Here is a 56,789-nt window from a genome sequence, read left to right as displayed (position 1 = left end):
CGCAGCCGGTCGAGCTCCGCCATGGTCTGGTCCAGCGGCTTGCTGAGGTTGCAGTGGCTGGCGATCTCGTCGCCGAGGTACAGCCAGCCGCTCTTGCCTTCGAGGACCTTCGGGTAGTCGACGACCGGCGCGGGCGCGGTGGGCTGCGCGGGGATCGGGCCTTCCGGCGCCTGCGGCTGCCCGCCCAGCGGCGGGGCTTCGCCGAAGAGCCCGCGGCTGAGGCCGTCGGCCGTGTGCACGGCCTGCTCGCGGAAGGCCAGGTGGTCGGTCGCCCACTGGGCCAGCTGCGGGAAGAACGACCAGCCCTGCCCGAGGCTCGGGAACTCGGTCAGCGCGCGGTTTTCGAACTGTCCGGGGTGCACCCCGGACAGCGACGCGAGCACCGGCGTCGCGAAGAACACCGCGGCGCACGCCAGCGCGACAGCTTGGCGGCGGCCGTGGCGCGGCCGGTGCAGGGCGTGTTCGCGGGGCAGGAAAGCCTCGTGCACCGGTGGCAGCGCACGCGGGGCCTGGGACGTCTTCTGCTCGGTCATGTGGGCGGCCGGGGGTCGTCGGAACGCCGCGCCTCGAGCCGCTCGATGCGCGCGTTCTGCTGGGCGAGCTCGGCCTCGAGGATACCGAGCCGCCGGTCCTGGGCGGTGGCTTTCTCGTCGATGGTGCCGGCCAGGCCGGTGATCGCCTCGCCGGTGCTTTCGGTCAGCGTCCGCAGGATCCGGCGCTGGGTGCCGTCGTAGTGGCTCAGTGCCCGGCGGACCGCGCGGCGGAACACCGGGGCCAGCGGGAAGCGGTGCGGGCTGTCCGGATCGGGCTGCCAGCCGAGCGCGGCTTCGGCGCGGGCCAGCGGGGAATCCGGCCCGGTCCCGGCCTCGCCGGGGTCACGGCGGCGCCAGGTCGCATAGGCGGCGCGAAGCTCCGTCTCGACCCAGGCGGCCGCGATGTCCATCGAGCGGCTGCGCAGCACGTGCGTGCGGGCGGCTTCGCCCCGGCGTCGCGCCTCGGCGGGATTGTCCGCGACCTCCCGCATGGCCTTCGCGGCGGCGTCGAGGTCGGGATCGGCCCACCTGCCCTCGGGCTGGTACGGCGGCCAGCCCTCGCCGACCTCGACCAGCCGGTAGGGGATCGGCCAGCCGGTGCCGTCGTGGAAGAACTCCGTGGTGCTGGAGTAGTCGGTCGCGATCACGGCCAGGCCGCGCACCATCGCTTCGGCGACGGTCAGCCCGAACCCCTCGCTGCGGTGCAGGGAGACGTAGGCGTCGCTGGTCGCGTACAAGTTGTTCAGCTCTTCGAGGCTGAGGTAGGTCTCCAGCAGGTCGATGCGCTTGTCGTCGCCGATGACGTACCGCAGCCGCTCCACGGCGGCGGCGTGCAGGTGCCCGTTGGTCGCCTTGATGACCAGGCGGACGTCGTCGCGCCCGGCGAACGCGCGGCGGAAGGCCGTCACCACGCCCCACGGGTTCTTGCGCTGGCCCGTGCTGTTGAAGTCGAAGGCGAACAGGAACCGGACCGGGTCGCCCGGCCGGCGCGGAACGCGCTGCGGCACGCCGGGGTCGAGCACCGGCATCGGGAACGTCTTGACCGGCACCGGCGAGTGGGGCTCGATCGCCCGGCGGGTGAAGTCGCTGATCGCCCACACCTCGTCGACCAGGTCGAAACCGCCGCGCATCGACTTCGGGAAGTCCTCGAGCTCCCAGGCCCAGAGCCCGATCCGGTAGCGCCGGTGGCCCAGCTCGGGGTGGCTGTCCAGCAGCAGCCCGGTGTAGTCGGAGTTGACGGCGAGGATGCTGACCGGGAACCGCGGCCTGCTCACCGTGTCCGGCGCGGCCAGGCCGGTGCGGACCGCCGCCGACAGCGACCGCGCCTCGACGACCGACACCACGGGGATCCCCGCGGCGGCGACCGCGCGGTGCGCGATCCGGCCCATCTCGCCCAGGCCCAGCTCCGCGGTGAGGTACCCGGAGACGTTCACCCCGAACTCGTCGACCGGCCCGGCCACCGGGGGCGGCTCGGCGGGCAGCGCCCAGGCGGGCAGCAGGCCTTCGTCGACGCCGTGCGTCGCGCACCAGCGCCGGAACGCCGGGCCGTCGGCGTGCTGCGGCTCGCGGAACGCGGTCTGCAGGTCGATCCGGCTCGCCCACAGCCACAGCGCGAGCCGGCTGAGCCCGGCCGACCGCGCCATCGGCGAGCCGGGGGCGCGGAGCCAGTCGCGGAAGGCGGTGCCGTGGTCGTCGCCGAACGGCGGAGCCGGGATCTCGTCGACGACCGTGGGCGCGAACTGCGCCGGGGTCGTCGCGGCGCGGTGGGCCCGCAACCAGGTGTCGCGGTAGAGGGTCCGCATCGGCCCGGTCAGCGGCGTGCCGTCGGGCAGCTTGCCGAAGCGGTACGGGACTTCTTCGCCGGTGTGCCCGGCGCCGGCCAGCTCCCCGGCGTACTCGTCGCACAGCTTGCGCAGCACGGGGTCGGCGGAGAGCACGACTCGCGGGCGCACCGGGCACTGGCTGCTGAGCAGCCACGGCCGCTCGGGGTCGAAGCCGTAGAAGTTCAGGAAGCGCAGCGGCGCGCCGCCGGCGGTCACGGTGCCGTCCGGGCCTTCGGCCAGCTTGCGCTCGTGCAGGTTCCAGAACCCGGCGGCCACGCCCGGGTCGCGGGTGACGACGTTCCGGTACAGCGCCGGGACTTGGTCGAAGAAGTGCTCGACCGGGGGCGAAGGGTGCGAGGGCGGCGGGACCGGCGCGTACCGGCGGCCGTCCGCCCAGGCGATCAGGAACGGCCGGGCCCCCTTGCCGACCGCGACGAAGTCGTCGTGGAAAGCGCTGTCCGTGGCGTCGCGGCCGGGTTCGAGGCCGTCCTGCGGGAGCGGGGCGAGCACCCGCGGCGCCAGCACGACGTCGTGCTCGGCGGCCCGCGCGGTGACCTCGGCGAACGGGGCGAACACCCGGATCTGCGAGCCGAGGTAGACCGCGACGTCGGCGTCTTCGAGCAGCTGGTGCAGCAGCAGCGGCTTGACCGCTTCGACCAGCTCGGACGCGGAGAACCAGGTGGCCATCTGGTGGAACTCGTCGCGGTCGAGGTCGAGCCAGTCGCCGCCCACGACGCGGCAGCCGTCCTCGGCGCCGCTGCCCGTCCCGTCGACGACGAGGACGAGGAACTCGTGGCCGGGGTGGTGCGCCCGGTAGGTCCGGGCGAGCACCCGCGCCGACGGCAGGCCGGCCCGGGTGACCACCGTGCAGGCGGTGGTCACCCGGCCGGCGCGCTCAGCCATTGGCCGGCAGCTCCGCGAGCTGGGCCGCCAGGATGTCGTCGAACACGCCGCTGATCTTGGCGAGGTCCGAGCCGGAGACCTCGATGCGCACGAGCGTGCCCTTGTGCACGTAGTGCGCGCGGATCACGGCGGGGAAGTCGGCCGACTTGGCGAACTGCGACGCCTTGACGCCGTCCGGCACGTCACCGGTGTACGGCTTCATCGTGAACTTGGTCTGGAGCTCGGCCAGGTCGTCGCGGGCCGCGGTGGCGGCGCTGGTCCCCGACGTCTGCGCGGTGAGCACCAGCGCCTTGACCGTGTCCGGCAGCCCGGCGGCGGCCATCCGCACCTTCGAGGCGCCCGCGGTCTTGTAGACGGCGTTCTCCTCGGGGGTGAGGAACCCGGCGCGCTCGACGTCGGCGAACGTCCGGATGTCGGTCTTCTCCCCGGGCGGGGCCGGGAGCTTGGCGATCTCCAGGTCGTCCTTCGGCCGCACGGTGCTGGTCGGCGCGGGCGGGGACGACGAGCTCGCCACCGGCGGGTTCTGCTGGTCGCCGGAGCCGGTGCCGAAGATGAACCAGCCACCGACCCCGAGCGCGACCACCACCAGCACGACGACGGCGATGAGCACGCCCTTTTTCTTGCCGCCGGACGAAGTCGTCTCGAAGGTCTCCGGGCCCTGGCTGACCCACTCCGGGCCCGGCGACATCTGCGGGTACTCGCTCGCGCCCCACGGCGGCGCCGCGGTACCGCCGGTGTTCCACGGCTGCTGCGGCTGCTGCTGCATCGGGAAGCCGCCGGACGTCGGGCCGCCCGGGCGCAGGCCGCCGGAGGCCACCGACTGCGGGGGGACGCCCGGCACCGCCTGGGTGCGGTCGGCCGAGTCCGTCGTCCACGGCGGCTGGTACGGCGGCGGCTGCTGCTGCATGCCGGACACGACCTGGGTGCGCTCGCCGCCGGCGGCGTCGGCGCTGCTCACGATCTGCGTCCGGTCCGCCTCGTTGCCGCCCGGCTGCTGCTGGTGCGGCTGCCCCTGGGCCGGGCTGACGGGCGTGATGATCTGGGTGCTGTCGGCCGACGAGCTACCCTGCGGGGCCTGCTGGGGCTCGCCGTTCACCGCGGAGGACAGCACGGCGTCTCGTCGGGCGCGGTAGTCGTCGGCCGAGATCTGGCCGGCGGCCAGCTCCTCGTCCAACCGGCGAAGTTCCTCCTGCCAGGACAAACCTGCCCCCCTTCTTCGTCGCGGACCCGTGCTCGCAGACTCAGTGACATTCTGCACGCAGGGCCGATGGGTGCCGTGGCCGAGGGTCGTTTCGGGGCCGGGCCCGGGGTGATGTGCGCGCCCGGTCCGGTTCACCCGGGCGGGAGGACCGCGCGCAGGTCCTGCAGCACCTGGCCCAGCCGGGCGGTCAGGGCTTCGTCGCCCAGCTTCTGCGTCTGCGAAACACCGACGTTCACGACCATGCCGCCGGAGGTGTACCAGGTCGCCCGGACCTGGGTGTCGCCCGTGGTCGCGACGGCGGTGCGCAGGTCGGACTGCACCGCGTCGAACCCGTTGGTGAGCGCGCTGCTGTACAGCGCTTCCACGGCGGCTTCGGCGTTCGCGGGCCCCGGCATCGGCACCACCATCACCAGGTTGCTGCCCGCGTCGACGGCCGAGCCGCGGAAGACGACTTCACTGCCGCCGTTGCGGCGCAGCACCTCCGCCGTGGGCTTGGCGAACACGCCGAGCTCGACCGCGCGGTCGAGCGACATCGTCGAGTTGTCGCTGTTCTGGGTGCCGGGCAGCTTCGGGAGCCGGTCCTCGACGCCGCCGAGCAACCCGGAGGCGGACGTGCTCGGCGGGGCGACGGGCCCGCTCGCCCGCCCGGTGGGCTCGTCGTCCGAGCCCAGCCACATCGTGCCGCCCACGACCATGACCAGCACGACCAGCACGCCGAGGCCGAGGAACAGCCACGTCGGCCGGCCGCGGGGGTTGTTCCAGCGGTGCCGGCCGCGCTCTTCCGCCTCCTCGGCCGGCGAGGCGCCCCCGGCGTCGATCGGCGGGAACCGGCTCGCCGGCGGGATGCCCACCGAGCCTTCCACCGCCAGGTACCGGGTGGGAGTGATGTCGGCCGGGCTGGGCGCGGTCGTCATGTATTCGGGGATCGGCGGCACCCCGCTGGTGCCGGGCGTCTGGAACGAACGCGGCCCGGCGGCCGGCTTCGGCGGCCGCGCCCACGGGATCTCGATGTGGGCGGGCGGCTGGGCCTGGGCAGGCGTCCGGACCGGGGTCACCGGGTGGACCGGCGTGACCGGGTGCGCCGGGGCGGCCGCGGGATTGGCACTGTGCCAGGAGGGACGGCGCAAGGGCGCGGGCACCGGGGACGGCACGGTGGAGCCGGACGCCTGCGCGAGCAGCTCTTCGCGCTGCTTGCGGTGCGCCGCGGGCTCGATCCGGCCGGCCGCCAGGTCCGCGTCGAGACGGCGCAGTTCTTCCTGCCAGCTCATGGTTCAGACCCCCATCCACCGTTCGGGGCATCAGTCTGGCACGCACGGCCGACCTGCGAGGTTGCGTTTTGAGGTTGATCGGCAACGTAGCGCACGCGACGCCGTTTCGGGAGTCCTTCCCGTGGGCACCGCTGCGTTGGTGGAGATCGAGAGGGGGCGTCGGTGATCACCGATGAGCATCCGCGGGCCTTCGCGGGCCCCGTGCGCACCGGTCGCGCGCGGGCGCGAGAAGGCGCTTTCGCCGTGTTCACCGGCTTCGTGCTCGCGGCACTGTTCAACCTCCCGGTGGTGCTCCACCCGAAGTCGACGGTCGCCGGCGAACCCGGCGACCCGCTGCTGCAGGCCTGGCAACTGGCGTGGCAGCACCACTTCCTCACCGCCGGCGGCGACCTGTGGACGGGCAACACGCTGTTCCCGGCGACCGGCAGCTACGCCTTTTCCGACTCCCTGCTCGGCTACCTGCCGCTGAGCTTCTTCGGCGACGGCCCGTACGCCGCGCTCCTGCGCTACAACGCCGCTTACCTCCTCGCGGGTGCGCTCGCCTACGCCGGCGCGTACGTCTTGGTCCGCCAGCTGGGCGGCCACTGGACGGCCGCGGCGCTGGCCGGCCTCGCGTTCGCCTGGGCGCCGTGGCGGCTGAGCCACGCCAGCCACCTCAACATCCTGTCCACCGGCGGGATCGCGCTGGCCCTGTTCGCGCTCGCCCGTGGCCACGGCTTCTCGTTGCGCCACGGCCGGTGGCCCGGGCCGGCCCGGCCGTGGTGGGCGTTCGCCGGCTGGCTGGTCGCGGCCTGGCAGGTCACGCTCGGGTTCGCGATCGGGCTGCCGTTCGTCTACCTGCTCGGGGTCCTCGGCGTCGTCCTCGTGGTGACGGCGGTCCGGCGCCGGTTCGGTGCCCGGCTCGCGATCGCCGACGGCGCCGGCATCGCGGTGTTCGTCGTCGTCACCTACCTCATGACCATCCCGTACCGGCGGGTCGTCGATCAGTACGGCTTCACCCGCTCCTGGCGTGAGGTGCAGCAGTTCTCGCCGCCTCCGCAGGGTCTTGTCGCCGCCCCCACGGAGACCTGGTTCTGGCAGCGCGGCCCGTTCAACCTCAAGAGCGGCGTCTTCGCCGACCCGGGGTGGCTGTCGGCGACGGGTGCGTCGGAGAAGCTGCTGTTCCCCGGTTTGGCGCTGCTGCTGGTGGCGGTGGCGGGCCTGTTCGTCAGCGCGTGGCCGGTCCGGGTGCGGGTGGGTCTCGGCATCGGCACGGTCGTCGTGACGGCGTTCGCGCTCGGTTCGCAGTTCTTCGGCGGGTACTTCACCTACTACCTGCTGTGGAACTTCCTGCCGGGCTGGGACGCGCTGCGCACCCCGGGCCGCCTGATGCTGTGGGTGATCCTGCTGCTCGCGCTGCTCGCGGCGGGCGCGATGACGAGGTGGGCCGAGCTGGTCCGCGAGCGCCCGGACGCGCCGTACCTGCGGGCGCTGATCGGCGTCTCGCTGCTCCTCGCGCTGCTCGAAGGCGTGCCGGCCGAACCCCACTCGTCGCCGGCGGGCATCCCGCCCGACCTGGCCCGGACCTTCGAGGGCTCGCCACCGCCGACGCTGATCCTGCCGGTGCGGCAGGGGCTGGGTGAGTTCAGCGAGTACGTCTACCAGCTCTGGTCGACCGACGGCTTCCCGTCGCTGGTCAACGGCCACAACGGCCTGCTGCCGCCGCAGTACGGCGAGATAGTGAAGGCGACGAAGACGTTTCCGGACGCGCGCAGCGTCGCGGTGCTGCGGAAGTACGGTGTCCGCCAGGTCGTGCTGCTCAAGGCCGCGGCGGCCGGCGGGCCGTACGCCCAGGTGCTGACCCGGCCGATCGACGGGCTGCCGCTCACGCGGACCGAGTCGACGGACCTCGTCACGTTCACCTTGCCCTAGTCACCTTCTCGGACGCCGAAACTGTCGTACATATGTTCTAAAATGGGCGTTGTCCAGGGGAGATGCCGCTCGCACCCGCGGGTGGCGTGATGGAGGAAGGCAGGGCCATGGCCTACATCACCCTGCCCACATTCGTGGGCTACAGCGCGAGTACCGGTCCGTCGCGGTCGTCGTTCGTCCGGCGGCAGCGCCGGCTGTACGAGGACCCGGCCCGGGCCGCGTTCAACTACTACCGGAGGGCGGCGAACGCCGTGCGGTCCGGCCGGGCGGCGGGGCAGGACGCGACGGCGTTGCGCGCCCTCGTCAACGCCGCCGACGACCGGACGAAACCGCACTACGCCGCGATAGCCGAGGGCTGGCTGAGGTACCTCGGCCGGAAGTCGCCCAAGCTGGTCGAGGTCGGGCGCGGCCGCTGCCGGATCGGCGACCTCGAGATCGGCGTCAGCCCGCAGCTCGGGCTCCGCAAGAGCGACGGCCGCCGGTACGCGACCTGGCTCTACTTCAAGGAGGAACCGCTGACGAAGGACTCGGCGCAGCTGGCGCTGTGGGTGCTGGAGCAGGCGATGCCGGACGTCCTGCCGGGTGGCCACGCGCTGGTGATCGACGTCCGCCGGAGCAAGGAGTTCCAGCTGTCGGCCCGCGACCGCGAACGGCTGCGGCCCTGGGCCCGCAGCGAGGCGTCGGCGTTCCTCACGCTCTGGGACGCCGCCTGAGCCGGGGAGGCGCCGCGGCCGCCCGGCGCCTCCCCCAGTGGTCACCGTCGGAAGTCCTCCGGGGTCTCGACGGCCCAGCTTCCCGCTGGGCGCACGGCCGCAAGGTCCGAATACGACCCGGTACGAGGACCTCGCGGCCGCACGCCCAGCGAACACCTGGATCCGCCGAATACCCCCGGATGACCTCCGACGGCAACCACTAGCATCGCCCCCGAGCGTTCAGGGGGGCGACGATGAGACTGGTCGCGGGACGGTACGCGATCTCGGCCGAGCTGGGCCGCGGCGGCATGGGCGTCGTCTGGCGCGCCGAGGACAGGGTGCTCGGGCGGCCCGTCGCGCTGAAGGAACTGGCCACCCCGCCGGGTACCAACCTCGAGCGGGTCATGCGCGAGGCGCGGACCGCCGGGCGGCTCAACGATCCCGGCGTCGTCACGGTCTACGACGTCGTCAGCGAGCAGGGCGCGACCTTCATCGTCATGGAGCTGGTGGTCGCGCCGACGCTCGCCGACGTCGTCGGGCGCGAAGGACCGCTGGCGAACGACCGCGTCGCCGCGCTCGGCCTGCAGGTGCTGGGCGCGCTGGAGAGCGCGCACGCCGCCGGCGTCGTGCACCGGGACGTCAAGCCCAGCAACATCATGGTGCTGCCCGGCGACCGCGTGAAGCTCGCCGACTTCGGCATCGCGCGGGCGATGGACGACCCGGCGCTGACGCAGACCGGCGGCGTCATGGGCTCGCCCGGGTACATGGCGCCCGAGCTGTTCGCCGGGGCCGGGCCGTCGCCGGCGTCGGACCTCTGGTCGCTGGGCGCGACACTCTTCCACGCCGCCGAAGGCCGGGCGCCCTTCCAGCGCACGACGACGGCCGCGACCCTGCACGCGATCATGTACGACCAGCCGGTGCTGGAGCGCTGCCGCGGCCCGCTCGCCGACGCCGTCCGCGGGCTGCTCACGCAGTCCGCTTCGGACCGGCTGGGCGCGTCCGGGCTGCGGGGGCTGCTTTCCGCCGCGCGCAGCGCGATCGTGGACTCGCCGACGCAGGCGGTCGACCCGGCCTCGTTGCCGACGCTCGCCTTCGAGCCGGTGACGGCGAAGGTGGCCGCGCCGTCACCGACCACAGTGGACTGGAAGCCGCCGCGGAAGAAGCGGTTGCCGCTGGTCTTGACCGGGGTGGCGATCGCCGTCGTCGCCGCTTTGGGCGCGATCTTCCTCCTCGAGCCGGACGGCACCACGCCGGCGGCCGCGAGCGCTCCCGGTCCCGCGTCGACGTCGTCCGCCACGCCGTCGACGACCAAGAAACCCAGCACCAAGAAGCCCACGCCGTCCCCGAGCACGGCCGCGTTGCCGGGCGCGAGTTCCGCCCCGCCGTCGACCGCCGGCGACAAGCCGCACCCGGCCGAGGTGCCGCTGATCCGGTACCACCACCCGGACGGCGGTCACTTCAGCGGCACGAAGAAGGTGGGCCCGCCGGCCGGTTTCACGAAGGAAGGCGTGTTCGGTGCGCTCGTCGCGACGGCCGAGCCGGGCACGCGGAAGCTGTTCGCCTGCAAGGTGAAGGACCGGAAGGACTGGTTCACCTCGACCGACCAGAGCGGCAAGTGCGAGGGTCAGCAGTCACTCGGCCTGCTCGGGCACGTCTACGCCAACCCGCCTTCCTGGGCGAGTGCGCGGGCGATCTACCGCTGCAACGCGGGCGCGAGTCACTTCGATTCGCTCGACGCCGGCTGCGAGGGGAAGACCAAGGAGTTCCTGATGGGCTACGTCGTCGTCTGAAGCACCCCGGCCTGGTGACAATCTGTCGGAACCCACCCGGTCGAGTGACGCAGCTCGCGGTCAGCGGATGAGGACTGGACAAACCGGAGGCCGAACACGAAGCTTTCGCGTGTTCTTTCGTGCCCGGCCGAGTCAGAGGTCGTAACAGTGAATGCTGCCTGGGAAGCCATCTCCCGCGTCGCCGACGAACCCGCCTGGTACTGGGTGTACGACAAGCTGGCGTTCTGGCCGAGCACCTACGCCCACGCCTGGCCGGGCTTCCGCGAGCCGGCGCCGTCGCGGACCTGGGACCTTTCGCCCGGTGACCTCGACCGCGCCTCGGCCGAGTTCCGTCTCGGCCCGTACGCCGTCGAGAAGCACCAGGTCTCGGCGATCGCGCTGGCCGCGTTCCGCGAGGTCTGCGGCCCCGACGACTGGATGTGGGCGCTGCACTGGCAACACCAGTCCTACCGCGTCCGCCCGCACCGGATGACCGACGGCGCGCGCTGGCCGGTGCCGGTGTTCCCGCGCGCCGACTACCACCTGTTCCTCGCGTCGGACTTCTCGTTCGGCACGCTCGGCCACCCGTGGGAGCGCACGCTCTGCGTGTTCGGCGAGAAGCTCGTGCCCGCGTTCGAGCGGCACGGCGAAGGGGTGCTGACGAACGTCCTGCGCCGAGACGGGAAGCCCTCCGCGCTGGCCCGCTGAGCTCGCGGTTGATCTCTTGCTACCGTTCTGCGGGTGTTCGAATATCACGGCTGGGTGACCATCCAGGCGACCGCGAGCGGCGACGACGACGCGGCGCTCCTGGAGCGCCTGGTCGACCGCGTGCATCGCGCAATCCGCGACGCGGGTGACTTCGACCTGGTCGACCTCCGCTGGAGCGCGGGCATGCCGATGCTCCACTTCGCGGGTTTCGACAAGCACGGCGGCCGCCTGGCCCCGGAGCTGCTGGAGCTGTTCACCCGGGCCGGCGAGCTGGCCCCGGGGTCGTACGGCCTCCTGCACCTCTGGGACGACCAGGACCCCGAGCACGACAACGAGTTCCGCGTGTACCGCATGGCCCGCGGCCAGGTGACCGAACGCGAAGACCCGCACCTGACCCCGGTGGCCCCGACGGTCCTGGACGTCTACGAGCTGTAGCTTCACCGGCCGAGCTGCGGCCACATCGCAATCGCGCCTGAGCAGTACTGCTCAAGACCCCCGCGGGGCCCGGCGAGTCGGTCCTGTCCGAGCATCACCCGAAGAGGTGGCATCGCGGGAACGCGGCCGGAACACCAGCGGAAACAGTTGCCGAACCGCCACGAATCCGGCCAGAAAGCAACCGGACTCCGTGATCGCAGTCATCGGGGCCGTTCACGCGCGAAGTCTGGCTGCCGCACCGTGGGGATCCGGGGGCTCGGCCCCCGGGCAAAACGGCGAGAGGGCCAGGTCGGCGCTTTCTGCCGACCTGGCCCTCTCGCACTCGAGCGGATGACGGGATTCGAACCCGCGACCCTCACCTTGGCAAGGTGATGCGCTACCAGCTGCGCTACATCCGCACTGCGTTGCTGTTGAAAGAACTCTATACCAACGTGAAACTGCTCCGATGAGCGGGTCCCCGCGTGCGCTGACCCGGTGCTTCGGTGTCACAGCTGGCGTACAAGGGGTGACGACGGCTGATTCCCTCCGTATGGTGTCCCCATTCGACCGAACGGGGAGACCTTCGGGGAGGAGGTGCCGGGCCGGATGACCGAGCTGGGCACTGCGCCGCCACCAGCGGCCTCGGAATCCGACGAGCAGGCATTGCTGCAACGACTTCGAAACGGTGAAGACGCCGCGTTCGGGGAGCTGTTCGAGCTGCACGCCGCCGCCGTCCGGAGACTGGCTCAGAGCCTGGCTTCCGACCGGTCCGAAGCCGAGGACATCACCGCGGAGACGTTCTTCCGCGTGCTCCAGGCCCTTCGTCGTGGCTCCGGCCCCCGGGACTACGTCCGCGCCTACCTCCTGACCGTCGCCCGCCGGGTCTCCTGGGAGTGGCACGGTGCCCGCCGGGACGTCCCCGTGTCGGACGACGAGCTGACCTTCCGCGCCGGGGCGGGCGCCGACACGCACGCCCGCACGGCCGAGCACACGCTGATCACCACGGCCTTCACCAGCCTGCCCGAGCGCTGGCGGACCGTCCTGTGGCAGACCGAGGTCGAGGGCGAGCAGCCCTCGATGGTCGCCACCCACTTCGGGCTGAGCGCGAACGCCACCGCGGCGCTGGCCCGGCGTGCCCGTCAGGGCCTGCGCGCGGCGTACTTACAGGCACACCTTTCGGTGAATCGCGGGCCGGATTCGTGCCGCGCGGTCGTCGAGAAACTCGGCGGGTTCACCGCGGGCAGCGTCACCGGCGCCGAAGCCGAGCGGATCAAGGCGCACCTGCACGGCTGCTCGTCGTGCCGCGCCACCCAGGACGAACTTCGCGACGTCTGCTCGTCGCTGCGCGCGCACGCCGGGGTGCTGGTGCTGCTGGTGCCGGCCGCGGGTGCCGCCGCGAGCGGCAGCGGCGTGCTGGCCGGGCTGGGTGCGACGGTCAAGGGCGTCCTGGTCGGGTCGAAGGTCAAGATCGGTCTCGCGCTGGCGTCGACCGCCGCGGTGGGCGCCGTCGGCGTCGCGGCCGGTCCCGTCCTGTTCGGGACGACGCCGGTGCAGGACGTCGGGCTGACCGGCGGCGCGCCGGAGCTCGTCGTGGTGCCGCCGACCGGGCCGCACCAGCAGCCGCCCCCGCAGCCGCAGCAGGACCCGCGGATCGGCATCGGCGTGCTCAACGGCCGCGGCACCGGGGTCGCCGTCCCGGTGCGGCAGCGCACCGGCGGCGGGCAGGTGGCGGCGAACGAGGTGCCGGCCCGGCCCGGGGGCGATGTCCCGGCCGGGAACGTCGGCACCGGGACGGGACGAGGCCCGAACGGCGACACCCCGCGCGACGACCTCTCGTCGTCGACCCTCAGCGCGCCCGACGACCCGGAGACGTCGCCGCGGCTGGACTCGACGAGCACGGACATGACGGAGTCGAGCGACAAGACCGTGCCGGAGAGCGCCGACGCTCCCGAGCTGTCGCCGTCCGGCCGCCCGGAGAGCACGACGACGGCGCCGGGCAAGCCGGAGCCGACCGGCGGCGACCCGTCGTCCACCGAGCCTTCGACGACGGTGACGCCGACGTCCGGCAAGCCGTGCCCGAGCAGCGCGTCCGGCGTCACTGGTTCGGGCGAACCGGCGGATTCGACGCCGACCGGCTCGACGGCTCCCTGAACTGCGGAGATCAACTTCACCGGGTGGGATGTCCGATTCCTCCCTCGCGCGGGTGAGCCCGGGCACGGTACCGTTGTGGTGCTCACCCTGCGGGCGCCCCGGGAGGCAACTGAATGAACCGGCTGGTACGCGGCGAAGACGGCCGCGACTGGGTGGTCCGTGCCCAGATGGAATGGCGCGCACCGGCGACGGCCGACGACTTCGAGCACGACGTCGCGGGAAGCTACGGTCCCGGCATCGCGATGATCGTGGTGACCGTGCTGCTGGCGGTGATCCTCGTGGTGTGGACGCCGACCGAGGTCAACATCCCGGCGTGGGTGCTGCTGGCGCTACTGCTCGTGGTGCTGTTCTTCCCGCTGCGGTGGATCCTGCGCCGTCCGTGGACGGTGGTCGCGGAAACCGACGGGGACCGCGATCGGCCGTCCGAGCGCTGGGTCGGCACCATCCGCGGCATGTTCACCGTGCAGGGCGAGGTCAAGAAGATCTCCAAGACGATCCAGCGCCACTCGCTGCCGGACTTCGACGGGCCACTGCACCCGGTCGAGTAGCCGGTACCGCATTTCTGCCGAAGGGGTGAAACTGGGGGCATGCCCGAACTGCCCGAGGTCGAAGCCCTGGCGCACCACCTGCGTGAGAACGCCGTCGGCCGGACGATCTTCCGCATCGATGTCGCATCGCTGAGCGTCTTGAAGACGGCGCTGCCGCCGTGGACCGACCTGCACGGCCGCGAGATCACCGGCGCGACCCGGCACGGCAAGCACCTCGACGTCGTCGCCGGTGACCTGCACCTGGTCGTCCACCTGGCCCGCGCGGGCTGGCTGCGCTGGTCCGACGGCCTGGCCGCGGCGCCGCTCAAGCCGGGCAAGGGCCCGATCTCGCTGCGCGTGCACCTCGAGTCCGCCACCGGGCCCGGCTTCGACCTCACCGAAGCGGGCACGAAGAAGGGCCTCGCGGTGTGGATCGTGAAGGACCCGCAGGAGATCGCGAGCGTGGCGCGCCTCGGCCCGGACGCCCTCTCGCTGGACGCCGTCCAGCTGCGCGAGCTGTTCGCCGGGAAGAACACCCGGCTGAAGTGGGCGCTCACCGACCAGTCGCTGATCGCCGGCATCGGCAACGCCTACTCCGACGAGATCATGCACCGCGCGAAGCTCTCCCCGTACGCGACGATCGGCAAGCTCGACGACGGCGCGCTGGAGACCCTGGCCGAGGCGATCGTCGAGATCGAGTCCGACGCGGTCGGGCGCTCGGTGGGCCAGAAGGCAGCGCGCTTGAAGGGCGAGAAGCGCTCAGGCCTGCGGGTCCACGCGCGCACCGGGCTGCCGTGCCCGGTCTGCGGCGACACCATCCGCGAGATCTCGTTCGCCGACAAGTCGTTCCAGTACTGCCCGACCTGCCAGACCGGCGGCAAGCCGCTCGCCGATCGCCGGATGTCACGGCTGCTCAAGTAGCCAGGTGACGTCTGTGGTCGCCACGTCACGCACCGGGATTCCCCCGTTCGGCCGCACGTGTTGCGCCGTCGCCGCACCCGGCCCCGGCGCCGAACCGACCGGCGGCGGGGAAACCGCCGCCTTCCTGGCGCTTTCCCCGGATCCGGTGGAACAGGACGGCCCTCCCGCGCGTTGCGCACGGTGACCGGTCGGCCGGTCGACCGACTCTTAGTAGGGTCACCCCAACCCTCGGTCATCACAGTTGGACAGAAAGTGGGATCAGGCCTTGCACCCGGTTGGTCGAGCGCAGAGCATGGACGCCGTGTCCGGGTTTCCGCTTGCGCAGATCGTCCCGTGGGGTCTCGCGGTCCTGCTCGGCATCGCGGTGATCGTGCTGCTCGTGAAACAGCGCAAGCCGGCCAGTGTGGTGGAGGACGCCATGCTGCAGGCCGTGCACCGGATGTCGAAGGCCGCGCCGAACCTCCGCTCCGGCCTGGACGAGGACGCCGCCGACAAGATCACCACCCAGCTGCTGCAGATGCTCGACTGCGTCGCCGTCGGCATCACCGACAGCGAGGGCACGCTGCTGTCCTGGGACGGCGAGGCGAACGAGCACTACGTCGACCTCGTCGAAGCGATCGGCGCGGCCATCCGCAAGCACCGCCGCGAGGTCGTCGCGCACGACCGGATGCCGTGCAACCACCGCGGCACCTGCCGGATGAAAACCGCGGTGATCGTGCCGCTGCTGGTCGAAGGCGAGACCGAGGCGGCGCTGATCGTCGTCGGCCGCACCCGCGGACGGCTGGTGCAGATGGCCGACGCCGTCGCCCAGTTCGTCTGCACGCAGTTCGAGCTGTCCCGGCTCGACGAGTCGAAGCAGCAGCTCCAGCAGGCCGAGATCAAGGCCCTGCGCGCGCAGATCTCGCCGCACTTCGTCTACAACGCGCTCAACACGATCTCCGCGCTGATCCGCACCGACCCCGAAGAGGCGCGAGAGCTGCTTCAGGACTTCGCCGACTTCACGCGCTACTCGTTCCGCACGTCGGGCATGTTCACCTCGCTCGCCGAGGAGCTGCGCAACATCGACCGCTACCTGACCATCGAGAACGCCCGCTTCGGCGGCCGGCTCGAGGTGCGGATGAAGATCGCGCCCGAGGTACTCAGCGTCGTCGTGCCGTTCCTGATCATCCAGCCGCTGGTGGAGAACGCCGTCAAGCACGGCCTGGCCAGCAAGCCCAGCGGCGGCTGCGTCACGGTGATCGCGCAGGACTACGGCACCGAAGCCCTGATCAGCGTCGAGGACGACGGCATCGGCATGGACCCGCGGCGCCTCAAGGACGTCAAGAACGCGCACAGCACCGGCGCGCACGTCGGGCTCGGCAACATCAGCCAGCGCATGCAGCAGGTCTTCGGCAGCGACTACGCGGTGATGGTCGAGACCGCGCCCGGCGCCGGCATGAAGGTGACGCTGCGGGTGCCCAAGTTCGTCCCGGGCGTCCGGCCGAACATGCCGGACTACAGCACCGAGAACGACGCGGGCGAGGCCGACGTCCCGGCGCAGGGCGGACCGGCCCAGCTCAACGGCGCCGAGGTGAACGGCGTCGACGGCACGCGCTCCGGCATCCTCCCCATGGGCTGAATCCCGCTAGCCTGGCGTTATGAGCGTTACGGACAAACTGGCTTCGCGGATCCCGGTGCTCGCCGACCGGGTGGAGCGCAAGGACGTCGTGGCCGTGGTGAAGCTGCACGGCGTGATCACGCCGTCGCCGTCGCCGCTGGCCAGGGGCGCGATCAACCTCGCCGCCGTCGAGACGGCCCTGACCAGGGCGTTCGGCCACGATCGGCTGAAGGCGGTCGCGCTGCTGATCAACTCGCCGGGCGGCGCGCCGACGCAGTCCGGGCTCGTCGCGGAGCGGATCCGGCAGCTGGCCGACAAGAAGGGCGTGCCGGTGCTCGCGTTCTGCGAGGACGTCGCCGCGTCCGGCGGCTACTGGCTGGCCTGCGCGGCCGACGAGATCTACGCGCACCGGACGTCGATGGTCGGCTCGATCGGGGTGATCAGCGGCGGCTTCGGGTTCACCGGGCTGCTGGAGCGCTTCGGCATCGAGCGGCGGCTGCACACGGCGGGCGCGAACAAGTCGCGGCTCGACCCGTTCTCGCCGGAGAAGCCCGAAGACGTCGAGTGGCTGAAGAAGATGCACGCCCAGCTCCACGAGCTGTTCGTGAGCTGGGTGAAGGAGCGCCGCGGCGCGCGGCTGAACGAAACCGAGGACCTGTTCACCGGCGACGTCTGGCTCGGCGCGAAGGCGCTGGAGCACGGCCTGATCGACGGTCTGGGCAGCCTCCGCCAGGTCATCACCGAGCGGTACCCGGACGCGGACATCTCGGTCGCCGAGCCGAAGCGGCCGCTGCTGGCCCGGCTCGGCGTCGGCGCTCCGGCCGCGGCGTCCGCGGTGCTCGACGCGGTGACGCAGAAGGCAGCCTGGTCCCGCTTCGGCCTGTGAGGCAGCTGTCCGGTTTGGGTACTTCCGGGCAGACTTTGTGACCTGGATCACTCTTCCTGGGTAGCGCCTCTGGAGTTCCCCGTGGGGCGTCGGGTTTCCTCGTGAACGGGGTTTGTTGCGATCGGCAACAAATCCGGACGACGAGGAGGTCGTACCCGATGCCCCACTCCCGAAGACTCGCCTTAGGTGCCGTGCTCGGCGCCGCGCTCATCGCGATCCCGCTGACCCTGCCCGCCGCCGCGTCCATCCCGCCGCCCGACTCGGGCTGGACGACGGTGTTCGCCGACGACTTCACCGGCGGCTCCGGCTCACTGCCGTCCGGCTCGAACTGGATCATCGACACCGGCCACGCCTACCCCGGTGGCCCCGGCAACTGGGGCACCGGCGAGATCCAGAACTACACGTCCAGCACGTCCAACCTCTCGCAGGACGGTGCCGGCAACCTCCGCATCACGCCGTTGCGCGACGGCTCGGGCAACTGGACGTCGGCGCGGATCGAAACCCAGCGCACCGACTTCAAGCCCCCGGCCGGCGGCGTCATGCGCATCGAAAGCCGGATCCAGATGCCGAACGTCACCGGCGCGGCCGCCCTCGGCTACTGGCCGGCGTTCTGGGCCCTCGGCGGCCCCTACCGCGGCAACTGGTGGAACTGGCCCGCCGTCGGCGAGTTCGACATCATGGAGAACGTCAACGGGATCAACTCCGTCTGGGGCGTCCTGCACTGCGGCGTCAACCCGGGCGGCCCGTGCAACGAGACCACCGGCATCGTCGCCAACCGGGCGTGCCCGGGCAGCAGCTGCCAGTCGGCCTTCCACACCTACCGCTTCGAATGGGACGCGAGCGTCAGCCCGCAGGTGTTCCGCTGGTTCGTCGACGGGCAGCAGTTCCACTCGGTCAGCCAGAACCAGGTCGACGCGACGACGTGGGCGAACATGACCACCCACCAGGGCTACTTCGTGCTGCTGAACGTGGCGATCGGCGGCGCGTTCCCGAACAACAACTCCGGCACCACGACGCCGGGGCCGGGGATCGTGCCGGGCCGCCCGATGGTCGTCGACTACGTGACGGTCACCACGCGCGGCTCCGGTGGCGGGACCACCACGACCCCGCCGACCACGACCACCACTCCGCCGTCCGGCGGTGGCAACGCGTACAGCACCATCCAGGCCGAGTCGTACACCCAGCAGAACGGCCTGGCGAAGCAGACGACCAGCGACACCGGCGGCGGCCAGAACATCGGCCCGGCCGGCAACGCCGACTGGGCGCTCTACCCGAACGTCGACTTCGGGAGCAGCGCGGCGACGAACTTCCAGGCGCGCGTGGCGTCGGGTGCCGCGGGCGGGGTCAGCGGGCTGGTCGAGGTCCGCCTGGACAGCCTGTCCAACGCCCCGATCGGCAGCTTCGCCGTCGGCAACACGGGCGGCTGGCAGAGCTGGCGGACCGTCCCGGCGAACGTCAGCTCGGTGACCGGCGTGCACAACGTGTACCTGACCTTCACCAGCGGTCAGCCCGCCGATTTCGTGAACCTCAACTGGTTCACGTTCGTGCATTGATAGCGAGGGACCCCGCTGGTGGCGGCGTCACCGGCGGGGTCCCGCCACTTCAGGCAGACGGGGGCTGGACATTGCACTCGGCAATGGGCAGGATGCGTTTCACTGTGAGTGCTCACGATGACACCCGGAAGCTCGTGGTCCTGGCTGTGGACGACGAGCCTCGAGGTCTGGACGAACTCGTCCACTGCCTGCGCAACAGCCCGCACGTCGCGAAGGTGTTCCCGGCGATCGACGCGTCGGAGGCGCTTCGGCTGCTGTCGACCGACGACCCGAGGCTACGCGACCGCAAGGAGCGTGGCCTGCCGATCGTCGACGCCGTCTTCGCCGACATCGACATGCCCGGGTTGTCCGGGATGGAGATGTCGCGCGTGTTCGCCGCGCTCCGGCCCTCGCCCGCGCTCGTGTTCGTCACGGGGCACGCGGAAGAGGCGGTCAACGCCTTCGACCTCGGCGCCCTGGACTACGTGCTGAAGCCGTACCAGCAGGACCGCCTGGACCGCGCGATCTCGCGCGTCATCGAGAAGCTGGCTTCGGCCGCGGCGCCGACGCCCGGCGCCCTGGGCGGCGAGCCGGGCGTGAAGAACGACGACGAGGTCATCCCGGTCGAGCTGGCCGGTACCACCAAGCTCATCCCGCGTTCCTCGGTCCGCTGGGTCGAGGCGCAGGGCGACTACGCGCGGTTGTTCACCACCGAAGGCAGCCACCTGGTCCGCATCCCGCTGGCCCAGCTCGAAGAACGCTGGGAGAAGGCCGGTTTCGTCCGGATCCACCGGTCGTTCCTGGTCGCGCTGCCGCTCATCACCGAGCTGCGCATGGGCCAGGGCGGCTACCAGGTCGTGATCGGCAACGAGGAGAAGGTGCTGCCGGTGAGCCGGCGGCACACCCGCGCGCTGAAGGACCGGCTGGTCGGTTCGGGCCGGAACGGCTGAGCCGGGCCCGGGCATGACCGACGACTTCTACGAGCGCCGCGCGAACGGCGTGCGAGAGCCCGATCCGACACTCGGCCGGCGCGTCCGTCAGCAACGGCCGTTGCCACAGCCGACGGACCAGGCCATCGTCGAGCCGCTCCCGCCGGCGCCGGAGAACGAGCCGGCGCCGAAGCCGGATCACCACGCCAGGCCCAAGCGCGAACGAGTGATCCTCAACGACCAGCGTCGCGGCGGCGGCACCCTGCGCGCCCGCGTCGAGCTGGAAGAGCAGACCAGCTGGGGAAAGCTGCTCGTGAAGGACCACCTGGTGAAGGTCCAGCTGCGGACGGCGTTGCTGCTGTCCGGCCTCGTCGTCGTCGTGTTCGGCTCGCTGCCGGTGCTGTTCTACCTGGTGCCGGGGTTCTCCCGGTTGAGCTTGGCCGGTATCCCGGTGGCCTGGCTGATCCTCGGTGTCCTCCCGTTCCCGTTCCTGTTCGGCATCGGCATCTGGTACAACCGGCTGGCCGAGCGCAACGAACGCGCGTTCGTGGACATGATCGAAAACTAGTTTCGCACTGACTCGTGCGAGGATTCCCCAGTGCAGCTGAACCCGTGGGCCTTGACCGGCATCGTGCTGGTCGCCGTGGTGACGTTCTTCCTCGGCCACCGCTCTTCGCGTTCGGCCACGAGCACGCACGACTTCCTGGTCGCCCGGCGGACCGTGCGGTCCCGCCGCAACGCCGCCGCGATCTCCGGTGAGTACCTCTCCGCGGCGTCGTTCCTCGGCATCGCGGGGATCGTGCTCAAGGACGGCGCCGACGCGCTGTGGTTCCCGATCGGCTTCACCGCGGGTTACCTCGCCCTGATGCTCTTCGTCGCGGCGCCGTTGCGGCGCTCCGGCGCGTACACGCTGCCCGACTTCGTCGAAATGCGGCTGGGCTCGAAGGGCCTTCGCCGGTTCTCGACGGCTTTCGTCGTGTTCATCGGGATCCTCTACATGGTCCCGCAGCTGCAGGGCGCCGGCCTGACGCTGGCGACGATCCTGCCGGTGCCGGTGTGGGCCGGCGCGGTCGCGGTGATGGTCGTGGTGGCGTTCAACGTGATCGCCGGCGGCATGCGCGCGATCACCGTTGTCCAGGCGTTCCAGTACTGGCTCAAGCTGTTCGCGATCTCGGTGCCCGCGTTCGTGCTGTGCATGGTCTTCTTCGCCGGCGGCGGCCCGGACGGCTTCCGCCCCCTCGGCGCGGCCGCGCCGCCGGTGTTCACCGGTGACACCACAGTGGACGTCCAAACCGACGTCACCCTCACCGTCCGGAGCGACACCTACCTCTGGGCCTACGGCCGCACCGACAACGGCCCGGCCGCCGGGCCGACGCACTGGACCCCGCTGGCCCCGCACACGGTTTCCGAAGGCACGACGCTGAAGTTCCTGGCCGGCACACCGGTGCCGGTGGTCAGCGACTCGGTCGCGGACAACGCGAACTGGCTGCACCCGGGGTCGGGCAGCCTCACCGACCTGCTCCAGACGTACTCGCTGATGTTCGCGACGTTCCTGGGCACGATGGGCCTGCCGCACGTGCTGGTCCGCTTCTACACCAACCCCGACGGCAAGGCCGCGCGCCGCACGACCGTGCACGTCCTGCTGCTGCTCGGCCTCTTCTACCTGTTCCCCACGCTGCTCGGCGCGCTGTCGCGGATGTACGTCCCGGAGCTGCTGGTCACCGGCAAGACGGACGCGGCGATCCTGCGGTTGCCCTCGGCGATGCTGCCGGGCATCGGCGGCCAGATCCTCGGCGCGGTCACCGCGGCCGGCGCGTTCGCCGCGTTCCTCTCCAGCACGTCCGGGCTGCTGGTCAGCGTCGCCGGCGTGGTGTCGACCGACCTGCTGCCCGGCCGGGTCCGCGACTTCCGCGTCGCGACCGGGCTGGTCGCGTTGTTCCCGATCGCGCTGGCGGTCGCGCTGCGGCCGGAGGACATCTCGCTGTCGATCGGGCTGACGTTCGCGCTCGCCGCGTCGACGTTCAGCCCGCTGCTGGTGCTGGGCATCTGGTGGCGCAAGCTGTCCTGGCCGGGTGCGCTGGCCGGGATGTTCGTCGGCGGCGGTCTCGTGCTGGCCGCGCTGATCGTCAACGTCGTGAGCGGCTACACCGGCGGCTGGGCGCCGTGGTTCGTCAACCAGCCGGCGCTGATCACCGTGCCGGTCGCCTTCGTGACGACGTACTTCGTCAGCCGCGCGACCGGGTACGGGCGCCCGGACCACGTGCACGACATCATGCTGCGGCTGCACGCGCCCGATCCGCTCGGTTTCATGCGGGACAGGGCGGTCGCGCGGTTCGGCCAGGCCGAGGAGAAGACGCGGATCGCCGGCCGGGGCCGGCACCGCAAGTGATGCGCTGACAGCGGGTCAGAAATTCTTTACCCAATCGTGTGAATGCCGGTCAGCTAACCGGACAACGTGCGCGAATCTCGCGGTGGGTTTCTACTCAAGGTCAAGCGCCCGATTGGGGGCTTACCAACTACGCCGTTCACTCTTTACGGTCCGTTGGCTTCAAACAGTACGGCCAGTACGAGAACGGGGAAGGTGGAGATCCGCTGTGAGCAGCACCGAACACGACGTCGGTGGCGCGGAGCCGCAGACCGACTGGGAGACCATCCAGGGGAGTCCCGAATTCACGGACCTGCGCCGCCGATTGCGGGTGTTCGTGTTCCCGATGACCGCGCTGTTCCTGCTTTGGTACCTGCTGTACGTGCTCCTCGCCGACTACGCGCACGGCTTCATGAGCACGAAGCTGGCCGGCAACATCAACGTCGGCCTGGTCTTCGGCCTCCTGCAGTTCGTCTCGACGTTCGTCATCACCGGGCTGTACGTCCGCTACGCCAACCGCAAGCTCGACCCGGTCTCCGACGAGATCCGCGCCCGGATCGAAGGGGAGCCCGGAAAATGAACCTCGCGGCGGGCGTGGAGGGCAGCAATTCCACCCTCAACATCATCATCTTCCTGGTCTTCGTCGCGATCACCCTGGTGATCGTGTTCCGGGCCAGCCGGAACACGAAGACGGCATCGGACTACTACGCCGCCGGCCGGGCGTTCACCGGGCCGCAGAACGGCATCGCGATTTCCGGCGACTACCTGTCGGCGGCGTCGTTCCTCGGCATCGCGGGTGCGATCGCCGTCAACGGCTACGACGGCTTCCTCTATTCGGTCGGCTTTCTCGTGGCGTGGCTCGTCGCGCTGCTGCTGGTCGCGGAACTGCTGCGCAACACCGGCAAGTTCACGATGGGTGACGTCCTCGCGTTCCGCATGAAGCAGACGCCGGTGCGCGCGGCGGCGGCGATTTCGACGTTGATCGTGTCGTTCTTCTACCTGCTCGCGCAGATGGCGGGCGCCGGTGGCCTGGTCAACCTGCTGCTCGGCATTTCGGGCGAGGCGGGGCAGGACATCGTGATCGCCGTCGTCGGCGTGATCATGATCCTCTACGTCCTGATCGGCGGCATGAAGGGCACCACCTGGGTGCAGATCATCAAGGCGGCGCTGCTGATCGTCGGCGCGTTCGCGATGACGCTGTGGGTGCTCGGCAAGTACGGCTTCAACCTGTCCAGCCTGTTCCAGGCCGCCGTCGACCGCGGCGGCAAGGGCGGCGCGGCGCTGCTCGACCCGGGCAAGCAGTACGGCAAGACGGGCACGACGAAGCTCGACTTCCTGTCCCTCGGCATCGCGCTGGTGCTCGGCACGGCGGGCCTGCCGCACGTGCTGATGCGCTTCTACACGGTCCCGACCGCGCGCGACGCGCGTCGCTCGGTGGTCTGGGCGATCGTGCTGATCGGCGTGTTCTACCTGTTCACGCTGGTGCTCGGCTACGGCGCGGGCGCGATCGTCGGGCCGGACAAGATCGCCAAGGCCCCGGGGACGACCAACGCGGCGGCCCCGCTGCTGGCGCTCGAACTCGGTGGCCCGGTGCTGCTCGGGTTCATCTCCGCGGTCGCCTTCGCGACGATCCTCGCGGTGGTCGCCGGCCTGACGATCACGGCGTCCGCGTCGTTCGCGCACGACGTCTACGCGAGCGTGATCAAGAAGGGCCAGATCTCCACCGGCGGCGAAGTCCGCGTCGCCCGGATCACGGCGCTGGTGATCGGCGCCCTGGCCATCGCGGGCGGCATCCTGGCGAAGAGCCAGAACGTCGCGTTCCTGGTGGCCCTGGCGTTCGCGGTGGCGGCGTCGGCGAACCTGCCGACGATCCTGTATTCGCTGTTCTGGAAGCGGTTCAACACCCAGGGCGCGCTGTGGTCGATCTACGGCGGCCTGCTCGTCACGATCGTGCTGATCGTGTTTTCGCCGGCGGTCTCGGGCAAGCCGGTGGACGCGAAGACGGGCAAGAGCGCGTCGATGATCCAGGGCGTCGACTTCCACTGGTTCCCGCTGGACAACCCGGGCCTGGTCTCGATCCCGGCGGCGTTCCTGCTCGGCTGGCTCGGCACGGTCCTGTCCAAGGAACGGAACCCGAAGAAGTACGCCGAGATGGAGGTGCGCGCGCTGACCGGCGCGGGTGCCGAGAAGGCCGTCACGCACTGAGTTCCGCGTGTCGACCCTCCAATCACGCGTGTCGACTCCTCAATCACACGTGTCGACCTCCCCGTCACGCCGGGCCGGCTTCGTACGTCCACCTCACGCGCGGGCAACGCCCCCGCATGGCAGCATGGAGAGCGTGGTGAGCCCTGCTGAACTGCCGACCGTCGAGGTCCGCGACCTGCCCAAGGACGGCCTCGTGCTGCTCGACGTCCGCGAAGACGACGAGTGGGCCGCCGGCCACGCGCCCGGCGCGGTGCACATCCCGATGGGGGAGCTGCCCGCCCGCGTCGGGGAGCTGGCCGACCTGCCCGAAGACCAGCCGATCCACGTGATCTGCCGCAGCGGCGGCCGGTCCGCGCGAGCCACCGCCTGGCTCAACCAGAGCGGCTGGGACGCGGTGAACGTCGCCGGCGGCATGGGCGCGTGGCAGCGCGAAGGCCGTTCGATGGTCGGCGAGCACCCCGGCATCGAACCCGAAGTGATCTAGCCTTGCAGCCGGGTCCGCCTCCTCAGTACCCCCCGGGGTACTGGCCGCGCCAAGCGCCGCCGCCGAACGCCCAGCAGCTGCAGGGCCGGACGTTGGCCGCGCAGCCGGAGCCGTACCCGTACCAGCGGCGTCCCGGGCACCGGCCGAAGCTGCGCTGGGTGGCGACCCCGCCACCGGGCGCGTGGCCGCGTCGCCGCGTGACGCCGCCCGAGCGGTACTTCGGGCCGCCGTCGTACCCGGTGCCGCCCCGTTGGGGCTTCCCCAACCTGGTCTGGCGCCGCCCGACGTCGGTGCCCGGCACGGCGTCGGACGAGGTCCGCCCGATCGACCGGATGCCGGTGCTCAGCCGCAGCCTGATCGGCGTCCTCTTCGCGTTCGCCGTCCTCGCCGTGGTCGCCGCCGGCGCGGAGGTCTGGCGGTACGTGCTGCTCGTCCAGGGGCGCGAGTCCGCACTGAACCGCTCGGTGGTGGCGTTCTCCGACGGTTTCGTGCTCACCGCGGGCCTGCTGGCCTCGATCCTCGCGCTGTTGCCCGCCGGGCTGACGCTCTGGTGGCTGCTGGTCGCCCGCCGGGCGGCGGCCGACGTCTCGGGCGACGACCCGCCGCGGCCGGTGTGGCAGGTGCTGGTCAGCGTCCTCGTGCCGGTGGCGAACCTCCCGATGGCGCTGTCGATCGCCGGCGAGCTGGAGCACGCGGTGCTGGGCCGCCCGCGCGACGTCCGGCCGAAGCCGTCGCGGCAGGTGCTCGTGTGGTGGGGCGCGTGGCTGCTGAACTGGGTCCTGCTGGGCGTCACGATCGTCTGGCGCTTCCGCGACGACGTCCAGTCGATGGCCGACAGCGTCGTCCTGGTCGCGTTCACCGACCTGGCGGCGGCCGCTCTGGCCGTGGTGACGGCGCTGGTCGTGCGGCGGTTCTCGGCGCTGCTGGCGCCGTCGGACGCCCGGGCCGTGCGCTCGATGCGCGTGCTGAAGGTGGCCGGGGCTCCGGAGCCCGAGCTGCGCAACGCGCGGCCTTCCGGCGCGGCTCGCTAGTACCGGCCGAGCACCGGTTCCAACTGGTCGAAGGCCAGTTCGGCGGTGGGCCACAGCGCGTCGGAGATCCCTTTTTCGCCCTCGAGAGCCCGGTCGGAGACCTCCTGGAAGAGCACTCGCAGCACCGTGGCGAGGTGGGCGGCGGCGAGCACCGGCTCGAGCCCTTGCTCGGGGTGGCGCCGGATCAGCAGGTGCGTGAGGGCCGCCTCGCGCTCGCGGTGCATTTCGTGCAGGGCGTTCGTCAGGACCTGGCTCTCCTTGATCATCCGCACGAAACCCGGTCCCGAGAAGCCGACCAGCGCGTGCTCGGCGCCCAGCGCTTCGAAGTAGAGCTCGCGCGTGTCGTGGAAGACGCTGTCGCGGACCAGGGTGGCCGGCCAGGACGTGAAGTCCGCGCGGATGTCGAAGACCAGGTCTTCTTTGCGCGGGAAGTGGTTGGTCACGGTCATCTTGGCGACCCGCGCTTCGGTGGCGATGTCCGCGATCGTCACGTCCTCGAAGCCGTCGCGGATGAACAGCTTCGTCGCGACGTCGGAGATGGTCTTCCTGGTCTCGTGCTTCTTCTGGGCCCGGAGTCCCTCGCTCATGCCCTCACTCTACTGGGTCGAACCCAAGTTTGTGCTTGACCCAGTGACTGGGTCGGACCTAATCTGAGGTTCGACCTGATCTTCCGGGGTGGATGGTGACGACGGCGGTAGCCCGTTCCGACGCGGCGTGGTGGAAGCTCGGCGCGACGATCGTGACCGTCGGGACCGACTCGATCTGTCCACGCTGGGAACGATCGCGTTCACCCTCGAAGGAGTACTCGATGACTTTCCGCCTCCTGAGCGTCCACGCCCACCCGGACGACGAGTCCAGCAAGGGCGCGGCCACCCTCGCCCGTTACGCGGCCGAAGGCGTCGAAGTCCTGGTCGCCACCTGCACCGGCGGCGAACGCGGCGACATCCTCAACCCGGCCGTGGACACCCCCGAAACCCGCGCCGACCTCCCGGCGGTCCGCCGCCGTGAGATGGCCGCGGCGGCCGAGATCCTGGGTATCCGCCAGCGTTTCCTCGGCCTGGTCGACTCGGGTCTGCCCGGCGAAGGCGAGCCCTTACCTGACGGCTGCTTCGCCGCCCTCCCACTCTCGCAAGCGGCCGCCCCTTTGGTGACGCTGATCCGCGAGTTCCGCCCCCACGTCGTGATCACGTACGACGAAACCGGCGGCTACCCCCACCCGGACCACATCCGCACCCACGAGGTGACGCTCGAAGCCTTCACCGCGGCCGCCGACCCCGCCCGCTACCCGGGCACCGGCGAACCGTGGCAACCACAAAAGCTCTACTACCAAGCAACTCTGAGCCGGGCCTGGTTCCAAGCCCTGCACGACGCGACCCGGGCCGCCGGCGAGGAGTCCGCCTTGACCGACGTCCTCGCCGAACTCCCGCTCGAGCCGGCTTTGCCCGTCACCACCCGAATCCGCTGCGAGTCCCACTTCGCCACGCGCGACCGCGCCCTCCTGGCCCACCAGACCCAGATCGACCCGGCCCACCCGTTTTTCGCCCACGCACGCGAGATCGAACGAAAAGCCTGGCCCTACGAGGACTACCACCTCGCTCACCCAACCCCACCCGCCGGCCAAGAAGACGACCTCTTCACCGGAGTAACCCCCTGAACCCGAGTGTCGCCCCTCCAATCACGCGTGATGTCTCCCCCATCACGCGAGTTCCGCCTTCAATCACGCGAGTTCCGCGTCCAGTCACGCGAGATCCGCCCCGGATCACGTCGGACCCGGTTCACACCGTGACCCGAAGCTCCCGCAGTCCCCGGATCACGAACTCGGGCCGCCGTCGCGGTGTCTCGGCGAGCCGTAACCCCGGCAGCTTCGCCGCCAACGCACTCAACGCCGCGGCGATCTCCACCCGAGCGAGAGGAGCCCCCACGCAGTAGTGGATCCCGAGGCCGAACCCGAGGTGCGCGTTCGGCGTCCGTCCGATGTCGAGGGTGTCCGGCGCGTCGAACACCTTCGGATCGCGAGCCGCGGCACCCAGCAGCGCGCCGATCTTCTGGCCCTGCGAGACGACATGTCCGCAGATCGACACGTCCTCGGTCGCCGTCCGCTCGAACAACTGCAGCGGTGCGTCGAACCGGATCAGCTCCTCGACGCACGAATCCAGCAAGGAAGGAGCCGCCAGCAAACGTTCCCACTGGTCCCGGTGGGTGAGCAGCGCCGTGATGCCGTTGCCGAGCACGTTGACCGTCGCTTCGTGGCCGGCCATCAGCAGCAGCACCGCGGTCGCGACGAGCTCGTCCGGTGTCAGCTCGCTGCGCAGGAGGTCGCTGATGATGTCGTCCCCCGGGGCGTCGGCGCGAGCCGAAGCCACCGACCGGACGTAGTCGACGAACTCGGCGGCGGCCCGTTCGGCGGCGTCGCGGCCCTCCTCGGGCAGGCCGTACTCGTACATCTTGACGATCGCGTTGGACAGCTCGACCATCCGCGGCCCGTCGGTGCCGGGGACGCCCAGCAACTCGGCGATCACCGCGACCGGCAGCGGCTGGGCCAGGTGCTCGAGGAGGTCGGCGCTCCCGTCGGCGGCGATCGCGGCCGCGAGGTCGTCGACCATGCGGTCGGCGAGCGTCGCGACCATCGGACGCAGCCGCTGCACGTGGCCGCGGCCGAACGCGCCCGCGATCAGCCGGCGCAGGCGGCTGTGCGCCGGCGGCTCGTTCTCCAGCAGGGAGTTGCGGTGCAGCAGGTTGAACGACGCGAACCGTTCGAGCGGCTGCGCGTCCTGCCAGATCCGGCCCAGCCCGCGGTGCCGCAGCACCGCCGACGACGCGGCGTGCGACACCGCGACGGCCAAGCCGAGCCCGTCGTGAAAATGGACGTCGCCCTGCTTGCGCAGTGCGGCGAACGCGGGGTACGGGTCTTCCAGGAACGCGGGATCGCGGGGGTCGAACACGTCGCGAGACTAACCCTTCGATAGCGTTCCAAGCCGAGCCAGAGGAGGCAGCAGTGGGCAAGGGCGCGCGCAAGAAGGGTCCCAAGCAGGCATCGGACCGCAAGCCGAAGGTGCGCGACGTCTTCGTCGGCCAGCCGTTCGAGGGGCTGGTGGCGGAGCCCGAGCTGATCGCGCTGCGTGAGTTCGTGCCGTCCGCGACGGCCAAGCTCACCCTGGCCGACGGCGGTGACGTCACCCTCGGCACCGTGCTGCCGATGGCCGCGGCCGCGTTCGTCCGCTCGGACGGCGAGCGGTTCCTCGGCCTGCAGGTGCAGACCCGTTCCTCCGACATCAGCCGCGACCTCGGCCGCTCGCTGAAGTGGCTGCTGGACGCCAAGGAGGGCGACGTCCTCGGCGTGCCGGACACGACGACCCCGCCGTCCGCCGACGAGAACGCCCGCCTCCAGGACCTGCTGACGCCGGGCGCCGAGCTCGACGTCATGCTCCGCAAGGACTTCGCCTGGTGGCTGCCGGAGGACGCGGACGCCACGGGCGACGTCGCGGTGTCCCTCGAGCGCGCGAACGCCGCGATCATGCCGACCGAGCGCCTCGGCCACGGCGCTTACTGGGTCCTCGCCGGCGAGAAGGCGCACCTGCGCTGGGTCCGCCCGGAGCCGGAGAACCTGCTGCTCCAGGCGCTGGCCCGGCTGTCCGCGGCCGGCGAGCTCGGCCTCGGCGAGGGCTCTCGCTACGCCGGGTCGTTCCGGGCGCACGGCCTGCTGGTCCCGGTCTGGGACCTCGACCCCGAGGCCCACGCCCGCGAGTGGGCGGAGGCGAAGGACGCCCTCGGCACCCGCCTCGAGACGGCCCTGAAGTCCCTCGACGCCGAGCCGCTGAACGCGGCCGAGCGCCGCGCCCGCGACGGCCTCGTCGGCCGCCAGCTCACCCTGCGCTGATCCAGCCGGGCCCCGGCCCGGGATGGTCGTCACCGCCGCCGAGCACGCGCTCGGCGGCGGTTTCGCGTCCGCGTCGAAAAGCACCGGACCACCGGTTCGTACCGGTGACCGGAAACTGCTCGATGAGCGTTCAAGCAGGCCTTATGTGGCGTACGAGACACCGCCGCCGGATCGTCGTGGTGGGACGATTCTCCGCGTGATACTCCACATCTGCGGGGCGGCCGACTGGGCCGAAGTGGGCGAAGGCGGCGAGTACCGGCCGCCTTCACTGGGGGAAGTCGGGTTCGTCCACTGTTCCGACTTCGGCACGGCGCACCTGCCGGCCAACGCGCTCTACCGGGGCCGCACCGATCTGGTGCTGCTCGAGATCGATCCGGCCAAGCTCGGCGTCGCCGTCCGGTGGGAAGACGGCGAGCCGCCGCATCCGGCCGGCGTGTGGTTTCCGCACGTCTACGGGCCGGTTCCGCGCGCCGCCGTCGTCGGCGTGCACGAGTTCACCGAGACGGCCGGCGGCTTCCGGCTGCCGGACTCGCTCGCGCACCGCTGACGTGGACAACTCATCGCCCGCCCGGACGTCTACGAATCCGGGCGGGAACGCGGGCAACCTGAGGGGGCTGTGATGCGTGTGCAGGGGGAAAGCGACTCGGCTTCTGGCTATCCGACCCCGATGGGAGGCGATACGGTGACCGCTGCGGCACCCGTCTTCACCGGGGGAGATACCTGGGTGACCAGCGCAGGCCGAGGGAGGGCCGCGACGTTGCCGGGTGAGCTGGCCGACTTCGGCGACTTCGTGCAGGCCACCCTGCCGGGGCTGCTGCGGTACGGCCACGCGCTCACCGGCAACCCGCACGACGCGGCGGACCTGGTGCAGACGGTGCTGGAGAAGATCGGCTCGCGCTGGACCTACGTCCACGAGAAGACGGGCGACCCGCTCGCCTACGTCCGCCGGTCGATGGCGAACGCGCACGTCAGCCGCTGGCGCCGCACGCGCCGCGAGAACCTGGTGGCCGACCTGCCGGACACCAGCCCGCACGTGCCGGACGACCCGTTCGAGCACGAGCCGCTGTGGCGCGCGTTACGGACGCTGCCGCCGAGACAACGGGCCGTCATGGTCCTGCGTTACTACGAAGGTCTCTCGGAAGCGGAGATCGCCGGTGCCCTCGGTGTCACGCAGGGCACCGTCAAGAGCCAGGCCAGCAAGGCGATCGCGTCGCTGCGGTTGAAACTGACGGCGGACGACATCCAAGGCGAAGGGAGTGACGCGGGTTGAACATCTCCGAGGACGAGCTGGAGCAGCGCCTGCGCGAGCTGTTCGCCGACGAACGGCTGGACCTGCCCCCGCCGCCGGAGGCCGGCACGACCATCGTCGCCGGTGCGCGACGCCGTCGACGGCGTCGTCAGGGCGTCCTGGCCGTGACCGGTGTCGCGGCGGCCGTGGTGGCCGTCTCGGGTGGGCTCACCATGGTGCGCCTCCACGCCGAGGACGGCACCGCGGTGATGTCCGCCGACGGATCTTCGATCAGCGTCAAGCCGCCCGAGAACCTCACGGCCGGGCGGCAGCCCCAAACCTCGATCCCGGGGCCGACCAGCACCCAGGACATCGAGGTCTCGGCGCCTCCCGCCTCGCCGACGTCGAAGGCTTCGCGGCCGCCGTCGGCCCAGTCGCCGTCCAAGCTGCCGCCCGTGCTGAGCGGGCCGCTGCTCGACCCGGACGGCTTCGGCACCATCAAGCTCGGCATGTCCGAGACCCAGATCGCCGCGCAGGGTGTCACGCTCACCGACGCGCAGGCCGGAGCGAGCTGCACCGTCTACACCGCGCAGGGCGGCGGGGTGCCCTCGAACGCGACCGTGGTGGTTTCGAAGGCGGTCGGGCTCACGGTCGTCACCCCCGACCCGGCGGCGCACACCGCCGAGGGCGTCGGCGCCGGCTCGACCAAGGAGCAGGTGTTCGCGACCTACCCCGAGGCGAAGGACGAATCGGGTGGCGTCGTCGCCCCGGCCACCGCCGCCGCCGACTACCACTTCCGGCTCGACGACTCCGGGGTCGTGCAGACCAGCCTCATGAGCGTCAACCAGGACTGCGCCGGCTGAGCGCCGGCGACATGCGGAAACCCGGGCTGTCCACAGGGGGAGAGCCCGGGTTTCCGGTTTTCGAAGCGTGGTGGGAAGCGGTCAGAGCGCTCCGCCGGCCACCGGCGGCATCCCGGAGTCGCGGCCACTGTCGCCGACGGACTCGCGGTGCAGGTGGTTCTCGATCTCGAACAGGTTGCCGTTCGCGCGCTTGACGACGTTCAGCAGTGTGTTCATCTGCGAGATCTCTTCGACCTGCTCCTTGAGGAACCACTGCGTGAACTGCTCGCTGATGTAGTCCTCTTCGGCGCGCGCCGCCTTGGCCATCGCGGAGATGTCGATGGCGACTTCCTTCTCCTGCTCGAGCGCGAGCTCGATGACCTCGGTGACGCCGGAGAACTCGTTGCGCACTTCACCGGTACCGGGGACCTCGACGTGGTGATCGCGGTCCAGCATGTACTGCACGAGCGCCATCGCGTGGTTGCGCTCCTCGACGGACTGCTTGTAGAAGTGCTTCGCCAGCTGCGGAAGGTCCTCGGCGTCGAACCAGACCGCGAGCGCGATGTACTGCTGGGACGCGTTGAACTCGTTGTGGATCTGCGCCTGCAGCAGTTCGAAGAACTTCGAGCGCGGTTCTTTCTTCTTGGTGAGGGCCATGCAGAACAGAATAGATCAAGATTGGCGGAAAGGCCACTTGGGGGTGGTGATCCCGACCCTATTAGGGTTACCATTCCTAATGAAGACGAGCCTAATTTAAGTAAGCCTTCCCTAAATCGTCGAATACATTTAGGGAAGGCTTACTTTATTTACTGCAATGGTTCGCGGCGGATCGGGCAGGACATGCACCGCGGCCCGCCCCGGCCGGAGCCCAGCTCGGAGCCCGCGATCGGCAGCACCTCGATGCCGGCCGCCTCCAGGCGCTCGTTCGTCTCGACGTTGCGCTCGTAACCCACGACCACGCCCGGCGCCAGCGCCAAGGTGTTGTTCCCGTCGTCCCACTGCTCGCGTTCGGCCGTCACCGGGTCGAGCCCCGTGTCGATGACGCGCAGCCGGTCGATCTCCATCGCCTCGGCCGCGGCGGCCAGGAACGGCGTCGGGCCGGCGACCTTGACGCCGCCGTCGCCGGTCGGGCGGATGGTGAACGCCGTCAGCAAGTCGCGCGCCAGCGGGTACATCACCACCGCGTCGGCGTCGACCATCGTGCACACCGTGTCCAGGTGCATCGTCGCGCGGGACTGCTCGATCGGCACCGCCAGCACGGTGTGCGCGATGTCGTCGGCGAACACCGACCGCGCGAGCGATTCCGCGCCGGCCGCGGTCGTCCGCTCGCCGACGCCGATGGCGAGCACGCCCGGCGCCAGCAGCATCACGTCGCCGCCCTCGATCGGTGCCGAATGCGCGCCGTACGCGCGGGCCGCGTGCCGGAAGTACGGGTGGTAGGCGTAGATCAGGTCCAGCACCGCGGTCTCGCGGCGACGCGCGGGCATCGTCAGCGACGAGATCGCCACCCGGTCGGCGATCCACGCCGACGAGTCGCGCGTGAACAGCAGGTTCGGCAGCGGGTCGACGGCGAAGTCGTGCGGGTGGTTCATCATCCGCACCAGCGACGCGCCCTCCGCGGAGGGCAGCTCCTCGAACGTCATCCCGGCCATCAGGACCTCGGCGAGGCCGGGCGCGCCGACGCCGGACAGGTGCGAACGCAGCGAGTCGGCGAGGTCGCCGCCGAGCCGCCGGTCGTCGACCGCCGCGTGGACGCCGGCCGCGTGGGCGCGGTCGTCTTCCAGCGCCGTCCGGAGCGCGTCGGCCAGCAGGAGCACTTCGACGCCGCGGCTGCGCAGCACCTCGGCGAACGCGTCGTGCTCGGCCTGGGCCCGGTCGACCCACGGGATCGAGTCGAACAGGAGCTGGTCGTTGTTGCGGGGCGTCAGCCTTTTGAGCTCGTTGCCGGGCCGGTGCAGCAGCACCGCGCGCAGGGGTCCGACTTCGCTGTCCACCCGGGGAGGTGTCGTTTCGTCGATCACCCGCCAAGCTTAGTCAGGGCAACCAGGAAACGTGCCCCTTCAACAGGGCGTATCCGACGAAAGAAACGAAGTCGAACAGCGTGTGCGCGGCGACCAGCGGCCACAGCCGGTTCGTCTTCTGCCACAGCCGCCCGAACACCAGGCCCATGATCAGGTTCCCGACGAACCCGCCGAAGCCCTGGTACAGGTGGTACGACCCGCGCAGCACCGCGGCGCCGAACACCGCGTTGTTCTCCCGGACGCCGAGCTGCCGCAGCCGCGTCAGCAGGTAGCCGATGACCAGGACTTCTTCGGCGAACGCGTTGCCGAACGCGGAAAGCGTCAACGTGATCGGCCGCCACCACGTGTCGTTCAAAGTGGACGGTTGCACCGCCAGGCTGAACCCCAGGTGGTAGGAGATGAAGTACAGCGCGAGGCCGGGGATCCCGATCAGCGCGGCCAGTCCGAGGGTCAGCAGCGCGTCGCGGCCGGGGGCGCGGCGGTCCAGCCCGACCTGCGCGATCTTGATCCCGGCGCGCCACAGGAAGTACAGCCCGAGCGCGCCCCAGCCGACCAGCTGGGCCGCCGAGAGCAGCTGCTTGAGCAGGTCGATCAGGCTCGCCGCGGCCTGCGGCACGTTGAGCTGGACCTGCTGCTGGGCCAGGGGCGCCGGCTGCAACAGGGAGTCCACAAGGGACAGCAGGCTGCGCACGCCGGACAGCCCGAGCGTGATGCCGAAGACGATCAGCAGCTCGAGCTTGATCGCCCGGCGCTCCCGCGGGTCGTCGATCGGTTCCGGGAACGCCGGTGCGGCCGGGGCCAGCCACGATCGCGCGGTGAACGTCATGGGCGCACGCTACCTTCGGGGTATGCCGAGGAGCATCGCCACCAACGAAACCGTCGACCGCGCCGCGCTGGTCGACTTCCTGTCCACCCGCCACCGCGCGATCCTGATGGCCACGAAGGCCGACGGGAGCCCGCAGCTCTCGCCGGTCACCTGCGGCGTCGACGCCGAGGGCCGGCTGGTCATCTCGACCTACCCCAAGCGCGCCAAGGTCGTGAACATCAAGCGCAACCCGAAGGTCTCGGCCTGCATCCTCTCCGACGAGTGGAACGACCAGTGGGTGCAAATCGACGGCACCGCCGAGGTGCTGGACATCCCCGACTCCGTCGAGCCGCTCGTGGACTACTTCCGCGCCATTTCGGGCGAACACCCGGACTGGGACGAATACCGCGAGGCCATGGTCAAGCAGGGCAAGAGCATCATCCGCGTGACGATCGAGAGCTGGGGCCCGCTGGCCAAGGGCGGTTTCCCCGCCGAACTAGCCTGACGCGCCCCGCAGGAACGGGCAGCCGAGCAGCCGCCGCAGCTCCATCGCGAGCTGCGGCGGGCTCTCGACGGACTTCGAGAACGCCAGCCGGACGTCGTGGTCGCCGGAGTCGGACTCGACGCGCAGCCGCAGCCCGAACCGGTCGAGCCCGAGCGGGCGGATCCGGCCGCCGCGCAGCTCCGCCGGCAGGTGCTTGGCCAGCTGCTCGACGACGTCGGAGTGGTCGCTCTCCAGGTGCCGCAGCCACTGGGCCTCGTAGTCGTGGAACGGGTCGGGCGGCGCCGCGCTGAACATGTGCGGGCGCAGCGAGTGCGTGCCTTCGGCGTCCGCGAGCACGAGCGACGCCGGAGTGAGCCGCAGCAGCGTCACGCCGTGGCCGACGTCGAGGAGCTGTTCGTCCGGCCGCGACTCGGCGATCGCGATGGCCCGCGCGCGGGCCGACACCGGCGAGAGCGGCCGCAGCCAGCCGGTGATCCACAGCAGCCCGCGGATCGGTTCCCGCAGGGCGACCGGGGCCTGATCGGCGAGCTCGACCATCACGGCCAGCTCGCCGCGCTGGGTCTGCTTGGCCGCGTGGACCATCGGGTGGTCGTCGGGCAGCAGCACGCTGACGCTGCCGCTGTGGTGCACGTGGTGCACGACCGGGACGACGCGCTCGCCGTCGAGACCGGCGCGTTCGCAGGTCGGCATCAAGGACGCGGGACCGTTGCGGGTCGCGATCGTCTTGGCGCGCTCGGCGGGGTTCGGTGCCGGCGGGCGGCGGATGGATGTCGGGGCCTCGGTCACGGCTCACCTCCTACTTAGGTGAGCCTAACCTGAATCCGGTGGTCTGGATAGTCGCTCGTGTGCGGTCCGGGTCACGCCGGCGTTCCGCTGAACGGAGTATCCGGTAACGCCGCTGTGCAAATTTCCGAAAAGGCCGGTGACCAGTGTCGACACGGTGGGGGCCAGCGTGCAGATCGTCCCGGTTCCCGAACGCGTGCCCGCGTTCGAGCTCGACTCCGCCATGCCGTCGGGCGCGCTGCCGATCTTCGGCGAGTACCTCGACCGGATCGGCCGCACCGCGGCGAACGGACGCCTGCTGACCTGGGTCCTGCCGGTGTTCGGGATCGCCCCGTTCTTCACCGGCGCCGGGGTCGCGCTGACGTTGGGCACGATCGCGCTGGCCGGCTCGGTCGTGGCGTGGTGGCTCTACCGCGCGCACCTCTGGGTGCCCGAGACGCGGCTGAAGCGGGAGCCGTTCCGGCAGGTGGACATCGTCCCCGACGGGCTGGTCGCCGCCGGTCGGGCGGTCGGCGTCCGCCTACCGGACGGCCGCTGGCTGCGCGTCCGGCTCGACGAGGCGTACCGGCTGCTGCTGGCCGGGCACCGGCGGGTGTGGCTGCTGGGGCGCGGTCCGAAGGTGTTCGTCGGCTTCTCCGGCGTCGTGCGGGTGCGCCGCGCCCGGATCCTCGACGCGCCGCCGTCGGGTGCGGTGGCCGTGGCGCCCGTGGTGGCGTCCGGTTCGCCGCGGCTCGACCCCGTGCTGGCCGCGCACCGCCGGCGCATCGCCCGCGAGCTGCGCGCGATGGCCGCGTTCCTGCTGGTCCTGGCCGGTTTCGCCGTGTGGGTGCGGTTCGACTTCCCGGTGACGAAGTGGGCCGCGCTGACCATCACGGCCGGCGCGCTGCTGAGTGCGCTCGTGACCGCGCTGCGAGCGGTCGCCTACCGCCGTCCGCTGCCGGCGGACCACTGGACGGAGCTGCGCGCGGTCCTGGACGGCCCGGTCCGCATGGGCCGCCACGGCGCGGCCCGCCTGAGCGGCCTGACGATGCTGGCCGACGGAACCGTGGTCGGCTTCCGCCTGCACAAGGCGGACCCGTCGATGGCGGCGAACATCGCCGCGACGGGCCGGCTGTGGATCGCGGGAGTCCCCAGGCCGGGCGCGGCGAAGACGGGCGTGCCGGGTTATCCGGTGCTGGGCACGGTCTGGCTGGGCTGAGCGGGCGTCCGGTCTCGACGCGGCAGGAGCAGTGGCGTCACCAGCACCAGGATTCCGGCGACGCCGATCGCGACCCGCGGGCCGGTGAAGCTCGCGAGCACGCCCCAGAGCGCGGTCAACGTGGCGATCGACGCCTTGGTGCTCACCGACCACGCCGAGAGCGTGCTCGCGATGCGGTCCGGCGGGAGCTGCTCGAGCCGGTAGGTCGCGAGCACCGGGTTGAACACGCTGCAGGAGACGATCAGGCCGAGTTCGACGACCATCACGAAGACCAGCCCACCGGGGCCGGCCGGGAGAAAGGCCAGCGCGAGCAGCCAGCACGCCCTGACGGCGCCGGTCACCACCAGGACGGGGTGCCTGCCAAACCGCTGGACGAGCCGCGGGGTCAGCCGCGAGCCGGCGAGCCCGCCGAGGCACGGCACCGCGAACGCGAGCCCGTACTGCCACGGTGTGAACCCGAGCTGGTTCAGCATGAGCACGGCGAGCAGCGGCTCGGTGCCCATGATCAAGCCGTTGAACAGCAGGACGTTGAAGTACAGCGGCCGCAGCCCGGGGTGCGTCAGGATCGTGCGCCACCCCTCGCCCAGGTCACGCGCACGCAGCCGGGTGGTCTGCCGCGGGCGTGGTTCGTCGCCGCCGATCGCCCGGATCCCGAGCGCGGAGAGCAGGAAGCTGACGGCGTTGGCGGCCACCGACGTCACCGGGCCGAAGAGCACGAACGCGGCCCCGCCGAGCGGCGGGCCGAGCGCGGTGGCCGTCCAGTTCGTCGACTCGAACCGCCCGTTCGCGACGAGCAGGTCCTCGGGCGGCACGAGCCCCTTCAGGTAGGCACCGCTCGCCGACGTGAAGGTGAGGTCCGCCGAGGCGACGATCACCGAGACGACGAGGAGCTGCGCGAAACTCAGCGACCCGAGTGCGTAGAGGGCGGGCACGCTGATCAGCGCGGCGAACCGGACGAGGTCCATGGCCACCAGTACCGGCCGCTTGCGCCGCCGGTCGACCCAAGGCCCCAGCGGCACGGCCACGAGCGCGCCGACGGCCGGCCCGACCGCGGCAAGCGCCGAGACGGCCGCGGGCCCGGCGTGCAGCACGAGGATCGCCAGCATGGGAAAGGCGCCGAAGCCGAGCCAGGTCCCGAACGCGCTCACGGCGTAAGCCGTCCACAGCCACCTGAACCGCCGCCCGAGCCGCCTGCGCATCACCGGGAGATCAAAGCGGGGAACGAGGCCGGGAGCAACCAGCCGCGCGGCGAGTCCTTGCACCGCAAGGGTTATCCACAGCCTCGGCCAGATGTGGACAGCTTCGGCGGCCGGCGCCGGTTTCAAGCTTTGCGTCGGACCTCGCCGTTAGACTGGACCCGGGGACGCCCCCCTGGGAGCGGCGGGGGATGTCTGGGCCCGCTGGAGATTGCCGCAGAGGCGCGGGTGGCCGGCCGCACCGCGTGCGGGTCGTTCTCCCCGGCGGTCGGAAGCGTTCCTGCTGCACGACCGCTGACGGTCGAGGCTCGAGCGCCTGCGTCCGTACGGGCCGTGCCGTTCCGGACGGCGGCTGTGCCCGGCGGGGTCGTTGCGCGGATTCCACGAGGCTCATCCGGACGTCGCGCTGGAGGTCGTGACGTTCTTCGATACCGCGATCCCCGCGATCCGGGCCGGCTCGATCGACGCGTCGTTCCGCGCGGTCGTCGAGCTGCCCGAGGACCTCGACGCGCAGTGGGTGTTCGACGAGCCGCTTCAGCTGTTGCGCGGACCCGCGCACCCGCTGGCCGCGTTGTCGTCGGTGGGCTCCGACGGAGCTGGCCCGGGCCGCTACGACCTGGCGCCCCGGCTGGGCGAACTAGCTCGTCGTCGCCTTCTCGCGGGCGTTGCCGTAGGACAGCCGGAGTGTGACCCAGCCGTCGCGTTCCCCGGCGCAGATCTCCTCGACGGTCTCCACCAGGACGGCCGCCGCGCCGGGAGCGGCGTAGTTGCCGTGCTTGGCCGCGAAGAGCGCGATCTCCTTCTCGATCGCGTAGCGCGCCCGTGTCCGGCTGGTCCAGTTCTCCTTGTACCCGCCCAGTGCCCGGATCCCGTTGACCAGCACGGCCACTGACCCGACGGTGGCGATGAGCCGCACGTCGAGAGCGAACGCCGCGAGCGCGGGGATCGTGGCGGTCACGATCAGGCTCGTGACCTCGACGATGGAGTGCCGACGCCGCGCGGCCCACGACGAGCGCTGGTAGCGCCGCCACTCGGCGAGCACCGACGGTGGCACGAGTTCGTCGTCGACGCCTTTCGCTTCCAGGACCCACTGACTTCGCGCGATCGAGCGCGGCTCCTTCTTCATGGGACGAAAGTTCACACCACCGGGCTGCCCGGTCAAGCACGCGGTCAGCCCAGCGACTTCCGCGTCGCCTGCTCGGTCTCCAGCACGCCCTGCCGGATGCCCTCCAGCTGGTCGCTCAGCTCCCGCACCGCGCCGGTGTCCACCGCGACGTCCGTCGTCGCCGCCGTCAGCTCCGCGACGCGCGCCACCAGGCTGTCCAGCCCCAGCGCACCCGATTGCAGCTGCGCCAGCAGCTTGTCGCTCGCCCCCGAGAGCCGCGCGTGAACGTCCGCCTGGGCCTGGACCGCCGCCAGCGCCTGCTCCAGGTCTCCCCGGACCTCCTCGCGCGCCGACCCGATCGACTGCTCCAGCCGGCGCCGCTCCCGCGTCACGGCGTCGAGGTCGACCCGCGAAAGCGCCTTCCCGGTCGCCGACGCGCGGCCCGCCAACCGCCGGAGCGTCGCCAGTGTCTCCTGGACCACCGGTTCCATGTCCGAGACGCGGTCGGCCAGCGGGCCGGCGTCGAGGGACGAGCTCAGCGACGCGAACCCCTCGGCCGCGCCTTCGGCCCGCCGCAGCCACGTCTCCTCGGCCGACCCGGAAACCACGTCGAGGACACGCGCTTCGCGAGGAGCCGGCTCCTGTCCCCGGCCCACGGAGGCCACGCCCGCACGGGCGGCCAGCACCGCCACCCCGATCAGGATGGCGACGAGCACCGGCAGCTGCACGGCCCACGCCACCCCCGCCGACGTGGCGGCCAGCAGCAGCCCCCACGGTTCGGCGAGCTCACGGGCGAACTTCATGTCAGAAATTCGAAATCACGGAAGTGAACACCTGGTTGATCGAGTCCGGTTTGGACGAATCGTACTCCGATCCCTCGGTCGCTTCGGCGATCCGCTTCAGCACGTCCTGGTCGGCGTCGGAGCCGTAGGCGATCGTGAACAACCGAACCGTCTCCGCGTTGCCCTCCGGCCGCAGCTGCGGCAGCAGGTGGTCGAGGTCGACGCCGCCGGAGTCCTCGTTGCGGCCGTCGGTCAGCACCACGACCGCGTTGATCGCCGCCGGGTCGATGTGCGCCTTCATGTACTCGTACGCGGCCTGCGACGAGTCGTAGAGCCCGGTGCCCGCCTGCGGCGTCAGCCCGCTCAGCCGGCTCGCGAGCGTCTCCTTGCCGCTGTTCCCGAGCGCCCGCACCGGGACCAGCTCCTGGTAGTCGCGGTCGCCGTCGAGGTGGGTCGAGAACTGCCAGAGCCCGACCTGGTCGCGCGGCACGAACTGGCCGAGCGCGTCGATCGCGGCTTGCTTGGCCAGGTCGATCTTGCTCTTGCCGGTGCCCTTGACCTCGTCGCCCATCGAGCCCGAGACGTCCACGACCAGCAGCACGTTCGCCTTCTTGCGCAGGTCGGTCCAGGAGCTCAGCAGCTTCGAGAGCACGGTCGGCGACGGCGGCCGGATGAAGTTGATCTTCGCGTCCGGCTGCGTGCCGTTCGCCGTCGTCACCTGCGGGCCGGGCTTGCCGTCGAACGACCGGAAGCCCAGCGCGGCGAACCGCTGCTGCGGCTCCGGGCCGCGCAGGAAACCGAGGAAGTCCGCGGCGATCTGCTTGCGCGTCGGTTCGGCCCAGTTCAGCGTGACGAACGGGTGGTCGGAGTTGAGCGTCCCGTCCGCCGGGTAGATCGCGACGATCGGCACCTTCGGCGGCGCGTGCTGGCCGACCTTCGCCGGGTCGTTCGTCGGGTTGCCCTGGTTGTAGCCGATCAGCGAGCTCTCCTCGACGGTCACCGCCGAGATGTAGGACAGCGCCGCGCCGCGGTCGTCGGCCTTCTGCAGGTTCGTCAGGAAGGTCAGCGTGTTGTCGCCGTAGTGCACGATCGCCTGCTCGATGTTGGTGACGAACTGCCTGGCCTCGGGCTTCTCGAGCGCGGCCGCGGTGAGGTCGGACGACGTGCCGGTGGCCGCGTAGTACGCGCCGATGGTCGCGTTCAGGCCCGCGGTGGAGATGTTCGGGTTCGTCTTGCCGAGCCGGAACTTGCCCCACTCGGGGTGGCCGTACTTCGCCCAGCCGGCCGGGTCGGTGGCGAGCGTGGCGAGGTCCTTCCAGCCGATCGGCTTGGCCGGCCAGCCCAGCGCCTCGGCCATCGGCTTCGGCATGGCGACGGTCAGCGGCGAGTTCGCGATCGACTGCGGGTCGCCGTCCGGCACGATCGACGCCGAATCGCCCTTCGCGTTGACGCGCAGCAGGTTGACCCAGCCGCTCGCGGCCGGCGTCCAGACGTCGGGGCGTGGCCCGTCGGTGGCCTCGTTCCAGCCGTTCGCCAGCGCCTGCATCGCGATGCCCGACGACTTCGATTTCACGATGACGTCGACGCAATGGCCGGCGACGGTCCGTCCGGAGTAGGCCTTGGCGGCCTCTTGGACTATTCCGACCTTTTCCGGGGACGACGCGACGTTGAGCGCGATGGCGTCCGAGCCGGTGCACTTCGCCTCGTCCGCCTCATCGCCCGAACCGCTGGTCCAGGCCCGGATCCCGACGATCAGCGCGGCCGCGACCACGATCGCCGCCACGAACGGGAGGATTTTTCTCTTTCGCCGTGCTGGTTGGGAATTGATCATCGAACCCTCCCCGTTCCGCCACCGGAACACCATTATCGGGCAGCGGAACGGAAAGGGGACGGTAATTCGGGAACTTGACTATCCCTTAGGGCCGCGGCGCGACCACGTCCACGCGTAGCCGGGGTCTTCGGACGCGTCGGCGGCCTCGCCGAGCTCCAGCGGCGCGAACGTGTCGACCATGACGGCGGTCTCGTCGAAGAACTCCGCGCCGATCGACGCCTCCGCCGCGCCCGGCTGCGGGCCGTGCGTGAAGCCGGACGGGTGCAGCGAGAGCGAGCCGACGCCGATCCCCGAGCCCTTGCGGGCCTCGTAGTTGCCGCGCACGTAGAACATCAGCTCGTCGGAGTCGACGTTCGCGTGGTTGTACGGCACCGGGATCGAGTCCTCGTGGTAGTCGACCTTCCGCGGGCAGAAGGAGCAGACGACGAAGTTCGGGCCCTCGAACGTCTGGTGCACGGGCGGCGGCTGGTGCACGCGGCCGGTGATCGGCTCGAAGTCGTCGATGTTGAACGCCCACGGGTAGAGGCAGCCGTCCCAGCCGACGACGTCGAAGGGGTGCGTCGCGTACGTGTAGCGCGTCAGGCCGGCGCGGTGCCGCACGAGGACCTCGATGTCCTCGCCGTCTTCCAGCAGCGGCTCGGACGGGCCGCGGACGTCGCGCTCGCAGTACGGCGAGTGCTCCAGGAACTGGCCCTTCGCCGACAGGTACCGCTTCGGCGGCCCGATGTGCCCGCGCGCCTCGAGGATGAAGAGGCCGACTTCGCCGTGGGGGACGACGCGGTAGGTGCACGACGTCGGGAGCACGAGGTAGTCGCCGTCGCCGATCTCGAGGCTGCCGTAGATCGTCTCGACGGTCGCGGAGCCGCCCTGGACGTAGAACAGCTCGTCGCCGGCCGCGTTGCGGTAGAGCGGGCTGGGCGCGGTCGCGGTGACGAACCCGATGGTGACGTCGTGGTTGCCGAACAGCCGGCGCCGGTCGGTCACCGCGTCGGCTTCGCCGCCGAACTTGAGGTCCTGGGTCCGGTAGGCCCGCGGCTTGAGCGGGTGGTTCGCCGTCAGGGCCCCGCGGTCCTCCTCGACCGCGACGGCGTCGACGATCGCCGTCGGCAGGCCGCGGTGGTAGAGCAGGGCGGAGTCGGCGGAGAAGCCCTCGACGCCCATCAGCTCCTCGGCGTAGAGACCGCCGTCCGGCTTCCGGAACGCGGTGTGCCGCTTGTGCGGGATCTCACCTACTCGCCGGTAGTAAGGCATCGACAGCCCCTTCTGACGTGTCCGCTGTGCGAACGATTTTGTCCTGATGTCGTACGCTACTAGCGTGTCATTCGTGTCAAGCGCTGTGGAACTCACGCCCCCCGGCCCCCGTGGGATCCCTCCCCTGTTCGCGAGGCTCGTCGACGACTCGGCGCTGTTCCCTCCGGGCGATGCGGCCATGCCCGAAGCCCTGCGCGCGCACTTCGCGAGCCGGGAGTCCGAGCACGCCGGTGTACTGGGGGTTTTCCTCTGTCAGGCCTCCCGGCTGCCGGAGCTGATCACCGAGTTGATCAAGATCAAGCCGAAGCAGCCACTGCCCCTGTCGCTGATCATCGACACCGGCCTCGGCGGCGTCCCGAAGGCGATCTCGATCGTCGAGTCGCGCAGTGAGCTGCTGGCGCTGCGGATGGTCGAGATGCCGGCGCCGTCCGACGTCGACGAGGTGTGGCTGGAGCGCGTCTCGGAGTTCGTCCCCGAGGACGTCATCCGCGTCGTCGAGCCGCGGCGCGGTGTCGGCTGGCTGGACGGCGTGCGGAAGGTGATCGAGCACGGCAGCTGGCCGAAGATCCGCTGCGGCGGCAAGGCGGGCGAGAACTTCCCCAACGTCGACGAGGTGGCGGACTTCCTCGCCGTCGTCAGCGGGTCGAGCGGTGCGTCGTTCAAGGCGACGAACAGCCTGCACCGCGCGGTCCGGCACACCGATCCGGACACCGGGTTCGTGCACCACGGCTTCCTCAACCTGCTCGTGGCCTCGGCGCGCAGCCTCGCCGGCGGCGACGTCCGGGGTGCGCTGGAGTCGACCGACGCCGACGCGCTGGCCAAGGAGGCCCGCGGGTTGTCCGAGCAGGCCGCGAAGGCCGTCCGGTCGCTCTTCGCGTCGTACGCGGCAGCGTCGTTCGAGCAGCCCGTCGCCGACATGGGCGAACTCGGCTTGCTGTGACCGGCCGGGAGGGGTCGCTGACGCTCGACCGCGGCTTGGCGCTGCTGCAGGCCGTGGCCGACGCCGGCGGCGACGCGGCGACCATCTCCGAGCTGGCCGTGGCCATCGGGGCCAGCCGCGCGGCCGTCTACCGGCTGCTCGTGCCGCTGTCGGAGCGCGGGCTGGTCTGGCGCGACGGCACCAAGGTCCGGCTCGGCGTCGGCCTGCTGCGGCTGGCCGGCCAGGTGCTGCCGCAGCTGCGGGACGCGGCCGGCCCGGTGCTGCGCGAGCTGGCCGAGAAGGTCGGCGCGACCGCGCACCTGTCGGTCGCCCAGGGGCCGCAAGCGCTTGCGGTGGCCGTCGTCGAGCCGTCGTGGACGAACTTCCACGTCGCCTACCGCGTCGGGAGCCGGCACTCGTTGACGTCCGGCGCGGCCGGAAAGGCGATGTCCCTGCGCCCGGGCGGCAACGGCTGGGTGACGTCGACGGGCGAGCTGGAGGCGGGCGCGTCCGGCGTCGCGGCGCCGGTCCGCGGGGTGCCGGGTCTGAAGGCGAGCGTCGGCGTCGTGTCGCTGGAGCCGCTCAAGGCCGCCGAGGTGGGCCCGCAGGTCGTCGCGGCCGCCGTCCGGCTGGCCGACATCCTGCGCGTTTAACGGCGCGAGACCGCCGGCAGCGGCCGGACCATGGTCAGCAGCAGGGCGACGTCGATCGTGAACAGCAGCCGCTCGAACAGGCCCAGCGTGACTTCCTGCTGCGCGGGGCCGACGACGAGCGTGACGACGAACCCGGCGAGCACCACGCCTATGCCGGCGAAGCTCGCCGTCGCGAGCCGCCGGATCGTCGTCCGGCGCGGCTCCCACGGGCAGCGCCCGCGCCCGCGCTTGGTCAGCACGAATGCGGCGGCGGGCAGCGCGACGAACGCCGTGAGCGCGGCGATGTTGTGGACCTGCCCGGACAGCGTCCGCGCCTGCCCGTCGGGGTCCACGGGCACCAGCCCGCACACGAGGAGCCCGGCCGACCACACGCCGAGCAGCACGCAGACGGCGGTGGTGCCCGGCCGGTGGGCCTTCGCGATGCCGGCGAGCAGGGCGACCGAGCCGAGCGACAGGGCCAGGCACATCACGCTGAACAGCGGAGCGGCCGACGACGAGCCGAGCTTGCCGTAGACGTATTCCGACAGCGTCTGCCAGATCGGGCTGACCTGGCCGGACAGTCGCAAGTGGAGGTCGATCGAGATGGCCACGGCGAGGCCGATGCCGCCGAGCGCGATCCGGCCGTGCAACGGCGAGACCGCGGGCAGTGGCTTGTTCACCTGGCTTCCACCCTTTCGTTTCCGAAAGGTTACCGGGCGAACCTGTGAAGCAGCGGTCAGAAGGCCAGCTGGAGCAGGGCGAACGCCGCGAACCCGGCGAACAGGAACCCGGCGCAGCGCTGGATCAGCTTCGGCCGGATCCGGTTGCGGATCTTTCCGCCGATGAAAACCGCGAGCCCGGCCACGACGATGAGCGCGGCGAACGCGCCGACGCCGACGGCGACGGGGTTGCCGATGCGGGCGGCGAGGCTCGCCGTCGCGAGCTGTGAAGCGTCGCCCCACTCGGCGGCGAAGAGCACGCCGAACGACGTCATCGCGGAGCGCATGAAGGACAGCGGGGCGGGGCCGATGCGCGAAGCGTCTTCGCCTGCTTCGTCCGCTTCGCTGAATCCCTCGCGAAGGAGCATAAAAGCGCCGAGGCCGAACATCGCGGCGACGACCAGCGAAAGAACCAGGTCCGGCAACAGCGTCAGCACACTGCCGAACGCAACCGCGATGACGCATTGCACGGCGAACGCCGCGCAGACCCCGGCGAATACCGGGCCACCGCGGAATCGGGTGGTCAGCACCAGGGTCGCGACCAGCGTCTTGTCCGGCAGCTCCACGGCGAGGACCAGGCCGAACGCGCTGATCAGCGCCACCATCGCGGAAGTCATGAGTATTTGTCGCCCCTTTCACTGCAACGATAAAGGGGAGGTTTGGAACGCCGCAAGCTGATGGCTTCCGCGAAATTGCTGGATCGGCGATCATGAATTTGTCGTCAAGCCGTGTCGCACAAATTATTTCGGCACGCCGAAAATCCGATTGTGGCCTGGGGTAGGTTGACAGCATGGGGTCAGAGGCGCGTGCCGCGCAGGTAGAAGAGGTCATCCGCCGGTTGGAAGCGCACTACGTGTTCCCGGACGTCGCGACGAAGCTGGCAGAGGTGCTTCGCCAGCGTCTCGGCGAAGGCGCCTACGACGGACTCGGTGACGCGGACTTCGCGACGCTCGTCACCACGGACCTGCAGTCGGTGAACGGGGACAAGCACCTGCGCCTGCGCCACCACGTCGACCCGGTCGCCGACGACGGCGACGCGGCGATGAACTCCGACGGGTACCGGCTCGAAGCCGAGCTGGAGGGCTTCGGCATCGCCGAGGTCCGGCGGCTGACCGGCAACGTGGGCTACCTCGACACGACCATGCTCTACCCGCCCGAGCTGGCCGGGCCGGCGATCGCGGCGGCGATGACGCTGCTCGCGCCGGCCGACGCGCTGCTGCTGGACGTGCGCCGCAACCGCGGCGGCAGTCCCGGCACGAGCGCGCTGCTGCAGACCTACCTCGTCGACGAGCAGGTCCACTACCTCGACATCTACGAGCGCGAAGGCCACCAGACCATCCAGATGTGGACGCTGCCGTACGTCCCGGGCCTGCGGTTCGGCGGCACCAAGCCGATCTGGGTGCTGACCGGGCCGCGGACGTTCTCCGGCGGCGAGGATCTCGCGTTCTCGCTCCAGCAGCAGGGCCGGGCGAAGACGGTCGGGGAAGCCACGCGCGGCGGCGCCCACCCGCGTGAGCAGTACAAAGTGGACACCTACCTCGACGTGACCGTGTCGATCGCGCGGTCGTTCCACCCGGAGACGGGGGAGAACTGGGAGGGCAGCGGCGTCCGCCCGGACCTCCCGGTGGCCGCGGACAGGGCGTTCGACACGGCGTACGCGCTGGCGCTCGAGCACGTACTGGAGCTGGGTTCCGCCGGACCGCGGCGGACGGTGGCGGACGAGGCGCGGCAGGCGCTCGACCAGCTGTAGTCACTCAGGACGTTGGTCCCGCGCTTGTCGGGACCACTTGATCTGGCTGTGGCCGGAGCTCCGGAGCACGCTGGACCACGTGGAGGTCCTCGATCTAGCAAGGTGGCAGTTCGGCATCACCACCGTCTACCACTTCCTGATGGTCCCGCTGACCATCGGGCTGTCGATCCTGGTCGCGGCGATGCAGACCCGCTGGGTCCGCACCGGCGAGCCGCGGCACCTGAAGATGACGAAGTTCTGGGGCAAGCTGCTGCTGGTCAACTTCGCGATGGGCGTCGTGACCGGCATCGTGCAGGAGTTCCAGTTCGGGATGAACTGGAGCGCGTACTCGCGCTTCGTCGGCGATGTCTTCGGCGCGCCGCTCGCGATGGAAGGACTCGTCGCGTTCTTCGTCGAGTCGACCTTCCTCGGCCTGTGGATCTTCGGCTGGGACCGGCTGCCGAAGAAGGTGCACCTGGCGTGCGCGTGGGCGTTTTCGCTGGCCACGATGGCGTCGGCGTACTTCATCCTGGCCGCGAACTCGTGGATGCAGCACCCGGTCGGCGTGACGTTCGAGAACGGCAAGCCGACGATGAACTCGATCTGGGCGGTGCTGACGAACAACACGGCGCTGGCCGCGATCCCGCACACCCTGGCCGGTTCGTTCTCGGTGGCGGCGGCGTTCCTGGTGGGCATCGCGGGCTGGCACCTGTGGCGGCGCGGCGACCACGCCGACGTGTGGCGCTCGTCGTTGCGCCTCGGTGGCTGGGTCGGCGTGGCGGCGTTCGCGGTCCTCGCGATCACCGGTGACACGCAGGGCAAGCTGATGTTCGAGCAGCAACCGATGAAGATGGCGTCGGCGGAAGCGTTGTGCCACACGGAAAAGCCGGCGAGCTTCTCGATCATCGCGATCGGCGACGTCGCCGGGGCGAACTGCGAGGACGTGAAGACGTTCAACGTGCCGGCGCTGCTCTCGTTCTTGGCCCACAACGACTTCAAGACCGAGGTCAAGGGCGTCGAGGACCTGATCACCGAGTACCAGGCGAAGTACGGCACGAACTACCCGAACGACCCTTCGCTCGGCTCGCTCGCGGGGAAGCCGATCGACTACGTGCCCAACCTCCCGGTGACGTACTGGGGCTTCCGCATGATGATCGGCTTCGGCGCGGTGTCGGCGGGCATCGGCCTGCTGGCCCTGTGGCTGACCCGCCGGGACCGGCTTCCGGCCGGTCGCTGGTTCCCGCTGCTGGTGCTGGGCGGCATCGCGACGCCGTTCCTGGGCAACAGCGCGGGCTGGATCTTCACGGAGATGGGCCGTCAGCCGTTCGTGGTCGTCCCGAACCCGAGCGGGGTCGACGGGGTGTGGATGTTCACGGCCCAGGCGGTGTCGCGGTTGACGACGGGTGAGGTGTGGACGTCGTTGATCGCCCTGACCACGGTGTACGCGGCGCTGGGTGTGGTGGAGCTGTATCTGATGCGCAAGTACATCCGCGGCGGCATCGAAGCGGTGATGCCCCCACCGAAGAAAGATTCCGACAAAACGGACGGCGACACGCTCGCCTTCGCGTACTGAGGTGCTGACGATGAGTGTCGACGCGATCACTCTCACGAGTTACCCACAGTCTGTCTGTGGACAACTCGACCAGTTGTGGATAACTCACGGCCACCGTTCGAAAGGGGGGACCCGATGACCCTCGCCACGATCTGGTTCGCCGTCATCGCCTTCTTCTGGCTCGGCTACCTCTTCCTCGAAGGCTTCGACTTCGGCGTCGGCATGCTGCTGCCCGTCCTCGCGCGCGACAACACCGAGCGCCGCGTCATGGTCAACACCATCGGGCCGGTCTGGGACGGCAACGAAGTCTGGCTGATCGTCGCCGGCGGAGCCATGTTCGCCGCCTTCCCCGCCTGGTACGCCGGCCTCTTCTCGGCCGCCTACCTGCCGCTCCTGATCGTGCTGCTCGCCCTCATCGGCCGCGGCGTCGCGTTCGAATACCGCGGCAAGGTCGACTCCGAGCGCTGGCGGCGCACCTGGGACCGCGTGATCATGATCGGCTCGTGGGTCGCGCCGCTGGGCGTCGGCCTCATCCTCGCCACCACCGTCCTCGGCCTGCCCCTCGACGCCGACGGCAACCGCGTCGGCTCCGCGTTCGCCGCCTTCCGCTGGGACACCCTGCTCGGCGCGGTCGCGATCGTCGCCTTCGCGATCACGCACGGTGCCACCTTCCTGGCCCTCAAAACCAGCGGTGACCTGCGGGAACGCGCGAGGAACCTGGCGCTCGGGTTCCTTCCGATCGCCATGGTGCCGATCGTCGCGTTCCTCTCGGTCGTCCAGTGGCGCGAAGGCACGCTGTGGACGCTGCTCGCGTTCGGGATCAGCGCCGTCGCCGCGGTGGTCGCCTGGCTGCGCCTGCGCGCCGACCGCGACGGCCAGGCCTTCGCCGCACTCGGCGTCGTCATCGCTGGGGCCGCCGTCACGATGTTCGGGGCGCTCTTCCCGAACGTGCTGCCCTCGACGCTCGACGCCGCCAACACCCTGACCGTCGAAGGCGCCGCGTCGAGCCCGTACACGCTGACCGTCATGACCTGGGTCGCCGCCTTCGGCGCCCCGGCGGTGCTGGTCTACCAGGGCTGGACGTACTGGGTGTTCCGCAAGCGCATCGGCACTCAGCACATTCCAGCGGTTCATGCGCCATGAACAAGCTTCCCGGACGCGCACCCCTTTCCGCCTCGGAGTCCACAGTGGACTCGGCGCGGCTGGGAAAGGGCCCGCTCGGCGCATTGCCGGCCCTCGTGCCTGCCGTGCGCCGGGCGCTGGTCCTGGTCGGGCTCCTCTCCTTCCTCAACGCCATCGCGCTGGTGGCCCAGGCATTCCTGCTCGCCGACGTCCTCGCGGCGATCGTCGGAGCAGGGTCCGGGGGACGCACCGCCCAGCTGGCCGCGCTGCTCGCGCTCGTCGCGACGCGCGCTGTGACCGGCTGGGCGGTGCGCACGATCTCCGCCCGCGCGGCGGCGACGGCGCAACGCGAGCTGCGCGCGAAGGCCGTCGACCACGCACTGCGCCTCGGCCCGGAGTGGATCGCCCGCCGCGGCCACGGCGAGCTGACCGCGTTGACGACCCGCGGTCTCGACGCGCTGGACGCGTACTTCCGCGAATACCTGCCCGCGCTGGTGACGGCGGTGGTCGTGCCGCTCGGCGCCGGCGCGGCGATCCTGTTCGCCGACTGGCCGTCCGGCGTGATCGTCGCGCTCACCGTGCCGCTGCTCCCGGTGTTCGCGATCCTCGTCGGCAAGTACACGGCGGGGCGCGTCGCCGGCGCGACCGACGCCACGCACCGGATGTCCGAACGGCTGCTGGAACTCGTGCGCGTGCTGCCGGTGCTGACCGCGTTCCGCCGTGCCGCCGCTCAGGGCGAGACGGTCCGGCGGCTCTCCGAACGCCACCGCCGCGCGACGCTCAAGACGTTGAAGGTCGCGTTTTCCTCCGCCTTCGTGCTCGAACTGATCGCGACGCTGTCGGTCGCGCTCGTCGCGGTGGTGATCGGCGTCCGGCTCGTCGGCGGGAACCTGCCGCTGGCCATCGGGCTCGGCGTGCTGATCCTCGCGCCGGAGTGCTACCAGCCGCTGCGTGCGGTCGGCGCCGCGTTCCACGCCAGCGAGGACGGCGTCGAAGCGGTCCGGCGCGTCGCCGACCTGCTGGCCGTGCCGGCACCCCCGGCCGGCACCGCGGTCGTTTCGCGGGGCGAGCTGCGCGTGTCGTCCCTGCGCGTCGCGCGACGCGGTGGATTCGCCCCCGACGGCGAGACGTTCACCGTCCGCCCGGGCGAGACGGTCTGGCTCCGCGCCCCGAGCGGCGGCGGCAAGTCGACGACGCTCTCGGCGCTGCTCGGTTTCGTCCCGGCTCACGACGGCGCCATCACGGTCGGCTCGACGAACCTGGCCGACGCCGACCTCGCGCGCTGGCGCGAGCAGGTCGCGTGGGTGCCGCAGTCGCCGGTGTTCACCGGCGGCACGGTCCGCGAGGAGATCGGTTCCGACTTTCTGCTCGACGCACTGGGCCTGAGCGGGCTCGCGGACCGGCCGGTGACTCGGCTTTCGCTGGGTCAACGTCAGCGCGTCGCGGTCGCCCGGGCGCTTCAACGAGTTCGGGACGGCGCGTGGCTGCTCCTGCTCGACGAGCCGACGGCCCACCTGGACGAGGCCAACGCGCGCCTGGTGCTCGACGCGATCCAGCGAGCGGTCGACGACGGCGCCGCGGCGATCATCGCGGCGCACGAGCACACGGCGGCGGTCGACCTGTCGTCCGACGTCCCGCCGCCGTCCGTCGAATCCACTGTGGATGATGCTCGGCCGCCGCTGGCGTGGCGGGCGTTGCTCGACGGCCGGCTCTTCGGCGGCGCGGCGCTGGGGGCGCTCGCGCTGCTGGCGGGTGTGGCGCTGACGGCGACGTCGGGCTGGCTGATCGCCAAGGCGTCGCAGCAGCCGCCGATCCTGACGCTGACGGTCGCGGTGGTCGGCGTCCGCGCGTTCGGGCTGGGCCGCGCCGGGCTGAGGTACGTCGAACGGCTGGTCACGCACGACGCGGCGTTCCGCATCGCCGGCCGTCTCCGGGTGCGGCTGTGGAATTCGCTGGTCCGGCGCGGTCCCGCTTCCGGCTTGCGCGCCGGGGAAGGACAACGTCGCCTGGTCGCCGACGTCGACACGGTCCGCGACCTGCTGCCGCGGGTGGTGTCGCCGCCGCTGGTGGTGGCGCTGGTCGCGGCGGGGGCGATCGCCGTGCAGACGTGGGTCCTGCCCGCGGCGGGGCTGGCGCTCGCGGCGTCGGTGGCGGTGGGGCTGTGTGCGCCGTGGGTGGCGCTGCGCGCGGAACGCCGCGCGACGACGGCGCTGGCGGACGGCCGTCGCGAAGTGGCGTCGCGAGTCCTGGTGCTGTTCGAAGCGGCGGCGGAGCTGCTGGCGTTCGGCAAGGATCGCGTCCACCGCCGCGCGCTCACGGAGGCGGATACGCGCCTGGTGGGGCAGGCGCGCCGCCAGGCTTTCGGCGCGGGGGCGGCGGAGGCGCTGATCACGCTGGCCTGCGGAGCGGGCGCCGTGGTCAGCGCGGCGCTGGCCGCCCAGGCGGTCTCGGCGGGAAGTCTCGACGCCGTGCTCGCGCCGTTGGCGGCTCTGGTGCCGCTGGCGCTGGCGGAGGTGCTGGCGCTGCTTCCCCCGGCAGCGCAGCACTGGGACACCCTGCAGCACGCTCGCCAGCGCCTGGCCGACGGCGATGAGACCGGGCAGCGTGGTGCGTCGGCTGAAACAGCGACCGGGCGCCGCGTGGTGCTGCGAGGGGCCGATCTCGGCTGGCCCGGCGGGCCCGTCATCCTGCGCGATGTCGACCTCGACCTCGCGCCGGGCACGTACGTCGCGGTGGTGGGGCCGAGCGGTGCCGGCAAGTCGACGCTCGTCGCCGCGCTGCTGGGTTTTCTCGCCCCTCGGCGCGGTGTGGTCGACGTTCCCGACCGGGTGGCGTGGGCACCCCAGGAGCCGATGCTCGCCGGCACCACGGTGGCCGAAAACCTCCGCCTCGCGCAGCCGACGGCGACAGCCGAAGACCTGCGCGAGGTGTTGCGGCAGGCCGCGCTCGCCGACCTCGAGCCGTCGACCGTGCTGGGCAGCGGCGGCAGCGGACTGTCGGGCGGCCAGGCGCAGCGCGTCGCGCTGGCACGGGCGTTGCTCGGGGCGCCGTCGGCGGGACTCGTGCTGCTCGACGAGCCGACCGCCCACCTCGACGAGCCGACGGCGCAGGTCGTGCGTGCGCACCTGCGGGAGGCATTGGCGGGCCGCACGGTCGTGCACGTGACCCACCGAGCGGAGGAAGCCGCCGGCGCGGACGTCGTCCTCGAGGTCCGCGACGGCCGGATCGTCACGCGGGTGCCGGTGTCGTGATCGATTCTCGAAGCGTGCTTGCCGCGCCGCCGCGGCGGCGCGCGATAATGACGGAACTCATGGATCCGACGCTTGCCGCGCGGGCACTGTCCGCCGCCACCGAGATCACGAGCACCGCCCTGTCCGGCGACGACCCGGGAGCGGTGCTGGACACGGTCGTCGCCCGGGCCGCCGAACTCGCCGACGCGGACCTCGGCCTGGCCATGGTCAGCGCCGACGACGGCCGGGTGGTGGTCGAGGCAGCCCACTACGCCACCGCCCACCCGTCGGCCGAGGACCCGGCGACGCCCGAAGGCGAGATGGACATGAGCGCCGGGGAGGCCCTGCGGGGACTTGCCCTCTCCATGGACTCCGCTGCCGGGCGGGTGGCCCGCGGCGGCGAGCCCGTCGCCAGCGCCGACTTCATCGTCGACCCCCGGACCGCGCCCTACGTTCCCGCCGAGCTCCACGGCTACGGACCCTTCGCCGCCGCGCCGTTCGGGTCCGGCGGGCGGGTTCTCGGGGCGCTCACCGTCTACCGGAAGCGGGGTCGCGAGCCGTTCTCCGCCGGGACCGTCGAAATGCTCGTCGCCTTCGCTGCCCAGGCCGGGGTCGTCCTCGCGCTCGCCGAAGGCGCCAATGCCCGACACCGCGTCGCGCTCTACGAAGAGCGGGAACGGATCGCTCGCGAACTCCACGACGTCATCGTCCAGCGGCTCTACGGCGCCGGGATGCAGCTCGACCGGGTTCGGCGCAACATGCGCAAGCGGTTCGCCCAGGCCGATGGCGCGCGGCTTTCCGATGCCATCGACCAACTGGACCAGACCATCGAGGAGATCCGGGGCACCGTGCGCGCGCTGCGATCACCCGAGCCTCGCCACGACACCGGCACGCCCACCGACCTCGCCGAGTCGGCGCGCGGCGAGGTCCGCATCGCCGGCGAGCTACTCGGGTACCCGCCGACCCTGGAGCTGTCCGGCGAATTCGCCGACATCCCAGCGGAACGCGCCGACCACATCCGGGCCGCCCTGCGCGAAGCTCTGTCCAATGTGGTCAGACACTCCGGCGCGAGCGAAACCCGCGTGACCTTGACGAGGGACTCCGGCGGCGTGAAACTCCGTGTCCGGGACAACGGTTCCGGCGTCCCCCAAGGCGTCGCCACCCGTGGCCTGCGTCATCTTGCCGAACGCGCGGACGCCGCGGGCGGCAAGTTCTTCCTGAACTCCTCGCCCAGCCTCGGCACACTCGTCGCGTTCGACCTCCCAGTTGACTGACCGCGATCTACCCTTCTCGGGTCATCCCGCCTCCCTTCCTCGCCCTCACTGAAGATCGTACCGGCTTTTCGAACACCTATTCGACTCACATTCGAGTGAAAGTGGCAGGACAAAATCGCCGATCGAGATGGCGGACCGTGACGACCGGTGAAAAGGACGCAGCGAACGGCGGCTTGCGGACGAGACGGCCGCGCGGAGTTACTTCTCCCGGCGCGCGATCCAGGCGGCGGCCTGCGTCCGGCGCTGCATGCCGAGCTTCGCCAGCACCGACGTGACGTAGTTCTTGACCGTCTTCTCGGCGAGGAACAGCCGCTCGGCGATCTCGCGGTTCGACAAGCCCTGGCCGATCAGCTCGAGCACGTCCCGCTCGCGCTCGGTCAGCGTCGCCAGCTCGTCCGTCGGCGGGTGGCGCATCTTGTCCAGCACCCGCGCGGTGCTCACCGGGTCCAGCAGCGACCGCCCGGCCGCGACCTCGCGGACCGCGTACACCACGTCCTGCCCCCGGACCTGCTTCAGCAGGTAGCCCGCGGCGCCGGCCATGATCGCGCCGACCATCGCCTCTTCGTCGTCGAACGCGGTCAGCATCAGGCAGGCCGGCGGGTTCGGCTTGGACCGCAGCTCGCGGCAGAGCGTGATGCCGTCGCCGTCGCCGAGGCGGACGTCGACCACCGCGACCTCCGGCTCGACGTGCATCGCCACCGCCAGCGCCTCTTCGACGCTGCCCGCTTCGGCGACGACCTCGATGTCGGGCTCGTCGCCGAGGAGATCGCGAAGCCCGCGGCGGACCAGTTCGTGGTCGTCGACGAGCAGTACCTGGATCGGCATATCCCCAGGTTACGGGGTACGAGCGCGCCGCGGTGCCGGCTGGTCCGCACGTCACACCGCCCGAGCCGGGACAATTACCCCCAAAGTGTGACCGCGGATCTCGTAACAAACCCGCCGGTACGCATTCCCGGCGCCGATTCCGCAGGTCAAGGGCAAATGGTGAAGAATCACGAGCCGGCCGGATTTTGGTGGGGCGCTGGCGTTTCCGAAATTCCGGAATAGTCCGTAACAGCGTCGCGGGGGCCGCGATAGTAACCACGCAATCACCCCGATTCTTCATGAAAGGACCTTCCGGTGTCCTTGTTTCGTCGTACCCTGACGACGGCCGCGGCCGTCGCCGGGCTCGCTCTCCTCGGCCCCGTTTCCCTCGCCTCCGCGCAGCTGGCGACGCCGCTCGCGGCCGACCTGGACTGCAAGAACTTCCAGTACCAGGAAGAAGCGCAGGCAGTCCTCGACGCAACGCCGGGCGACCCGAACAACCTCGATTCCGATCACGACGGAATCGCGTGCGAATCACTGCCGCACCGCCCGCAGCAGAACACGTCGACGCCGACGGCCGGACGGCCGTCGACCACGACGAAGACCCACACCGCCCCGAAATCCACCACCACCAAGAAGTCCACGACGGGCGGCCAGGTGAAGGTGAAGCCGGTCGGCGGCGTCGCCACCGGCGGCGGTGAGCCGGACGAGGGCGCCCCCGCGTTCCTGGTGCTGAGCGGCGCGCTGCTCGCCGCGGCGGCGTCCGGCGGCATGGTGCTCTACCTGCGCCGGCGCACGAGTTGAGGCACCCGCGCCTGTGGCCGGCGGTCGCGGCGGTCGTCGCGGCGCTCGGCGCGGTTCTGGTGGTGGCCTTCGTCCTCGCCTTCTCGCCGCATGCGCCGGAGCAGGTCGCCCCACCGTCCGCCACGCCGGTCGAGATCGCGTCGTCGGCCACCGCCACGGCGTCCGGCGACGGGCTCCCGGCGGCGAAGCCGGCCTCCCTGACCATCCCGGCGATCGGCGTGCGGGCCGACGGGATCAAGGACCTCGGGCTGACCTCGGGCGGCGAGCTCGAGGTCCCCGGCGACGCCACGACGGTCGGCTGGTTCACCGGCGCGCCGTCGCCCGGCGAGGCCGGCCCGGCGGTGCTGGCGGCGCACGTCGACTACAAGCACGTCCCCGGCGCCTTCTCCCGCCTCAAGGAGCTGCGCCCGGGTGAGCAGGCGAAGGTCGGCCGCACCGACGGCCGGACGGCGGTCTTCACCGTCTACCGCGTCGAGCGCTACGCCAAGGCGGAGTTCCCGACCGACCAGGTCTACGGCGACACGGCCGACGCCGAGCTGCGGCTGATCACCTGCGGCGGGGCGTTCGACCACTCGAGCGGCAACTACGTCGACAACGTCGTGGTCTACGCGCGGCTCACCGGCGTCGAGGCCTAATACTGCAACGGCATTCAGGTGAGTGGGTAGCCGCGTCGTTTGTAATGGCTGAGGCGGGCTTGGTGTTGTCGTCGGCGGCGGAAGCAGGACCAGGC

The 56,789-nt window shown here is 71.1% G+C and carries 52 protein-coding genes, 1 tRNA gene and 1 pseudogene (1 of these 54 running past the window's edge); 35 read left to right on the top strand and 19 right to left on the bottom strand.

Annotation, left to right across the window (positions count from 1 at the left end):
* From AB0N03_RS40485 to AB0N03_RS40470, 4 genes are all read right to left on the bottom strand, one after another.
* Positions 1 to 533, bottom strand: partial view of a hypothetical protein gene (locus AB0N03_RS40485; protein ID WP_364383957.1) — the start only. Its footprint begins 760 nt before the window's first position; 533 of the gene's 1,293 nt are visible here — the first part of the coding sequence; its start codon is at positions 531 to 533; its stop codon lies off the left edge, out of view.
* The gene (locus AB0N03_RS40480; RefSeq protein ID WP_364383954.1) at positions 530 to 3,259 is read right to left on the bottom strand and encodes a glycosyltransferase; all 2,730 of its coding nucleotides are present in this window, start codon (positions 3,257 to 3,259) and stop codon (positions 530 to 532) included. The genes AB0N03_RS40485 and AB0N03_RS40480 overlap by 4 nt, the downstream gene beginning before the upstream one ends.
* A complete protein-coding gene (locus AB0N03_RS40475; protein ID WP_364383951.1) occupies positions 3,252 to 4,460 on the bottom strand; it encodes a hypothetical protein in 1,209 nt (402 codons plus the stop codon). Before AB0N03_RS40475 ends, AB0N03_RS40480 begins: the two co-directional genes overlap by 8 nt.
* A gap of 131 nt (positions 4,461 to 4,591) precedes the next feature.
* On the bottom strand, positions 4,592 to 5,728 hold the full coding sequence (locus AB0N03_RS40470; RefSeq protein ID WP_364383949.1) for a hypothetical protein: 1,137 nt from the start codon (positions 5,726 to 5,728) through the stop codon (positions 4,592 to 4,594).
* Positions 5,729 to 5,890: 162 nt separating this feature from the next.
* On the opposite strand from AB0N03_RS40470, the gene AB0N03_RS40465 reads away from it, so the two are divergent.
* The 5 genes from AB0N03_RS40465 (at position 5,891) to AB0N03_RS40445 (ending at position 11,243) form a co-directional block, all read left to right on the top strand.
* A complete protein-coding gene (locus AB0N03_RS40465; RefSeq protein WP_364383947.1) occupies positions 5,891 to 7,639 on the top strand; it encodes a hypothetical protein in 1,749 nt (582 codons plus the stop codon).
* Between the two features lie 107 nt (positions 7,640 to 7,746).
* Positions 7,747 to 8,352, top strand: a complete 606-nt coding sequence (locus AB0N03_RS40460) for a hypothetical protein (RefSeq protein WP_364384025.1) — start codon at positions 7,747 to 7,749, stop codon at positions 8,350 to 8,352.
* A gap of 233 nt (positions 8,353 to 8,585) precedes the next feature.
* On the top strand, positions 8,586 to 10,121 hold the full coding sequence (locus AB0N03_RS40455; protein ID WP_364383944.1) for a serine/threonine-protein kinase: 1,536 nt from the start codon (positions 8,586 to 8,588) through the stop codon (positions 10,119 to 10,121).
* A 147-nt stretch (positions 10,122 to 10,268) separates the two neighbouring features.
* Positions 10,269 to 10,808, top strand: a complete 540-nt coding sequence (locus AB0N03_RS40450) for a DUF2716 domain-containing protein (protein WP_364383941.1) — start codon at positions 10,269 to 10,271, stop codon at positions 10,806 to 10,808.
* A 33-nt stretch (positions 10,809 to 10,841) separates the two neighbouring features.
* Entirely contained in the window at positions 10,842 to 11,243 is a 402-nt protein-coding gene (locus AB0N03_RS40445; RefSeq protein WP_364383938.1) for an immunity 7 family protein, read from the top strand.
* Between the two features lie 325 nt (positions 11,244 to 11,568).
* Here AB0N03_RS40445 and AB0N03_RS40440 read toward each other — a convergent pair.
* A tRNA-Gly gene (locus AB0N03_RS40440) sits at positions 11,569 to 11,641 on the bottom strand.
* A 187-nt stretch (positions 11,642 to 11,828) separates the two neighbouring features.
* Here AB0N03_RS40440 and AB0N03_RS40435 point away from each other — a divergent pair.
* The 13 genes from AB0N03_RS40435 (at position 11,829) to AB0N03_RS40375 (ending at position 25,850) form a co-directional block, all read left to right on the top strand.
* Positions 11,829 to 13,373: a sigma-70 family RNA polymerase sigma factor gene (locus AB0N03_RS40435; protein WP_364383935.1), complete on the top strand. Its 1,545-nt coding sequence runs from the start codon at positions 11,829 to 11,831 to the stop codon at positions 13,371 to 13,373.
* 113 nt (positions 13,374 to 13,486) lie between these two features.
* Complete coding sequence (locus tag AB0N03_RS40430; protein ID WP_364383932.1) at positions 13,487 to 13,921, top strand: DUF983 domain-containing protein; 435 nt, start codon at positions 13,487 to 13,489, stop codon at positions 13,919 to 13,921.
* Between the two features lie 39 nt (positions 13,922 to 13,960).
* Entirely contained in the window at positions 13,961 to 14,821 is an 861-nt protein-coding gene (locus tag AB0N03_RS40425; protein ID WP_364383929.1) for a DNA-formamidopyrimidine glycosylase family protein, read from the top strand.
* Between the two features lie 292 nt (positions 14,822 to 15,113).
* Positions 15,114 to 16,439, top strand: coding sequence for a histidine kinase (locus AB0N03_RS40420; protein ID WP_364383927.1), 1,326 nt, complete (start codon positions 15,114 to 15,116; stop codon positions 16,437 to 16,439).
* Positions 16,440 to 16,458: 19 nt separating this feature from the next.
* Complete coding sequence (locus tag AB0N03_RS40415; protein WP_364383924.1) at positions 16,459 to 17,304, top strand: S49 family peptidase; 846 nt, start codon at positions 16,459 to 16,461, stop codon at positions 17,302 to 17,304.
* Between the two features lie 158 nt (positions 17,305 to 17,462).
* Positions 17,463 to 18,857 (top strand): glycoside hydrolase family 16 protein, encoded by a 1,395-nt coding sequence (locus AB0N03_RS40410; RefSeq protein WP_364383921.1) that lies wholly within the window; start codon positions 17,463 to 17,465, stop codon positions 18,855 to 18,857.
* A gap of 92 nt (positions 18,858 to 18,949) precedes the next feature.
* Positions 18,950 to 19,786, top strand: coding sequence for a LytTR family DNA-binding domain-containing protein (locus AB0N03_RS40405; protein WP_364383918.1), 837 nt, complete (start codon positions 18,950 to 18,952; stop codon positions 19,784 to 19,786).
* 13 nt (positions 19,787 to 19,799) lie between these two features.
* Positions 19,800 to 20,333, top strand: a complete 534-nt coding sequence (locus AB0N03_RS40400) for a hypothetical protein (RefSeq protein WP_364383915.1) — start codon at positions 19,800 to 19,802, stop codon at positions 20,331 to 20,333.
* Positions 20,334 to 20,363: 30 nt separating this feature from the next.
* Positions 20,364 to 22,154 (top strand): cation acetate symporter, encoded by a 1,791-nt coding sequence (locus AB0N03_RS40395; RefSeq protein WP_364383912.1) that lies wholly within the window; start codon positions 20,364 to 20,366, stop codon positions 22,152 to 22,154.
* A 205-nt stretch (positions 22,155 to 22,359) separates the two neighbouring features.
* On the top strand, positions 22,360 to 22,710 hold the full coding sequence (locus AB0N03_RS40390) for a DUF485 domain-containing protein (RefSeq protein ID WP_364383910.1): 351 nt from the start codon (positions 22,360 to 22,362) through the stop codon (positions 22,708 to 22,710).
* Complete coding sequence (locus tag AB0N03_RS40385) at positions 22,707 to 24,335, top strand: cation acetate symporter (RefSeq protein ID WP_364383907.1); 1,629 nt, start codon at positions 22,707 to 22,709, stop codon at positions 24,333 to 24,335. The genes AB0N03_RS40390 and AB0N03_RS40385 overlap by 4 nt, the downstream gene beginning before the upstream one ends.
* Positions 24,336 to 24,459: 124 nt before the next feature.
* Positions 24,460 to 24,819 carry a rhodanese-like domain-containing protein gene (locus AB0N03_RS40380; protein WP_364383905.1) on the top strand — a complete coding sequence of 120 codons (360 nt, stop codon included), beginning with the start codon at positions 24,460 to 24,462 and terminating at the stop codon, positions 24,817 to 24,819.
* Positions 24,820 to 24,821: 2 nt separating this feature from the next.
* Entirely contained in the window at positions 24,822 to 25,850 is a 1,029-nt protein-coding gene (locus AB0N03_RS40375; RefSeq protein WP_364383902.1) for a DUF4328 domain-containing protein, read from the top strand.
* On the opposite strand, the gene AB0N03_RS40370 is transcribed toward AB0N03_RS40375, so the two are convergent.
* A complete protein-coding gene (locus AB0N03_RS40370; RefSeq protein ID WP_364383899.1) occupies positions 25,847 to 26,437 on the bottom strand; it encodes a TetR/AcrR family transcriptional regulator in 591 nt (196 codons plus the stop codon). The two genes, AB0N03_RS40375 and AB0N03_RS40370, sit on opposite strands and share 4 nt — an antisense overlap.
* A gap of 221 nt (positions 26,438 to 26,658) precedes the next feature.
* Between AB0N03_RS40370 and mca the strand changes: the two genes are divergently transcribed.
* Positions 26,659 to 27,504 carry a mycothiol conjugate amidase Mca gene (gene mca, locus AB0N03_RS40365; RefSeq protein ID WP_364383896.1) on the top strand — a complete coding sequence of 282 codons (846 nt, stop codon included), beginning with the start codon at positions 26,659 to 26,661 and terminating at the stop codon, positions 27,502 to 27,504.
* A 121-nt stretch (positions 27,505 to 27,625) separates the two neighbouring features.
* Here the strand turns inward: mca and AB0N03_RS40360 are convergent, their stop codons facing one another.
* Positions 27,626 to 28,792, bottom strand: a complete 1,167-nt coding sequence (locus AB0N03_RS40360) for a cytochrome P450 (protein WP_364383893.1) — start codon at positions 28,790 to 28,792, stop codon at positions 27,626 to 27,628.
* A gap of 53 nt (positions 28,793 to 28,845) precedes the next feature.
* On the opposite strand from AB0N03_RS40360, the gene AB0N03_RS40355 reads away from it, so the two are divergent.
* The 4 genes from AB0N03_RS40355 (at position 28,846) to AB0N03_RS40340 (ending at position 31,818) form a co-directional block, all read left to right on the top strand.
* Positions 28,846 to 29,727, top strand: a complete 882-nt coding sequence (locus tag AB0N03_RS40355; protein ID WP_364383890.1) for a DUF5926 family protein — start codon at positions 28,846 to 28,848, stop codon at positions 29,725 to 29,727.
* A 196-nt stretch (positions 29,728 to 29,923) separates the two neighbouring features.
* Positions 29,924 to 30,274, top strand: a complete 351-nt coding sequence (locus AB0N03_RS40350) for a DUF952 domain-containing protein (RefSeq protein ID WP_364383887.1) — start codon at positions 29,924 to 29,926, stop codon at positions 30,272 to 30,274.
* A gap of 210 nt (positions 30,275 to 30,484) precedes the next feature.
* Positions 30,485 to 30,997 (top strand): SigE family RNA polymerase sigma factor, encoded by a 513-nt coding sequence (locus AB0N03_RS40345; RefSeq protein ID WP_364384022.1) that lies wholly within the window; start codon positions 30,485 to 30,487, stop codon positions 30,995 to 30,997.
* Positions 30,994 to 31,818, top strand: coding sequence for a hypothetical protein (locus AB0N03_RS40340; protein ID WP_364383885.1), 825 nt, complete (start codon positions 30,994 to 30,996; stop codon positions 31,816 to 31,818). Before AB0N03_RS40345 ends, AB0N03_RS40340 begins: the two co-directional genes overlap by 4 nt.
* A gap of 81 nt (positions 31,819 to 31,899) precedes the next feature.
* Here AB0N03_RS40340 and AB0N03_RS40335 read toward each other — a convergent pair whose 3' ends face one another.
* From AB0N03_RS40335 to AB0N03_RS40325, 3 genes are all read right to left on the bottom strand, one after another.
* Positions 31,900 to 32,454: a ferritin gene (locus AB0N03_RS40335; protein ID WP_364383882.1), complete on the bottom strand. Its 555-nt coding sequence runs from the start codon at positions 32,452 to 32,454 to the stop codon at positions 31,900 to 31,902.
* 149 nt (positions 32,455 to 32,603) lie between these two features.
* A complete protein-coding gene (locus AB0N03_RS40330; RefSeq protein WP_364384019.1) occupies positions 32,604 to 33,791 on the bottom strand; it encodes an arginine deiminase in 1,188 nt (395 codons plus the stop codon).
* Between the two features lie 40 nt (positions 33,792 to 33,831).
* Entirely contained in the window at positions 33,832 to 34,644 is an 813-nt protein-coding gene (locus AB0N03_RS40325; protein ID WP_364383879.1) for a type II CAAX endopeptidase family protein, read from the bottom strand.
* 22 nt (positions 34,645 to 34,666) lie between these two features.
* Here AB0N03_RS40325 and AB0N03_RS40320 point away from each other — a divergent pair, with 22 nt between their 5' ends.
* On the top strand, positions 34,667 to 35,128 hold the full coding sequence (locus tag AB0N03_RS40320; protein ID WP_364383877.1) for a PPOX class F420-dependent oxidoreductase: 462 nt from the start codon (positions 34,667 to 34,669) through the stop codon (positions 35,126 to 35,128).
* Here AB0N03_RS40320 and AB0N03_RS40315 read toward each other — a convergent pair.
* Complete coding sequence (locus tag AB0N03_RS40315; protein WP_364383874.1) at positions 35,120 to 35,914, bottom strand: DUF2470 domain-containing protein; 795 nt, start codon at positions 35,912 to 35,914, stop codon at positions 35,120 to 35,122. The genes AB0N03_RS40320 and AB0N03_RS40315 overlap by 9 nt on opposite strands.
* Before the next feature lie 136 nt (positions 35,915 to 36,050).
* Here AB0N03_RS40315 and AB0N03_RS40310 point away from each other — a divergent pair, with 136 nt between their 5' ends.
* The gene (locus AB0N03_RS40310; RefSeq protein ID WP_364383871.1) at positions 36,051 to 37,109 is read left to right on the top strand and encodes a hypothetical protein; all 1,059 of its coding nucleotides are present in this window, start codon (positions 36,051 to 36,053) and stop codon (positions 37,107 to 37,109) included.
* Here AB0N03_RS40310 and AB0N03_RS40305 read toward each other — a convergent pair.
* A complete protein-coding gene (locus tag AB0N03_RS40305; protein ID WP_364383868.1) occupies positions 37,076 to 38,311 on the bottom strand; it encodes an MFS transporter in 1,236 nt (411 codons plus the stop codon). The two genes, AB0N03_RS40310 and AB0N03_RS40305, sit on opposite strands and share 34 nt — an antisense overlap.
* 409 nt (positions 38,312 to 38,720) lie before the next feature.
* Between AB0N03_RS40305 and AB0N03_RS40300 the strand changes: the two are divergent.
* Positions 38,721 to 38,825: pseudogene (locus AB0N03_RS40300) on the top strand (LysR family transcriptional regulator); the annotation flags it as partial.
* A 117-nt stretch (positions 38,826 to 38,942) separates the two neighbouring features.
* Here the strand turns inward: AB0N03_RS40300 and AB0N03_RS40295 are convergent.
* From AB0N03_RS40295 to AB0N03_RS40280, 4 genes are all read right to left on the bottom strand, one after another.
* Positions 38,943 to 39,431, bottom strand: coding sequence for a DUF4231 domain-containing protein (locus AB0N03_RS40295; protein ID WP_364383865.1), 489 nt, complete (start codon positions 39,429 to 39,431; stop codon positions 38,943 to 38,945).
* Positions 39,432 to 39,475: 44 nt separating this feature from the next.
* Positions 39,476 to 40,213 carry a hypothetical protein gene (locus tag AB0N03_RS40290; protein WP_364383862.1) on the bottom strand — a complete coding sequence of 246 codons (738 nt, stop codon included), beginning with the start codon at positions 40,211 to 40,213 and terminating at the stop codon, positions 39,476 to 39,478.
* 1 nt (position 40,214) lies between these two features.
* Positions 40,215 to 42,023 (bottom strand): substrate-binding and VWA domain-containing protein, encoded by a 1,809-nt coding sequence (locus AB0N03_RS40285; protein ID WP_364383859.1) that lies wholly within the window; start codon positions 42,021 to 42,023, stop codon positions 40,215 to 40,217.
* 78 nt (positions 42,024 to 42,101) lie between these two features.
* A complete protein-coding gene (locus tag AB0N03_RS40280; RefSeq protein WP_364383856.1) occupies positions 42,102 to 43,274 on the bottom strand; it encodes a homogentisate 1,2-dioxygenase domain-containing protein in 1,173 nt (390 codons plus the stop codon).
* A gap of 85 nt (positions 43,275 to 43,359) precedes the next feature.
* Here AB0N03_RS40280 and AB0N03_RS40275 point away from each other — a divergent pair, with 85 nt between their 5' ends.
* Together AB0N03_RS40275 and AB0N03_RS40270 are read left to right on the top strand one after the other, a co-directional pair.
* Positions 43,360 to 44,214: a hypothetical protein gene (locus AB0N03_RS40275; RefSeq protein WP_364384016.1), complete on the top strand. Its 855-nt coding sequence runs from the start codon at positions 43,360 to 43,362 to the stop codon at positions 44,212 to 44,214.
* The gene (locus tag AB0N03_RS40270; protein WP_364383853.1) at positions 44,211 to 44,846 is read left to right on the top strand and encodes a helix-turn-helix domain-containing protein; all 636 of its coding nucleotides are present in this window, start codon (positions 44,211 to 44,213) and stop codon (positions 44,844 to 44,846) included. The genes AB0N03_RS40275 and AB0N03_RS40270 overlap by 4 nt, the downstream gene beginning before the upstream one ends.
* On the opposite strand, the gene AB0N03_RS40265 is transcribed toward AB0N03_RS40270, so the two are convergent.
* Both AB0N03_RS40265 and AB0N03_RS40260 read right to left on the bottom strand, forming a co-directional pair.
* Positions 44,843 to 45,505: a DUF998 domain-containing protein gene (locus AB0N03_RS40265; protein ID WP_364383851.1), complete on the bottom strand. Its 663-nt coding sequence runs from the start codon at positions 45,503 to 45,505 to the stop codon at positions 44,843 to 44,845. The genes AB0N03_RS40270 and AB0N03_RS40265 overlap by 4 nt on opposite strands.
* Before the next feature lie 56 nt (positions 45,506 to 45,561).
* Positions 45,562 to 46,149: a TMEM165/GDT1 family protein gene (locus tag AB0N03_RS40260; RefSeq protein WP_364384014.1), complete on the bottom strand. Its 588-nt coding sequence runs from the start codon at positions 46,147 to 46,149 to the stop codon at positions 45,562 to 45,564.
* 185 nt (positions 46,150 to 46,334) lie between these two features.
* Between AB0N03_RS40260 and AB0N03_RS40255 the strand changes: the two genes are divergently transcribed.
* From AB0N03_RS40255 to AB0N03_RS40235, 5 genes are all read left to right on the top strand, one after another.
* The gene (locus AB0N03_RS40255; protein ID WP_364383849.1) at positions 46,335 to 47,294 is read left to right on the top strand and encodes a S41 family peptidase; all 960 of its coding nucleotides are present in this window, start codon (positions 46,335 to 46,337) and stop codon (positions 47,292 to 47,294) included.
* 79 nt (positions 47,295 to 47,373) lie between these two features.
* Complete coding sequence (locus AB0N03_RS40250; protein ID WP_364383846.1) at positions 47,374 to 48,846, top strand: cytochrome ubiquinol oxidase subunit I; 1,473 nt, start codon at positions 47,374 to 47,376, stop codon at positions 48,844 to 48,846.
* Between the two features lie 114 nt (positions 48,847 to 48,960).
* Positions 48,961 to 49,968, top strand: a complete 1,008-nt coding sequence (cydB, locus tag AB0N03_RS40245) for a cytochrome d ubiquinol oxidase subunit II (RefSeq protein ID WP_364383843.1) — start codon at positions 48,961 to 48,963, stop codon at positions 49,966 to 49,968.
* Positions 49,965 to 53,198 carry a thiol reductant ABC exporter subunit CydC gene (gene cydC, locus AB0N03_RS40240; RefSeq protein WP_364383840.1) on the top strand — a complete coding sequence of 1,078 codons (3,234 nt, stop codon included), beginning with the start codon at positions 49,965 to 49,967 and terminating at the stop codon, positions 53,196 to 53,198. The genes cydB and cydC overlap by 4 nt, the downstream gene beginning before the upstream one ends.
* A 59-nt stretch (positions 53,199 to 53,257) precedes the next feature.
* Complete coding sequence (locus AB0N03_RS40235) at positions 53,258 to 54,451, top strand: GAF domain-containing protein (protein WP_364383837.1); 1,194 nt, start codon at positions 53,258 to 53,260, stop codon at positions 54,449 to 54,451.
* Positions 54,452 to 54,649: 198 nt separating this feature from the next.
* Here AB0N03_RS40235 and AB0N03_RS40230 read toward each other — a convergent pair whose 3' ends face one another.
* Positions 54,650 to 55,276 carry a response regulator transcription factor gene (locus AB0N03_RS40230; protein ID WP_155548437.1) on the bottom strand — a complete coding sequence of 209 codons (627 nt, stop codon included), beginning with the start codon at positions 55,274 to 55,276 and terminating at the stop codon, positions 54,650 to 54,652.
* Between the two features lie 294 nt (positions 55,277 to 55,570).
* Between AB0N03_RS40230 and AB0N03_RS40225 the strand changes: the two genes are divergently transcribed.
* Positions 55,571 to 56,059, top strand: a complete 489-nt coding sequence (locus tag AB0N03_RS40225; RefSeq protein WP_364383831.1) for an excalibur calcium-binding domain-containing protein — start codon at positions 55,571 to 55,573, stop codon at positions 56,057 to 56,059.
* On the top strand, positions 56,056 to 56,694 hold the full coding sequence (locus AB0N03_RS40220; protein WP_364383828.1) for a class F sortase: 639 nt from the start codon (positions 56,056 to 56,058) through the stop codon (positions 56,692 to 56,694). The genes AB0N03_RS40225 and AB0N03_RS40220 overlap by 4 nt, the downstream gene beginning before the upstream one ends.
* Positions 56,695 to 56,789: the final 95 nt, after the last annotated feature.

Origin of the sequence: Amycolatopsis sp. NPDC051061 (assembly GCF_040682935.1) — a bacterium.
Classification (GTDB): domain Bacteria; phylum Actinomycetota; class Actinomycetes; order Mycobacteriales; family Pseudonocardiaceae; genus Amycolatopsis.
Note: the sequence above shows the minus strand (reverse complement) of the source record. Positions and strands in the feature narration are given on the sequence as shown.

Excerpts from the sequence above, each read along its gene's own strand:
- AB0N03_RS40480 (WP_364383954.1), bottom strand. The coding sequence starts at position 3,259 with ATGGCTGAGCGCGCCGGCCGGGTGACCACCGCCTGCACGGTGGTCACC.
- AB0N03_RS40470 (WP_364383949.1), bottom strand. The coding sequence starts at position 5,728 with ATGAGCTGGCAGGAAGAACTGCGCCGTCTCGACGCGGACCTGGCGGCC.
- AB0N03_RS40460 (WP_364384025.1), top strand. The coding sequence starts at position 7,747 with ATGGCCTACATCACCCTGCCCACATTCGTGGGCTACAGCGCGAGTACC.
- AB0N03_RS40455 (WP_364383944.1), top strand. The coding sequence starts at position 8,586 with ATGAGACTGGTCGCGGGACGGTACGCGATCTCGGCCGAGCTGGGCCGC.
- AB0N03_RS40435 (WP_364383935.1), top strand. The coding sequence starts at position 11,829 with ATGACCGAGCTGGGCACTGCGCCGCCACCAGCGGCCTCGGAATCCGAC.
- AB0N03_RS40430 (WP_364383932.1), top strand. The coding sequence starts at position 13,487 with ATGAACCGGCTGGTACGCGGCGAAGACGGCCGCGACTGGGTGGTCCGT.
- AB0N03_RS40425 (WP_364383929.1), top strand. The coding sequence starts at position 13,961 with ATGCCCGAACTGCCCGAGGTCGAAGCCCTGGCGCACCACCTGCGTGAG.
- AB0N03_RS40420 (WP_364383927.1), top strand. The coding sequence starts at position 15,114 with ATGGACGCCGTGTCCGGGTTTCCGCTTGCGCAGATCGTCCCGTGGGGT.
- AB0N03_RS40415 (WP_364383924.1), top strand. The coding sequence starts at position 16,459 with ATGAGCGTTACGGACAAACTGGCTTCGCGGATCCCGGTGCTCGCCGAC.
- AB0N03_RS40410 (WP_364383921.1), top strand. The coding sequence starts at position 17,463 with ATGCCCCACTCCCGAAGACTCGCCTTAGGTGCCGTGCTCGGCGCCGCG.
- AB0N03_RS40405 (WP_364383918.1), top strand. The coding sequence starts at position 18,950 with ATGCGTTTCACTGTGAGTGCTCACGATGACACCCGGAAGCTCGTGGTC.
- AB0N03_RS40400 (WP_364383915.1), top strand. The coding sequence starts at position 19,800 with ATGACCGACGACTTCTACGAGCGCCGCGCGAACGGCGTGCGAGAGCCC.
- AB0N03_RS40385 (WP_364383907.1), top strand. The coding sequence starts at position 22,707 with ATGAACCTCGCGGCGGGCGTGGAGGGCAGCAATTCCACCCTCAACATC.
- AB0N03_RS40380 (WP_364383905.1), top strand. The coding sequence starts at position 24,460 with ATGGAGAGCGTGGTGAGCCCTGCTGAACTGCCGACCGTCGAGGTCCGC.
- AB0N03_RS40370 (WP_364383899.1), bottom strand. The coding sequence starts at position 26,437 with ATGAGCGAGGGACTCCGGGCCCAGAAGAAGCACGAGACCAGGAAGACC.
- mca (WP_364383896.1), top strand. The coding sequence starts at position 26,659 with ATGACTTTCCGCCTCCTGAGCGTCCACGCCCACCCGGACGACGAGTCC.
- AB0N03_RS40335 (WP_364383882.1), bottom strand. The coding sequence starts at position 32,454 with ATGGCCCTCACCAAGAAGAAAGAACCGCGCTCGAAGTTCTTCGAACTG.
- AB0N03_RS40325 (WP_364383879.1), bottom strand. The coding sequence starts at position 34,644 with ATGACGTTCACCGCGCGATCGTGGCTGGCCCCGGCCGCACCGGCGTTC.
- AB0N03_RS40320 (WP_364383877.1), top strand. The coding sequence starts at position 34,667 with ATGCCGAGGAGCATCGCCACCAACGAAACCGTCGACCGCGCCGCGCTG.
- AB0N03_RS40295 (WP_364383865.1), bottom strand. The coding sequence starts at position 39,431 with ATGAAGAAGGAGCCGCGCTCGATCGCGCGAAGTCAGTGGGTCCTGGAA.
- AB0N03_RS40290 (WP_364383862.1), bottom strand. The coding sequence starts at position 40,213 with ATGAAGTTCGCCCGTGAGCTCGCCGAACCGTGGGGGCTGCTGCTGGCC.
- AB0N03_RS40285 (WP_364383859.1), bottom strand. The coding sequence starts at position 42,023 with ATGATCAATTCCCAACCAGCACGGCGAAAGAGAAAAATCCTCCCGTTC.
- AB0N03_RS40280 (WP_364383856.1), bottom strand. The coding sequence starts at position 43,274 with ATGCCTTACTACCGGCGAGTAGGTGAGATCCCGCACAAGCGGCACACC.
- AB0N03_RS40260 (WP_364384014.1), bottom strand. The coding sequence starts at position 46,149 with ATGGTGGCGCTGATCAGCGCGTTCGGCCTGGTCCTCGCCGTGGAGCTG.
- AB0N03_RS40255 (WP_364383849.1), top strand. The coding sequence starts at position 46,335 with ATGGGGTCAGAGGCGCGTGCCGCGCAGGTAGAAGAGGTCATCCGCCGG.
- cydB (WP_364383843.1), top strand. The coding sequence starts at position 48,961 with ATGACCCTCGCCACGATCTGGTTCGCCGTCATCGCCTTCTTCTGGCTC.
- cydC (WP_364383840.1), top strand. The coding sequence starts at position 49,965 with ATGAACAAGCTTCCCGGACGCGCACCCCTTTCCGCCTCGGAGTCCACA.
- AB0N03_RS40235 (WP_364383837.1), top strand. The coding sequence starts at position 53,258 with ATGGATCCGACGCTTGCCGCGCGGGCACTGTCCGCCGCCACCGAGATC.
- AB0N03_RS40230 (WP_155548437.1), bottom strand. The coding sequence starts at position 55,276 with ATGCCGATCCAGGTACTGCTCGTCGACGACCACGAACTGGTCCGCCGC.